This is a genomic window from Pseudomonas sp. WPR_5_2 (genome assembly GCF_003634475.1).
GTDB lineage: Bacteria > Pseudomonadota > Gammaproteobacteria > Pseudomonadales > Pseudomonadaceae > Aquipseudomonas > Aquipseudomonas izuensis.
Map to the genome: position 1 here is coordinate 1,261,797 of NZ_RBLA01000001.1, position 57,671 is coordinate 1,319,467.

At 62.0% G+C, this 57,671-nt stretch carries 37 protein-coding genes and 1 pseudogene (1 of these 38 only partly in view); 24 read left to right on the forward strand and 14 right to left on the reverse strand.

The annotated features are described in order from the left end of the window. The 4 genes from BJ917_RS05565 to BJ917_RS05580 form a co-directional block, all read left to right on the forward strand. Positions 1 to 7,227, forward strand: the 3' portion of a protein-coding gene (locus BJ917_RS05565) for a non-ribosomal peptide synthase/polyketide synthase (protein ID WP_121102502.1). It extends 6,720 nt beyond the left edge of the window; the window shows 7,227 of its 13,947 coding nt (coding positions 6,721-13,947); the start codon falls outside the window, past its left edge; its stop codon occupies positions 7,225 to 7,227. A gap of 87 nt (positions 7,228 to 7,314) precedes the next feature. Next, on the forward strand, positions 7,315 to 16,416 hold the full coding sequence (locus tag BJ917_RS05570; protein WP_121102504.1) for a non-ribosomal peptide synthetase: 9,102 nt from the start codon (positions 7,315 to 7,317) through the stop codon (positions 16,414 to 16,416). A gap of 52 nt (positions 16,417 to 16,468) precedes the next feature. Further along, positions 16,469 to 20,299, forward strand: coding sequence for an amino acid adenylation domain-containing protein (locus BJ917_RS05575; protein ID WP_121102506.1), 3,831 nt, complete (start codon positions 16,469 to 16,471; stop codon positions 20,297 to 20,299). Continuing rightward, positions 20,296 to 21,939, forward strand: a complete 1,644-nt coding sequence (locus BJ917_RS05580; RefSeq protein ID WP_121102508.1) for a cyclic peptide export ABC transporter — start codon at positions 20,296 to 20,298, stop codon at positions 21,937 to 21,939. The genes BJ917_RS05575 and BJ917_RS05580 overlap by 4 nt, the downstream gene beginning before the upstream one ends. Before the next feature lie 193 nt (positions 21,940 to 22,132). Here the strand turns inward: BJ917_RS05580 and fhuF are convergent, their stop codons facing one another. Continuing rightward, the gene (fhuF, locus tag BJ917_RS05585; RefSeq protein WP_256658504.1) at positions 22,133 to 22,849 is read right to left on the reverse strand and encodes a siderophore-iron reductase FhuF; all 717 of its coding nucleotides are present in this window, start codon (positions 22,847 to 22,849) and stop codon (positions 22,133 to 22,135) included. 106 nt (positions 22,850 to 22,955) lie between these two features. Between fhuF and BJ917_RS05590 the strand changes: the two genes are divergently transcribed. The 3 genes from BJ917_RS05590 to BJ917_RS05605 all read left to right on the forward strand — a co-directional run bounded on the left by BJ917_RS05590 (position 22,956) and on the right by BJ917_RS05605 (position 25,870). After that, positions 22,956 to 24,668 carry an ABC transporter ATP-binding protein/permease gene (locus tag BJ917_RS05590; RefSeq protein WP_121102512.1) on the forward strand — a complete coding sequence of 571 codons (1,713 nt, stop codon included), beginning with the start codon at positions 22,956 to 22,958 and terminating at the stop codon, positions 24,666 to 24,668. A gap of 69 nt (positions 24,669 to 24,737) precedes the next feature. Continuing rightward, the gene (locus BJ917_RS05595) at positions 24,738 to 25,031 is read left to right on the forward strand and encodes a hypothetical protein (RefSeq protein ID WP_147432547.1); all 294 of its coding nucleotides are present in this window, start codon (positions 24,738 to 24,740) and stop codon (positions 25,029 to 25,031) included. 344 nt (positions 25,032 to 25,375) lie between these two features. Continuing rightward, complete coding sequence (locus BJ917_RS05605; RefSeq protein WP_121102516.1) at positions 25,376 to 25,870, forward strand: PaaI family thioesterase; 495 nt, start codon at positions 25,376 to 25,378, stop codon at positions 25,868 to 25,870. Between the two features lie 120 nt (positions 25,871 to 25,990). Here BJ917_RS05605 and BJ917_RS32220 read toward each other — a convergent pair whose 3' ends face one another. Then, positions 25,991 to 26,221 (reverse strand): hypothetical protein, encoded by a 231-nt coding sequence (locus BJ917_RS32220; RefSeq protein ID WP_121102518.1) that lies wholly within the window; start codon positions 26,219 to 26,221, stop codon positions 25,991 to 25,993. 186 nt (positions 26,222 to 26,407) lie between these two features. On the opposite strand from BJ917_RS32220, the pseudogene BJ917_RS05615 reads away from it, so the two are divergent. Next, positions 26,408 to 26,590, forward strand: a pseudogene (locus BJ917_RS05615) (SDR family oxidoreductase); the annotation flags it as partial. Positions 26,591 to 26,612: 22 nt separating this feature from the next. On the opposite strand, the gene BJ917_RS05620 reads toward BJ917_RS05615, so the two are convergent. After that, positions 26,613 to 28,091 carry a DUF1254 domain-containing protein gene (locus BJ917_RS05620; protein WP_177435570.1) on the reverse strand — a complete coding sequence of 493 codons (1,479 nt, stop codon included), beginning with the start codon at positions 28,089 to 28,091 and terminating at the stop codon, positions 26,613 to 26,615. A gap of 195 nt (positions 28,092 to 28,286) precedes the next feature. On the opposite strand from BJ917_RS05620, the gene BJ917_RS05625 reads away from it, so the two are divergent. After that, entirely contained in the window at positions 28,287 to 29,210 is a 924-nt protein-coding gene (locus tag BJ917_RS05625) for a LysR family transcriptional regulator (RefSeq protein WP_158602468.1), read from the forward strand. Positions 29,211 to 29,423: 213 nt separating this feature from the next. Next, positions 29,424 to 30,026, forward strand: coding sequence for an NAD(P)H:quinone oxidoreductase (gene wrbA / locus BJ917_RS05630; protein WP_121102524.1), 603 nt, complete (start codon positions 29,424 to 29,426; stop codon positions 30,024 to 30,026). A gap of 266 nt (positions 30,027 to 30,292) precedes the next feature. Here wrbA and BJ917_RS05635 read toward each other — a convergent pair whose 3' ends face one another. After that, a complete protein-coding gene (locus tag BJ917_RS05635; protein WP_121102526.1) occupies positions 30,293 to 31,216 on the reverse strand; it encodes a LysR family transcriptional regulator in 924 nt (307 codons plus the stop codon). Between the two features lie 225 nt (positions 31,217 to 31,441). Here BJ917_RS05635 and BJ917_RS05640 point away from each other — a divergent pair, with 225 nt between their 5' ends. Then, a complete protein-coding gene (locus BJ917_RS05640) occupies positions 31,442 to 34,261 on the forward strand; it encodes a 2-oxoglutarate dehydrogenase E1 component (protein WP_121102528.1) in 2,820 nt (939 codons plus the stop codon). 93 nt (positions 34,262 to 34,354) lie between these two features. Here BJ917_RS05640 and BJ917_RS05645 read toward each other — a convergent pair whose 3' ends face one another. Beyond that, positions 34,355 to 35,185: an alpha/beta fold hydrolase gene (locus BJ917_RS05645; protein WP_096510421.1), complete on the reverse strand. Its 831-nt coding sequence runs from the start codon at positions 35,183 to 35,185 to the stop codon at positions 34,355 to 34,357. Between the two features lie 251 nt (positions 35,186 to 35,436). On the opposite strand from BJ917_RS05645, the gene BJ917_RS05650 reads away from it, so the two are divergent. Then, a complete protein-coding gene (locus BJ917_RS05650; protein ID WP_096510420.1) occupies positions 35,437 to 35,886 on the forward strand; it encodes a MerR family transcriptional regulator in 450 nt (149 codons plus the stop codon). Between the two features lie 50 nt (positions 35,887 to 35,936). Here the strand turns inward: BJ917_RS05650 and BJ917_RS05655 are convergent, their stop codons facing one another. Then, complete coding sequence (locus BJ917_RS05655) at positions 35,937 to 36,941, reverse strand: acetoacetate decarboxylase (ADC) (protein ID WP_096510419.1); 1,005 nt, start codon at positions 36,939 to 36,941, stop codon at positions 35,937 to 35,939. A 169-nt stretch (positions 36,942 to 37,110) separates the two neighbouring features. Then, positions 37,111 to 37,914 (reverse strand): type 1 glutamine amidotransferase domain-containing protein, encoded by an 804-nt coding sequence (locus tag BJ917_RS05660; protein ID WP_121102530.1) that lies wholly within the window; start codon positions 37,912 to 37,914, stop codon positions 37,111 to 37,113. 196 nt (positions 37,915 to 38,110) lie between these two features. Here BJ917_RS05660 and BJ917_RS05665 point away from each other — a divergent pair, with 196 nt between their 5' ends. Next, positions 38,111 to 39,190 (forward strand): trans-acting enoyl reductase family protein, encoded by a 1,080-nt coding sequence (locus tag BJ917_RS05665; protein ID WP_121102532.1) that lies wholly within the window; start codon positions 38,111 to 38,113, stop codon positions 39,188 to 39,190. 206 nt (positions 39,191 to 39,396) lie between these two features. Here BJ917_RS05665 and BJ917_RS05670 read toward each other — a convergent pair whose 3' ends face one another. The 4 genes from BJ917_RS05670 to BJ917_RS05685 all read right to left on the reverse strand — a co-directional run bounded on the left by BJ917_RS05670 (position 39,397) and on the right by BJ917_RS05685 (position 43,176). Continuing rightward, a complete protein-coding gene (locus tag BJ917_RS05670; RefSeq protein ID WP_121102534.1) occupies positions 39,397 to 40,197 on the reverse strand; it encodes a sugar phosphate isomerase/epimerase in 801 nt (266 codons plus the stop codon). After that, entirely contained in the window at positions 40,194 to 40,934 is a 741-nt protein-coding gene (locus BJ917_RS05675) for an SDR family NAD(P)-dependent oxidoreductase (protein ID WP_121102537.1), read from the reverse strand. The genes BJ917_RS05670 and BJ917_RS05675 overlap by 4 nt, the downstream gene beginning before the upstream one ends. Then, positions 40,934 to 42,280 carry an MFS transporter gene (locus BJ917_RS05680; protein ID WP_096512198.1) on the reverse strand — a complete coding sequence of 449 codons (1,347 nt, stop codon included), beginning with the start codon at positions 42,278 to 42,280 and terminating at the stop codon, positions 40,934 to 40,936. Before BJ917_RS05680 ends, BJ917_RS05675 begins: the two co-directional genes overlap by 1 nt. A 62-nt stretch (positions 42,281 to 42,342) precedes the next feature. Next, the gene (locus tag BJ917_RS05685) at positions 42,343 to 43,176 is read right to left on the reverse strand and encodes an amidohydrolase (protein ID WP_096512199.1); all 834 of its coding nucleotides are present in this window, start codon (positions 43,174 to 43,176) and stop codon (positions 42,343 to 42,345) included. 150 nt (positions 43,177 to 43,326) lie between these two features. On the opposite strand from BJ917_RS05685, the gene BJ917_RS05690 reads away from it, so the two are divergent. The 4 genes from BJ917_RS05690 to pcaG all read left to right on the forward strand — a co-directional run bounded on the left by BJ917_RS05690 (position 43,327) and on the right by pcaG (position 46,734). Beyond that, a complete protein-coding gene (locus BJ917_RS05690; protein WP_121102539.1) occupies positions 43,327 to 44,283 on the forward strand; it encodes a LysR family transcriptional regulator in 957 nt (318 codons plus the stop codon). Positions 44,284 to 44,349: 66 nt separating this feature from the next. Next, the gene (gene pcaQ, locus BJ917_RS05695) at positions 44,350 to 45,273 is read left to right on the forward strand and encodes a pca operon transcription factor PcaQ (RefSeq protein ID WP_121102541.1); all 924 of its coding nucleotides are present in this window, start codon (positions 44,350 to 44,352) and stop codon (positions 45,271 to 45,273) included. A gap of 126 nt (positions 45,274 to 45,399) precedes the next feature. After that, a complete protein-coding gene (gene pcaH / locus BJ917_RS05700) occupies positions 45,400 to 46,119 on the forward strand; it encodes a protocatechuate 3,4-dioxygenase subunit beta (RefSeq protein WP_096512202.1) in 720 nt (239 codons plus the stop codon). Between the two features lie 12 nt (positions 46,120 to 46,131). After that, the gene (gene pcaG, locus BJ917_RS05705) at positions 46,132 to 46,734 is read left to right on the forward strand and encodes a protocatechuate 3,4-dioxygenase subunit alpha (protein ID WP_121102543.1); all 603 of its coding nucleotides are present in this window, start codon (positions 46,132 to 46,134) and stop codon (positions 46,732 to 46,734) included. Between the two features lie 277 nt (positions 46,735 to 47,011). On the opposite strand, the gene BJ917_RS05710 is transcribed toward pcaG, so the two are convergent. Beyond that, positions 47,012 to 47,437 carry an N-acetyltransferase gene (locus tag BJ917_RS05710; RefSeq protein WP_096512204.1) on the reverse strand — a complete coding sequence of 142 codons (426 nt, stop codon included), beginning with the start codon at positions 47,435 to 47,437 and terminating at the stop codon, positions 47,012 to 47,014. A 101-nt stretch (positions 47,438 to 47,538) separates the two neighbouring features. Next, complete coding sequence (locus BJ917_RS05715; RefSeq protein WP_121102545.1) at positions 47,539 to 48,261, reverse strand: SDR family oxidoreductase; 723 nt, start codon at positions 48,259 to 48,261, stop codon at positions 47,539 to 47,541. On the opposite strand from BJ917_RS05715, the gene BJ917_RS05720 reads away from it, so the two are divergent. The 3 genes from BJ917_RS05720 (at position 48,260) to BJ917_RS05730 (ending at position 51,126) form a co-directional block, all read left to right on the forward strand. Continuing rightward, positions 48,260 to 48,988: a TetR/AcrR family transcriptional regulator gene (locus tag BJ917_RS05720; protein WP_256658506.1), complete on the forward strand. Its 729-nt coding sequence runs from the start codon at positions 48,260 to 48,262 to the stop codon at positions 48,986 to 48,988. The two genes, BJ917_RS05715 and BJ917_RS05720, sit on opposite strands and share 2 nt — an antisense overlap. 340 nt (positions 48,989 to 49,328) lie before the next feature. Beyond that, entirely contained in the window at positions 49,329 to 50,762 is a 1,434-nt protein-coding gene (locus BJ917_RS05725; RefSeq protein ID WP_121102547.1) for an aldehyde dehydrogenase, read from the forward strand. Between the two features lie 91 nt (positions 50,763 to 50,853). Beyond that, positions 50,854 to 51,126 (forward strand): DUF4242 domain-containing protein, encoded by a 273-nt coding sequence (locus BJ917_RS05730; RefSeq protein ID WP_096512208.1) that lies wholly within the window; start codon positions 50,854 to 50,856, stop codon positions 51,124 to 51,126. Positions 51,127 to 51,181: 55 nt separating this feature from the next. Here BJ917_RS05730 and BJ917_RS05735 read toward each other — a convergent pair whose 3' ends face one another. Next, a complete protein-coding gene (locus tag BJ917_RS05735) occupies positions 51,182 to 53,083 on the reverse strand; it encodes a sigma-54-dependent Fis family transcriptional regulator (RefSeq protein ID WP_096515465.1) in 1,902 nt (633 codons plus the stop codon). A 256-nt stretch (positions 53,084 to 53,339) separates the two neighbouring features. Between BJ917_RS05735 and BJ917_RS05740 the strand changes: the two genes are divergently transcribed. The 4 genes from BJ917_RS05740 (at position 53,340) to pqqB (ending at position 57,665) form a co-directional block, all read left to right on the forward strand. After that, positions 53,340 to 54,272, forward strand: a complete 933-nt coding sequence (locus BJ917_RS05740) for a transporter (protein ID WP_096515467.1) — start codon at positions 53,340 to 53,342, stop codon at positions 54,270 to 54,272. 70 nt (positions 54,273 to 54,342) lie between these two features. Then, on the forward strand, positions 54,343 to 56,439 hold the full coding sequence (locus BJ917_RS05745; protein ID WP_256658507.1) for a PQQ-dependent dehydrogenase, methanol/ethanol family: 2,097 nt from the start codon (positions 54,343 to 54,345) through the stop codon (positions 56,437 to 56,439). Between the two features lie 118 nt (positions 56,440 to 56,557). After that, complete coding sequence (pqqA, locus tag BJ917_RS05750; protein WP_008365141.1) at positions 56,558 to 56,629, forward strand: pyrroloquinoline quinone precursor peptide PqqA; 72 nt, start codon at positions 56,558 to 56,560, stop codon at positions 56,627 to 56,629. Between the two features lie 124 nt (positions 56,630 to 56,753). Beyond that, positions 56,754 to 57,665, forward strand: coding sequence for a pyrroloquinoline quinone biosynthesis protein PqqB (gene pqqB / locus BJ917_RS05755; RefSeq protein ID WP_121102549.1), 912 nt, complete (start codon positions 56,754 to 56,756; stop codon positions 57,663 to 57,665). The last annotated feature ends 6 nt before the right edge of the window (positions 57,666 to 57,671 follow it).

Here is a 57,671-nt window from a genome sequence, read left to right on the forward strand (position 1 = left end):
TGTGAGGCGACCCACTCCGAAACCGGGTACCGTTTCGACCTCGCGACTCAGCTGCCGATTCGCGCCACGCTGATTCAACGCAGCGGCCACGACCAGGCGCTATTGCTGCTGAACGTGCACCACTGCGCCACCGATGACGCGTCCAGCCAGAACCTGCTGGATGAACTGGCGCGTTTCTACAGTGCCCAGTGCCAGAGCAGCGTTGCCGAGTTGCCGAACCTGACCGTGCAATACCCGGATTACGCGCTCTGGCAGCGTCAGCCAGAGCAACAAGCGCTGTTCCGCGATCAACTCGACTACTGGCGCACGCAACTGGAGGATGGCGACTACCTGTTGGACCTGCCAACCAAACAGGCTCGGCCGAACCAGCTCGACCCGGTCGCCGGTGCGGTGCAATTGCAACTGCCACCGGAACTGGCAGGACGCTTGCGTCAGTTCGCCCAGCAACGTGGCGCCACCCTGTACATGCTGATGCTCAGCGCCGCGCAATTGCTGCTGGGGCGTTATGCCAACCAACGCGACGTGCGCTTCGGCAGCCCGGTCGCCCAGCGCCCGCTGGCCGAGTTGCAGCCGCTGATCGGTTGCTTCGTCAACACCGTGGTGATGCGCGCCGACCTCGATCCGGCGCTAAATTTCGAAGGCCTGCTGAGCCAGGTGCGCAACCGCGTGCTCGACGCACAGCAACATCAGGACGTGCCGTTCGATCAGGTGGTCGAAACCCTGAACCCGGCCCGCAGCCTCGGCCAGACGCCGCTGTTCCAGGTGCTGTTCGTGATGCAGAACGCCGACGCCTCGGCCAGCCAGTGGCCGCAGTTGCAAGTGCGTGAGCAGGCAGTGAAGGCGCAAGCCACCAAATACGACCTGAACTGGGAAGTGCACGACGGCGAGGTGCTGTCGGTGTTGCTGGAATACCGCGCCGCGCTGTTCAGCGAAACCACCGTCAAGCGTTGGCTGGCGCAATGGCAAGCACTGCTGGAAACCATGCTCGATGCGCCGCAGACCCGTCTCGCCGACTGGTCGCCGTTGGCTGAATCCGAGCGCAAGCAGCAACTGATCCAGTGGAACGCCACCGAGCGCCACTACGCTGGCCCGAGCAACCTGCACACGGCCCTGAGCCAACAGGCCGCCCTGACCCCCAACGCCCCGGCGCTGGTGTTCGAAGGCCAGCGCCTGAGTTATGCCGAGCTGGATCATCGTGCACAACAGGTCGCCCGTGCCCTGCGCGCGGCCGGCATCGGTCGCGAGTCCATCGTGCCGGTGTGCATGGAGCGTTCCGTGGACATGGTCGTCGCCCTGCTCGGCATCGTGCATGCCGGCGCGGCGTGGTTGCCGCTGGATCCGGAACTGCCGACCGCGCGGCTGGCGTTCCTCATTGAAGACGCCGATGCCCAGGTCACCCTGACCCAGCCACAGTGGCTGTCGCGTCTACCCGCCGGTCACAGCGCCTGGACCCTCGACACCCTGCCACCGGCGCCCGCCGTTGAACCGCTGAGCGTTGAACCGAACGACCTGGCCTACGTGCTCTACACCTCCGGCTCCACCGGTCAGCCCAAGGGCGTGATGAACGAACACGGCGCCCTGATGAACCGCATCCACTGGATGCAGGACGCCTTCCCGATTGGGCCGAACGACCGCGTGTTGCAGAAGACCCCGTACAGCTTCGACGTGTCGGTGTGGGAGTTCTTCTGGCCGCTGATCAGCGGCGCCACGCTGGTGGTCGCCCGCCCGGACGGCCATCGCGACCCGGCGTATCTGAGCCAGTTGATCCGCCAGGAACAGGTCACCACCCTGCACTTCGTGCCGTCAATGCTGCGTGCCTTTGTCGAGGAACCGACGCTGGCCGAGTGCCGCAGCCTGCGTCAGGTGTTCGCCAGCGGCGAGGCGCTGCCGGCGGACCTGGTGCGGCGTTTCATGGGCCAGCACCCGGCGGCGCTGGTCAACCTCTATGGCCCGACCGAAGCGGCGATTGACGTCTCGGTCTGGCGCTGCTCGGTGGACGACCTGATCGTGCCTATCGGCAAACCCATCGCCAACCTGCGCCTGTACATCCTCGACGAAACCATGCAACCGCTGCCGATCGGCAGCATCGGCGAGCTGTACATCGGCGGTGTCGGCGTGGCGCGCGGTTACCTGAAGCGGACGGACCTGACCGAGGAACGTTTCCTCGCCAGCCCGTTCATCGACGGTGATCGCCTGTACCGCACCGGCGACCGTTGCCGCTTCCTCGCCGATGGCAACATCGAATACCTCGGCCGTCTGGACCATCAGGTGAAGCTGCGCGGACAGCGGATCGAACTGGGGGAAATCGACGCCGAATTGCTGGTACAGACAGGCGTGCGCGATGCCGCCACGCTGTTGCTGGATCAGCGTCTGGTGAGTTTCTGGTGGGGTGAGGCGGATCAAGTCGCGCTGCAAAAAGCTTTGGTCGACAACCTGCCGTCGCACATGGTCCCGAGCCTGTTGGTACGACTGGACAGCCTGCCGCTCAACAGCAACGGCAAGCTCGACCGCAAGGCCCTGGCCGCCACGGCACTGCCGCAAATCAACCGTGATCAACCGCATACGGCGCCGCGCAACGCCATTGAAACCGTGCTCTGCGAGCTGTTCAGCGAATTGCTGGAATGCCCGTCGGTGGGCATCGAGGATCACTTCTTCCAGCTGGGCGGCCATTCCTTGTTGGCTACCCGTCTGGTCGCCCGCGTCCGTGAACGCCTCGGTGCGACGCTGCCGCTGGCGGTGGTATTCGCCCAGCCAACGGTGGCGGCCTTGGCCGATCATCTGCGCGCAGCGGCACCGGGCGAACAGATCACGGCACAACCGCGTCCGGCACAGTTGCCGCTGGGCCTGGCACAGCGACGGTTCTGGATGCTCAGCCGCCTGGTGCCGGATTCCCGCGAATACCACATGCCCTTCGCCCTGACCTTGCGTGGCGAGGTTCAGGTTCAAGCCTTGCGTGAGGCGTTCGAGCAAGTCAGCGAGCGCCACCTGGTGCTGCGCAGCCGCATTGTTGAACTCAACGGCGAACCGCAGTTGCTGATCGACGATCAGGGGCCGGCGCTGGCGGTGACTTCCGTCATCCAACAGGACTGGATCTCGGCCTGCTCTGATGCCGAAAACGCCTTGATGGCGCCTTTCGATCTGGCAACCGCCGCACCGTGGCGCGCACACCTGCTGCAACGCCGGGACAGCGACGAAAACCGCCTGCTGGTGTGCCTGCACCATAGCGCTACCGACGGCTGGGCCATGCAGTTGCTGATCGACGAACTGGCCCAGGCCTACAGCGCCGCCCTGAACGGGCAAGCGCCCGGCTGGACCGCGCTGGACATCGACTATGTCGATTTCGCCCTGTGGCAACAGCACCCGGACACCCAGGCCCGGCGCAATGAAAGCCTCGACTACTGGAAAAACCAACTGGGCCAGGATGACTACCAGCTCGATCTGCCGCTGGACCACCCTCGTGGCGCCGAAGCGGACCGTCGTGCCGGGCAACTGACCGTCAGTCTTGGTACCCAGCGTGCCGAAGCGATCCGCCAGTTCGCCCGCCAACGCGGCACCACGGCCTACGTGATACTGGCCACTGCCCTGAGCGCCTTGCTCGCCCGCTACAGCGGCCAGCGTGACATTCGCCTCGGCACCCCGGCCGACCAGCGCGACCAGCCGCAAACCCAGGCGCTGCTGGCGTGTCTGGTGAACACGCTGGTGATCCGCAGCGACGTCGATCAACAAGCCCCGGCCGAGCAACTGCTCGCCAACCTTGAAGCCAATCTGCGTGCGGCCCAGGCCCACGCCGATCTGCCCTTCGCAACATTGGTCGGCGCCGTGGCCCAGCGCCGCGACCTGAACCGCACGCCGCTGTTTCAGGTGCTGTTCTCCCTTAACCACGGACGCATGGACAGCCGCCAGTGGCCGGGCCTGGACATCGAAGAGCAGATGCTGCCGGTGATCGACGCCAAGTTCGAACAGAGCTGGGAAGTCCAGGACGACGGCAGCGACATGACCCTCGCCCTTGAATACCAGGCGCCGTTGTTTGACGAGGCCACGATGCAGCGTTGGAGCACACAATGGTGTGCCTTGCTGGACGCGCTGGTGGCTGCACCGCAGCGGTCGCTGGTCGAGCTGTTCCCGCAACAACAGGACCAGCAGCAACTGGATCGCTGGAACGCCACCGAGCGCCTTTATTCCGGCCCGAGCAACCTGCATACGGCGCTCAACCAGCAAGCGGCCTTGACCCCCAACGCTCCGGCGCTGGTGTTCGAAGGCCAGCGCCTGAGTTATGCCGAGCTGGATCAACGTGCGCAACAAGTCGCCCGCGCCCTGCGCGCGGCCGGCATCGGTCGCGAGTCCATCGTGCCGGTGTGCATGGAGCGTTCCGTGGACATGGTCGTCGCCCTGCTCGGCATCGTGCATGCCGGCGCGGCGTGGTTGCCGCTGGATCCGGAACTGCCGACCGCGCGGCTGGCGTTCCTCATCGGAGACGCCGATGCCCAGGTCACCCTGACCCAGCCGCAGTGGCTGTCGCGTCTACCCGCCGGACGCCATACCGCACATCAGGCCTGGACCCTCGACACCCTGCCACCGGCGCCGGCCGCTGAACCGCTGAGCGTTGAACCGAATGACCTGGCCTACGTGCTCTACACCTCCGGTTCCACGGGCCAGCCCAAGGGCGTGATGAACGAACACGGCGCCCTGATGAACCGCATCCACTGGATGCAGGACGCCTTCCCGATTGGGCCGAACGACCGCGTGTTGCAGAAGACCCCGTACAGCTTCGACGTGTCGGTGTGGGAGTTCTTCTGGCCGCTGATCACCGGCGCCACGCTGGTGGTCGCCCGCCCGGACGGCCATCGCGACCCGGCCTACCTCAGCCAGTTGATCCGCCAGGAACAGGTCACCACCCTGCACTTCGTGCCGTCGATGCTGCGTGCCTTTGTCGAGGAACCGACGCTGGCCGACTGCCACAGCCTGCGTCAGGTGTTCGCCAGCGGCGAGGCGCTGCCGGCGGACCTGGTGCGGCGTTTCATGGGCCAGCACCCGGCGGCGCTGGTCAACCTCTATGGTCCGACCGAAGCGGCGATTGACGTCTCGGTCTGGCGCTGCTCGGTGGATGACCTGATCGTGCCGATTGGCCAACCGATCGCCAACCTGCGCCTGTACATCCTCGACGCAGCGATGCAGCCATTGCCCATCGGCAGCATCGGCGAGCTGTACATCGGCGGTGTCGGCGTGGCTCGCGGTTACCTCAAGCGGGCGGACCTGACCGAGGAACGCTTCCTCGCCAGCCCGTTCATCGACGGTGATCGCCTGTACCGCACCGGCGACCGCTGCCGCTTCCTCGCCGATGGCAACATCGAATACCTCGGCCGTCTGGACCATCAGGTGAAGCTGCGTGGGCAGCGGATCGAGCTGGGCGAGATCGATGCAGCCCTGCTCAATCAACCTGCCATTACCGGCGCCTGCACCCTGGTGATCGACAACCGGCTGGTGGCGTTCTACAGCGCCAGTGCGCCGCAACCGGAGCTGGGCGCACTGCTCACCGCCGAGCTGCCGGCGTACATGATCCCGGCGGTATGGATCGAAGTACCGGCCCTGCCACTGACCACCAACGGCAAGATCGACCGCAAGGCCCTGGCGGCCCTGCCATTGCCGCAGACGCAGGAAGACCGCGTCGCCCCGCGCAATGAACTGGAAGCGCTGCTCTGCCAGCTGTTCGGCGAACTGCTCGGTGAAGCCTTGACCGGTGGCCGCGAAGTCGGCACCTCGGACAGTTTCTTTGCCCTGGGCGGCGATTCGATTCTCGGCCTGAAGCTGATTTCGCGCCTGCGGGAACAGGGTTACTCGCTCACCCCAAAAGACCTGTTCCGCTCGCCGACCCCGGCGGCACTGGCACAGGTGGCCAGCCCATTGCTGACGCAGGCCGAACAAGGCGATGTGACCGGCGCCATGCCGCTGATCCCGCTGCATCAATGGTTCTTCGACCAACAGCAACCGCAGGCCGCGTACTGGAACCAGTCGGTGCTGGCCGACAGCGACCGTCGCCTGAACCCGGCAATGGTGCAGGCGACGCTGGATCGACTGGTGGCTCACCACGACGCCTTGCGCCTGCGCTTCAACGAGGCTGAAGGCCAATGGCAGGCGCATATCGCGCCAGTTTCGCCAGCGAAACTGACGTGCTGCGACCACCCAGAGCAATTGCAGCAAGTCGCACAAAGCCTCGACCTTGAACACGGCCCGCTGTTCGCCGCCGCCCTGCTCGAAGGCGAACCGCAACGCCTGTATCTGGTCGCGCATCACCTGGTGATCGATGCGGTGTCCTGGACGCCGCTGCTGGAAGATTTCCAGCAGTTGTATCAAGGCCTGGAACGTGGCGAGAGCCCAAGTCTGCCGGTGAAAACCACGTCCTACCGTCAATGGGCCGAGCACCTGCACGCCCACGCCGCCAAGGTCAGCGCCGAGCAGCGCTACTGGAACACCCAGACCTCGGTCAACGTTGCGCCAGTAGCCACGGTCGCCGAGCGCCAGACCCTGTCCGCCCGTTGGGACGCCACTCGCACCCACCAATGGCTGACCGAGTCCCACGCCGCCTACCGCACGCAACCGGAAGAGCTGTTGATCGCCGCCCTCGCCGCAACGCTGGCACAAGCCGAAAACCGTGCCGACATCGTCGTCGATCTGGAACGTCATGGTCGCGATGCGCCGTTCGAAGGCCTGGACGTCAGCCGCACCGTCGGCTGGTTCACCACCCTGTATCCACTGCGGGTCAATTCCAGCGGTGCCCCCGGCGACCGGGTGCGCAATGCCAAGGAAGCCCTGCGCGCAGTGCCAGGCCTGGGCCTCGGTCACGGGCTGCTGCGTCAACGGGGCGAGCTGCCGGCGAGCCGTGGTGACGTGCTGTTCAACTACCTCGGGCATGAACAGGCACCCGCAGGTTGGTTGCGCGCCAGCAGCCTGAAGTCACCGGCGGAAACCGCCCAAGCCAACCGGGTCAGCCATGGCCGTGAAGTGGTGGCCTGGCTGGAAGACGGCGCGTTGCACATCGAGTGGCACAGCGTCACCCCGACCGCCGACAGCCGCCTGCCCGCTCGCCTGCTCGAACACTTGCAAGCGCTGGTCGAGCATTGCCTCGACCCGCAGGCCGGAACGCTGATGCCATCGGACTTCCCGCTGGCCAAAGGCATGAACCAGGCCACCCTCGACACCCTGCTCAAGCGACTGGGGCCGAAGAAGTGAGCCCCGTTATCGCCCTGTACCTGACTTCGGAGTGCGCCGTTCGCGGCGCACGTGCCCCTTCGTATTTCTGGATTGAACACTGCTGCCATGCATGACCAAATCGAAAACATCTATTCGCTGACGCCCCTGCAAAAAGGCCTGCTGTACCACGAGGCCTACGCCCCCGAGTCGCGGGTGTACTACCAGCAGATGAACATCGGCCTGGCCGGTGAGTTGGATATCGACGCCTTCCGTCAGGCCTGGACGACCCTGATCCAACGCCACGGGGTGTTGCGCACGGCGTTCCTCTGGGAGGAGCTGGACGACGCCTATCAGGTCATCCTCAAGGAAGTCGATCTGCCGCTGCGGGAAGTCGATTTGCGCGGTCATTCGCAAGGACTGGCTGCACTGGCGGCCGAGGATCACGGGCAAGCATTCGAACTGGGTGCCGCACCGCTGATGCGCTTGACCCTGGCCCGTCTGGACGACCGGAGCGATCAGAAACACTGGTCGCTGCTGTGGACCCACCATCACCTGTTGCTCGATGGCTGGAGCGTCGGCTCGCTGCTGGCGGAGTGGCGCGACCTGTATCGCGCGGCACGCCGTGGCCAACAACCGCTGCTGGAGACCGTGCGACCGTTCCAGGACTACGTGGCCTACCTCGGCGAACGCCCTTCGGCAGACGAGTTCTGGCGCAGCCGCCTGGCGGACTTCGCCCATACCACTCGCGTTCCCGAATTCGACCCGCGCAGCCTGCTGGTCGACCCGGTCGAAGCGCACCTGCCCTGCACCGAGCATCAACTGACGCTGGACGTCGCGACCACTGCGCGCCTCAGCGGCTTCGCCCGGGACAACAACCTGACCGTCAACACCTTGCTGCAAGCGGCTTACGCTTACCTGCTGGGTCGCCATAACGGCAGCGACGAAGCCCTGATCGGCGTCACCGTGGCCGGGCGTCCGCAGCGTTTGAGCGGTGTCGAGCGCATGGTCGGGCTGTTCATCAACACCTTGCCGCTGCGCGTGCGCTGGGACGATGCGCCGACCGTCGGCCAATGGCTGGCGGGCATTCAGGACTGGAACGCCGAGATGCGCGAGCATGAACACACGCCGTTGGCGAGCCTGCGCGCATTGACTGCGTTGCCGCCCGGCGGCGAGCTGTTCGAAGCGATCATGGTCTTTGAAAACTTCCCGTTCCCCCGTGAACTGGATCAGATCGACGACAACCTGTTCGGCCTGCCGGAAGCTGAACACGCCACGCCGTTGCGCCACACCGGGGGACGCAACAACTATCCGATGTCGTTGATCGCTTCGATGGAAGGCGACTGCTTGCAGCTGCACCTGGTGCATCAGCGCAAGCGCCTGTCCGACGCGGCCGGTGCGCGCCTGTTGCAGCAACTGGTCACGCTAATCGACGAACTGAGCCACGATGCCGCCCGGCCACTGGCTGAAGTGCCGCTGTGCCCGGCACAGGAACTGAGCCTGACACGCACCTGGGGCAACGGTGCAGCTCTTGAACTACCTGACGCCCCGCTGCACGAACTGATCGCCGCCCAGGCTCGCCGCCATCCCGAGCGTGAAGCGCTGCGCGACGCCAACGTTGCGTTGAGCTACGGCGAACTGCTGGAAGCCTCCACCGGACTGGCCGGCGCCTTGCGCCAGCGTGGTCTGCAACCCGGCGATCGCGTGGCCCTGGCCCTGCCCCGGGGCAACGACGCCGTGATGTCGCTGCTGGCGGTGATGCAGGCCGGCGGCTGCTTCCTGCCGCTGGATCTGGGTCAACCGGCCTCGCGCCTGGGTGCGCTGATGGCCAGTGCCGACGTGGATTTCATCATCGGTGCGCCGACTTTCGATACTGCCTCTGCGCAAGTGATCGACGCCTCGGCCCGTGCCAGCGGCATCGAACTGCCGGCAGTGGACCCACAGGCCTGCGCCTACGTGATCTACACCTCCGGCTCCACCGGCACGCCAAAAGGCGTGCGCCTGTCCCACCGCGCCATCGTCGCCTATGTCAGTGGCATTCTGGCCGAACTGGGTTGTGCCGAGGCGCAACAACCGTGGCGCCATGCACTGCTTTCTACCTTGGCCGCCGACCTGGGTTACACCCAGTTGTTCGGTGCACTGGTCAGCGGCGGCAGCCTGCTGCTGGTGGACGACGACACCCGTGCCGACCCGAACGCTTTGGCGCAGCTGTTCAGCGAATACACCCCGGATCTGGTCAAGCTCACGCCCAACCACCTGCACGGACTGCTGGCGGCCCACCCAGACGCCCATCTGCTGCCCCGTCATGCCCTGCTGCTCGGTGGCGAGGCGCTGCAAGGCAGCCTGCTGGACACCGTCCGCTCGCTACGCCCGGACCTCGCGGTCTACAACCACTACGGCCCGACCGAAAGCGCCGTGGGCATTTGCCTGTCGCGCATCGACCAGCCACTGGCCGGGGTCCAGCCGCTGGGCCATCCGCAACCTAACCGCCAATTGCGGGTCATCGACAGTCAGGGTCAATCCTTGCCGGTCGGCGTACCGGGTGAGCTGTGGGTCGGCGGTGAAGGCCTGGCCATCGACTACCTGGGCGATCCGGCACAAACCGCCGCCCGTTTCGCCGCCGTCGCCGACCTGCCCCGCGCCTACCGCACGGGCGACCGTGTGCGCTGGCTGGAATCCGGCGAGTTGGCGTTCCTCGGCCGCGTCGACAATCAGATCAAGCTACGCGGCTACCGCATCGAACTGGGCGAAGTCGAGGCGCAGATCAAACGCCTGTCGAGCAACATCGAGCAAGTGTTGGTGCGCGTGGTGCAACCGGCCAACGAAACGCCGCGGCTGATCGGCTGGCTGGTGGCCAGCACCTCCCTGTCCACCGACAAGCTGCGCTCCGACCTGGCCCTGCGCGTACCGGACTACATGGTGCCGGCGGACTTCATCGCCCTCGACGCCATCCCGCTGAACGCCAACGGCAAGCCGGACATCGCCCGCTTGCCGCTGCCCGACGCCCCAGTCAGCCAGGACAGTTACGAGGCGCCGCGTGATGCAGTGGAAATCGCCTTTGCCGAAATCTGGCAGGACGTGCTGCAAGTCGAGCGCGTCGGCATCCATGACAACTTCTTTGCCCTGGGCGGCGACTCGATTCTCAACCTGCAAATCATCGCCCGTGCCCACCAGAGCGGCATGAAGCTGACACCCAAGCAGCTGTTCGAAAACCGCACCATCGCTGAAATCTCCGCGGTACTCAGCCAAGGGACGAACTACAGCCGCGACACCGCTTCTGTCGCACGCCATGTGCCGCTGACAGCCGGCCAGCATGCACGCCTCGAAGCAGGTCCCTTGAATGCTGACTGGCGCTGCGTGGCGCTGCATGCGCCGATCAGCGTCGAGGTGCTGAACCGCGCGGTGCTGGCCTTGCAGAAACAACACCGGGCACTGCAAATCGGCTTGGCTGAAGGGGTCGACGGCAGCTGGAAACAGACACTGCCGGGCACGCCGAAACCAGTCACTGCCAGCCGTCAGCCGCTGAATATCAAAGATTCGAAGGCACTGTCTGATCTGGCCGAAACCCTTCTGGCCGCGCTGGATCACGCCGCCGGCGAAGGCTGGCACGCCTGCCTGTCGGAACAGGGCGATGCCGTGCTGCTGGTGACCCATGCCCTGCGCCTGGACCCGGCTTCCTGGGCGTTGCTGATGACCGATCTGGCGCTGGCCGTGGCACAAGCTCAGTACGACCGCGCAATCGAGTTGCCCCATCACGGTGGCCACCTGGATGAATGGGCCGAACATCAACAGTCCCGTGCCGACGACGAGGACGGTCTGGAGTCGGCCTGGGAATACTGGCTGCAATACGCCGGTGAAAGCCTCTCGCCTGCCCCGCAAATGGACGCTCCGGTATCGACCTGCTGTGTGCGAATTGCCGAATCCCTCAACACTCGCCTGAACCTGCTGCAACGCCGCAGCCATGCCCCGTGGTCGTCGCTGGTGGCTACCGCCGTGGCGGTAGAACTGGCGGAACACGGCGCCGTTCAAGACGTCTGGCTGACCCTGGATCGCGGTCGTTGCGAGCGTGCGCGCTTGCCGCTCACCAGCGCCCTGAGCCGCACCGACTTCGACCCGGCCACGGTGATTGGCGCCCTGAGCCATGCCGTTCCCCTGCGTCTGAGCCTCGCACCGGCCGCCAACGCCACCGGCTGGCTCGCGCAGATCGACGCGCAACTGGCCGCCGCGCCGCACGCCGGTGATGATTACGGTGTACTGCGTTACCTGGCCGACAACGACTACCTGCGCGAACCGCTGCTGAGCCTGCCGAAACCGGCAGTCCATATCGTCATGGCCGGCGAATGGCAAACCCATGAAGGACCGCTGGGCGAGGTTATCGCCGCCAGCGCACCTGCCGATGCCAGCGGCCTGACCCTGTCCGTCAGCCTGCAACAGGGCCAATTGCACATCGATTGCCGTGGTCCGGGCGCCGAACATTGGGCCGAGGCGCTGGAACAGCGTCTGCACCAACTGGCCGCCGACGCCGAACAGGCCAGCCCCGGTGCCCATGCGTTCCCGCTGTGCCGAGCCGCCGGGCATGACCTGTCCGTGCTGGGCGCGAATTTCGACTGGGCCGGCATCGACGACCTGCTGCCCCTGTCGCCGATGCAGGAAGGCATGCTGTTGCACACCCTGTTGCGCCCCAACAGCGGCATCTACCTGATGCAGCAACGCTATCGCTGGGACGGCGAACTGGACCGCTGTGCCATCGAATACGCCTGGGCACAACAGCTGGCCCGGCACCCGATGTTGCGCACCGGTTTCTGGTGGCAGGACGGCAAGGCGGCGCTGCAATGCGTCTACCGAGACACCGACCCGGCCTTCGCCTGGTACGACTGGCGCGGGCTCGACGAAACCAGCCGCCAGCGCCAGATGAATGCGGTGCTGGACGCCGAATGCCGCCAGGGCTTCGACATGCGCCGGCCGCCGCTGACCTTCCTGCGGGTGTTCCAGGTCGCCGATCAGGAATTCCTGATCGTGCGCAGCTTCCATCACATCCTCACCGACGCCTGGTGCTTCGGCCTGTTGATGGCCGACCTGTTCGCCCACTATCAGGCGCGAGTCCTCGGCCAACCGGCGGCGCGTCCTTTGCTGCCGTCGTTCAGCAATTACATCCACTGGCTGCAATGCCAGGACAGCCGCGTCACCGAGCAATTCTGGACCCGCGAACTGGCCGGTTTCAGCGCGCCGACGCCATTGGTGGTGGATCGCCCGGCCGTGGCCGAGCAAGCAGTCGAAGCGGTGGCCAACCTCGACGTCACCCTGTCGATTGCCGATACCCGCGCCCTGACCGCGCTGTGCCAACAGCACCAGCTCACGCCCAACACCTGGATTCAGGGCGCCTGGGCCTTGCTGCTGTCCCGTTACAGCGGCAGCGACGACGTGCTGTTCGGCGTCACGGTGTCGGGTCGTCCAACCGAATTGCCGGGTGTGGAAGACATCGTCGGGCTGTTCATCAACAGCCTGCCGCTGCGGGTCAAGGTGGATGATTCGCTAGCCGTGGTGCCGTGGCTGCAAGCACTGTTCGCCCACAACTTCGAGCTGCGCGCCTATGAACATGCGCCGCTGGTGGACATCCAGCGCTGGAGTGAAGTCGAGCACGGCCGTTCGCTGTTCGACAGCCTGGTGGTGTTTGAAAACGCGCCGTTCGATGCCGGCCTGTCGGACCGTCAGGTGGACTTCAACGTCGATATCTATGAAGACCGCGTGCACACCAACTACCCGATGACCGTGGTGCTGTACCCCGGCGATCGCCTGGGCATTCGCCTGACCTACGATGCCGCGCGCTTCGATACCGACACCGTGCAGCGCATGCTCGGCCACCTGCGGCAGTTGCTCACGCAAATGGTCGCCCAGCCGCAAGCACCGCTGGCCTCGCTGTCGTTGCTGACGCCAGAGGAACGCCAGACCCTACTGATCGACTGGAACCGCAGCGAGCTGGACCTCCCGCTGGACCAGACCTACGCGCAACTGTTCGCCGGGCAAGTGGCGGCGCATCCGCAGCGCATCGCTGCCGTCTGTGGCGCCGACAGCCTGACCTATGCCGAACTGGATCAGCGCTCCAACCGCCTGGCCCGTGCGCTGGTCGAGACCGGTGCTGGTCGCGACACTCTCGTAGCCTTGGCCGGCGAGCGTGGCCTGCCGTTGTTGAGCATGATGATCGCCGTACTCAAGGCCGGCGCGGCCTACCTGCCGCTGGACATCAAGCATCCGCCACAGCGACTGGGCGAGATTCTCGAACTGTCCGGCGCGCAGATCCTCATGACCAGCGCCAGTGCCGACCCGGTGATCGATCCGGCGCTGGCCGCCAGCACCGCCAAACCGCTGCGCCTGCGCACCGAAGCCCTGTGGCTGGCGGGTGACGCAACGCCATTGAACATCGCGGGCAGCCCCGATGACCTGGCCTATGTGATCTTCACCTCGGGCTCCACCGGCACACCGAAAGGCGCGATGGTCGAGCAACGGGGCATGCTCAACAACATCTTCGGCAAGGTGCCGACCCTGGGCCTGTCGGGCGCGGACCGGATTGCCCAGACCGCCTCCCCGGCGTTCGACATTTCGGTGTGGCAGTTCCTCGCCGCGCCGATCCTCGGTGCCACCGTGCACATCCTGCCGGATGTGATTGCTCATGATCCCGAGCGCCTGTTGCAGGCGTTGGAAGCGCAACAACTGTCGGTGCTCGAAGCGGTGCCGACGATGATCCGCGCCCTGCTCGACCTGGCCGCTGCCGATACACAGCTGTCGGCCCTGCGCTGGCTGTTGCCGACCGGTGAGGCCCTGCCGCCGGCCCTGGCCCAGGCGTGGCTGAGCCGTTTTGCCCACGTGCCGCTGATGAACGCCTACGGTCCGGCGGAATGCTCGGACGACGTGGCCTTCCACCCGCTGACCGAGGTCCCGAGCGAAGCTGGCAACGCCATGCCGATTGGCCGGCCGACCGCCAACAACCACCTGTACCTGGTGGACGCAGCACTGCGTCCGGTGCCGGTAGGCGTTCCGGGCGAAATCTGCGTCGGTGGTGTCGGCGTCGGTCGCGGTTACCTCAACGACCCGGAAAAAACCCGGGCGGCTTTTGTCGCGCACCCATTCGAGCCCGGTGCCCGCTTCTACCGCACCGGCGACCTGGGACGCTGGCGTGCGGACGGGGTGCTCGAGTTCCTCGGGCGTCGCGATCAGCAGGTGAAAATCCGTGGCCACCGTATCGAACTGGGGGAAATCGAAGATCACCTCGGTCGTCATCCGGCCGTGCAAGCAGTGGCCGTCATCGTCAACGCCGACCAGCGTGGCGAGCTGCAACTGGTCGCTTACTGGGTCGGCGACGACACCCCGGTGGCGGTGCTGCGCGACTGGCTGGGCCAACGCCTGCCGTCGTACATGGTGCCCGCTCATTGGCAACCGCTGGAGGCCTTGCCGCAGAACGCCAATGGCAAGGTCGACCGCAAGTTGCTGACCGCGCGCCCCCTGGACCACCAGGAGCTGAACGTGCAACGGCCGCTGAGCAGTGAAACCGAACAGCAACTGGGGGCAATCTGGACACAGATACTGAACGTGACGTCTATCGGCGCCGACGACAACTTCTTCGCCCTCGGCGGACACTCGCTGCTGGCCACGCTGGTGGTCTCGCGGATTCGCAGCCAGCTCGCGGTGGACCTGCCGCTGCGTGCTGTGTTCGATCACCCGGTGCTGGAAAACCTCGCCCGTGCCATCGACCACGCGCGCCTGCAAGCGGCGCCTGTCGCCCTGCCAGCGATCACCCAGGCTTCGCGTTCGCAACCGCTGCCGTTGTCGTTCGCTCAACAACGGCTGTGGTTCCTTGAACAGCTGAATCCTGGCTCCAGCGGATTCAACATCCCGTTCGCCCTGACCCTGACCGGGGCGCTGAATGTCGAAGCCCTGCGCCTGGCGTTCGAGCAACTGGTCGCTCGTCATGAGGTGCTGCGCAGTACCGTGCACAGCGATCACGGCGAACCTTGGCAGCGTATCGAAGCGGCGCAGGCGTTTGCCTTGCCGGTCAGCGATCTGCGGCAGGTGTCGGAACAGGAACCGGCCATCGAGGCGCAATTGGCTGAGGTCTTCGCCCAGCCGTTCGACCTGACCCGGGCGCCGTTGATTCGTGCGCGCCTTGTGCAACTGGACGGGCAAACCCATGTGCTGGCCATCGCCCTGCACCACATTGCCGTGGATGCCTGGTCCATCGCGCAACTGGTGGAGCAATTGGCCACCGACTACGCGGCATTCGGCACCGGGGCTGCCGGCATCGAGGTCCCGGCCCTGCAATACGCCGACTTCGCCGTTTGGCAACGCACGCACCTGCCCGGTCCGGTCTGGCAACAACAGCTGGGTTACTGGCGCCAGCAGTTGCAGGCCAGTCCTGCGCCGTTGTTGCTGCCGGGTGCCCAGACCCACGCACAGGCTCACGGTTGCGCCCGTCATCGCAGCCGCCTGCCGGCGTCGCTGGCGCAGGCTATCACCCAACTGGCCACGGCCCGCGAGGCGTCGCCGTTCATGGTGCTGCACAGCGCGCTGAACGTGTTGCTGCATCAACAGACCGGACGCGAGGACTTGCTGGTCGGCACTGATATCGCCAACCGTCATCATCAACAGACCGAAGACATGGTCGGCTTCTTCGTCAACCAGTTGGTGTTGCGCTGCCGCGTGACGCCGGAGCGGTCCTTCAATGAATTGCTCGGCGATGCACGACGCGTGGCGCTGGACGCTTTCGCCCACCAGGACTTGCCGTTCGACGCCCTGGTGGCCGACTTGCTGCCACAGCGGGACGCCCGCTACACGCCGTTCTTCCAGGTCAAACTGGTGGTGCAGAACACCCGCCAGCAAGACTTGCAGCTGCCGGGGCTGGCGATCAGCGAACGCGAACTTGCACCGCAAGCGGCAGATGTGGACCTGCTGATCAACGTGGTGGACGACGGCGACGGGCTGCTGGCGGTCTACGACTACGACACCAGCCGTTACGCCGCTGCCTACATCGAACTGCTCGACAGCCTGTTCGTGCGCCTGCTCGAACAATTGGCGCAGAACGCCGATCTCAGCGTCGCGCAATTGCTGGAGCCACTCAATCAACTGCAACAGGCCCGCCGCGACCAGGCCCAGGCAGCATTGCGCGAGGCCGGTAGCGCCCGCCAAAGCACCCTGGGCCAGGCCCGTCGCCGCAGTGTCGTGAAGGAGGCCGAACAATGATGGCTTTCGATCCCGCGACCCTCACGTCCCACTTTTTTGTACAGGTCTCAGCATGACTCAGACTCACGAAGACACCCCGTTCGAAGGATTCGAACTGTCACCCCAGCAGGCACACTTGTGGCGCCTGCAACAAAACCGCCTGGCCGCCACGGCGCAACGGGCTACCCTGCGGATTCGCAGCGAGCAACCGCTGGACAGCGCAAGGCTGGACAGCAGTTTGCGCGAGCTGGTGCAACGCCACGAGATTCTGCGCACCCGCTACCAACAACTGCCGGGGCTGTCGTTGCCGATGCAGGTGATCGACGATTCGGCCGATGATTGGCAGGCGCTGGCCATCGAGCTACAGCTCGATGCCGATGGCCGGGCTGCGACGCTGCAGCTGCCGGCGCTGCACCTGGACAGCACCAGCCTGAATTATCTGGCTGAAGAATGGGCGCTGGGCTACCTGCAAGCGGCGCCGCAGGACCCGCCATTGCAATACGCCGACTACGCCGCCTGGCGCCAGGAGTCGGCGGACGACGAACACAGCCGGCAGTTCTGGCATGAACAGCTCGCCGCAGTAGTGGCCGACGTGCCGTTGCCGTGGCAGCGCTCGACGCCGTCCGGGCCATTGGAACCGGGTCGGGTGCAACTGGCGCTGGACGACACCACCCGGCAACGCCTCAATGAGGTGGCGACCCGCCTCGGCGTCAGCACCGGCACGCTCGTGCTCGGCGCCTGGGTCACGCTGTGGCAACGCTACAGCGAAGCCGAACGCCTGACACTGGCCTACGAGAACCAGGTGCGCCCGGATGTGCTGGGGGACGCCCTCGGCCTGTTTTCCGAGCCATTACCGCTGACCCTCGACACCGCGCCCGAACTGTCGTTCGCCGCGCTGTGCCGGCAATTGACCGAGCGCGTCGGCCTGCTCGGCGATGCGCGGGACAGCTACCCGAGCCATCTGGGCAACGTGCCGCCATTGTCGGGGGTGGGATTCCGCGAACTCGCCGTGGCACCACACAGTGCCTTGCATGATGCCGGTTGGCAGATCGACCTGGCTGACAGTGTCAGCGCCGGCTGCGCGTTGCTGTTGCAGTACCAGCCGCACTCATCCGGTGCCCTGTCGCTGCATTTTGACGCGGCACTCTACACGGCGGCCCATGTCGACCTGCTCGGCGAACAGCTGTTGAGCGTGATCGAACACAGCCTGCGCGAACCTTCGATCCGCCTGAGCGGACTGGCGACGTGCAGCGCCGCCGAGCTGCATCGCGTGACCGGTGCACTGGCCGCCTCGCCAAGCCTGACCCCGTCCCAGGAGCAGCTCTACACCACGACCTTCGCACTGCCCAATCTGGCTGCCGCCTTCGCCAAGGGCTCGGCCGCCCATGCCCAACGCCCGGCAGTGACCGGGCCGAGCGGCACCTTGAGTCATGCCGGGCTGGAACAACGGGTCAGTGCCCTCACCCAGCACTTGCTCGCCCAGGATCTGGAGCCCGGCGCGCGGATCGCGCATTTCCTGCCCCGGGACATCGATGCCGTGGTGGCACTGGTCGCGATTTTGCGCGCGGGCGCCTGCTACGTGCCGATTGACCCGTCCTACCCCGGCGAGCGCATCGAACACATTCTGCGCGACAGCCAGGCCCGTTTGGTGCTGACCCACCGCGCCCGTGTGCAAGACCTGCCGGCCGACTGGCAACCGGGCGCGCTGGCGATCGATCAAGCCCTGCCGACGCTGCCGTTGCGGGCAGAGCCCGAGGTGGCGCGGGATCAACCGGCCTACCTGATCTACACCTCCGGCAGCACCGGTCAGCCCAAGGGCGTGGTCATCAGCCATGCCAACGCCCTGCATTCGCTGGCGGCGCGGCTGGCGGGGTATCCGCACCCGGTGGAACGCTTCCTGCTGCTGTCGTCGTTCGCCTTCGACAGTTCCATCGCCGGGCTGTTCTGGAGCCTGGCCCAGGGCGGTTGCCTGCACCTGGCCAGCGAAACCGAGCAGAAGGATCCATTGCAACTGGCGCGCTTGATCCGCAATCACGGGGTGTCGCACCTGTTGGCGCTGCCCTCGCTGTACGCCTTGTTGCTGGATGAACTGGGCGACAGTCCGAGCTCGTTGAACACGGCGATTGTCGCCGGTGAAAGCTGCCCGCCCGCCCTGGTCACCAACCACTATCGCCGCCAGCCCGGCGCGCAGCTGTACAACGAATACGGCCCGACGGAAGCCTCGGTGTGGAGCACCGTCGCCCTCTGCCAGCCGGACGGAGCCAGCGGTTCGGTGCCGATCGGTCGCGCCATCGCCCACACGCGGGTATACCTGCTCGACAGCGAGGGCGCTCCGGTCGCGCGAGGACTCAAGGGGGAAATTCACATTGCCGGACCGGGGTTGTCCGAAGGTTATCTGGGCCTGCCGCAGATGACCGCCGAGAAGTTCATCCGCGCCAGCCACCCTGCGCTCGACGGCCAACGCCTGTACCGCACCGGCGATTTCGCCTGGCAGGACCTGGACGGGCAACTGATGTTCCTCGGGCGTACCGACTCGCAGATCAAACTGCGCGGTTACCGCATCGAACTGGGGGAAATCGAAACCGCACTGTGCAAGGTCAGCGGTGCCAGACTGGCGGTGGTCCTGCTGGACACCACCCAGGCCGAACCGAGCCTGCGCGCCTTTGTCGAGTCGGCCAGCGCGTTGCAGGCCACGACCGTGCGCGAGTCCCTGGCAGCACTGCTGCCGGCGCACATGATCCCCGCCGACATCCAGTGGCTGGCGCAACTGCCACGCACCGCCAACGGCAAGGTCGATCACCGCGCCCTGTTGGCCCGCGTGCCGAACCGCAGCCTCGCGACGTATGCCGCGCCCGAAGGGCATGTCGAGCAGGTGCTCGCCAACGTGTGGCAGGAGCTGCTGGAGGTTGAAGTGATCGGCCGCCACGATGACTTCTTCGCCCTTGGTGGCCATTCGTTGCTGGTGGTGCGCATGACCGCCAGGTTGCGCGCCACGTTGGGCATCGAAGTGCCGGTCAACGTGATTTTCCAGCACCCGACGCTGATCGGCCTCGCCGGGCAGATCGCCCGGCCCGACGACCGCACAACAGTTGTGACCTTGCAGGCCGGCGCTGAAGACCAGACTCCGCTGTTCTGCCTGCACCAGCCGGCGGGCGGGGTTCATCACTACGTTCCGATGATCGCCGGGTTGCCTGAGGCGCTACCGGTGTATGGCCTTGCATTGCCTGAGTCGTTGCGCGACCGCGACCTCGTCGCACTGGCCGGCGAATACTTGCCGCAGATCCGCCGGATTCAGGCACAAGGTCCCTATCGCCTGGGCGGTTGGTCCATGGGTGGATTGCTCGCGCTGGAGCTGACCCGGCAGCTGGAGGCGCAGGGGCAAACGGTTGAATGGCTGGGCTTGTTCGACAGCACCTTCCACGCCGAGGACGACTCACTGGAGTGGGACGCACTGTTCGCCATGGTCCAGCAGGAACTGAGCAGCGACAGTCGCCAGCGCCTGGCCACCCTTGCGCCGCAATCCCTGGAGGAACTGCGCTCGGCCACTGCCGGCTCGGGTCGTGTGGAGCAGTTGCGTTTCGCCTTGCTGCAATGGGCGGGCGCCAACGGCCTGACCCTCAATGCCCCGCAGGCCTACGTCGAGCAGACCTTGAAGGTGATGGCCGACGCCCGTCGCTGGGTCAGCGGTTATTCCGTGCCGACGGTGGCCGCCACCCTGCACTTGTGGTGGGCTGAACAGACCCTGGTCGAGCGTCCGGACCTGCCTGCACAGTGGGACACCATCAGCCAGCGAACCTGCCATTATCCGGTGGCCGCCGATCACGAGACGATCCTCGGGCAGCCCGCCTTCCATGAACAATTGAACAAATCGCTGGCCACGGCCTCGACGGAAACCGCCGCATGAACCTGATTCTTTATCTCTACCGCCAATCGGCCCGCCTGCTGGCCCTGGCCTCGATCACCGGTGCACTGGGCGGCCTGGCGAGTGCCGGGCTGGTGATCCTGATCAACCGCGGACTGGCTGACCCACAGCAATTGCCGGAACTGGCCCTGGGCTTTTTCGGGTTGTGCGCCGGCATGCTGCTGAGCAAGCTGTGTTCGGAACTGTCGCTGCTGCACCTGACCCAAAGTGCGATTTTCCAGATGCGCATCGACCTCTCGCGCAAGCTGCTGGCCACCCCGCTCAAACGCCTGCAAGGCATGGGCAAACATCGGCTGCTGGTAATCCTCACCGAGGACGTGCACACCTTCACCGCCGCGTTCGAGTGGGTGCCGTTGCTGTTCGTCAACGCCGTGGTGACCCTGGCGTGCTTCGCCTATCTGGCGTGGCTGTCGTGGTCGCTGTTGGCGATTCTGGCGTTGTTCCTGCTGGTTGGCCTGATCACGTTCCACCTGGCCGAGCGCGGACCGTTGAGCCATCTGGAACGGGTGCGCCAACAAAAGGATGTGCTCTACCAGCACTTTCGCAGCCTGATCGAAGGCAGCAAGGAATTGCAGCTGAACAATGCCCGTGGCGAAGCCTTCGTCGAGAAGGTTATCCGCCCCGGCGCCGACGAGTTTCGCGTGCGCTTCCTGCGCGGCATGGCCGGGTATTCGGTGGTGGCCAACCTCGGCACACTGCTGTTCTACCTCAACCTCGGCGTGCTGCTGTTCGTCGTGCCGTTCTGGTTGCCGCAATCGACCACCGTACTGGTCAGCTTCACCGTGACCTTGCTGTATCTGGTGCGACCGATTTCCGACCTGATGATCGCCCTGCCCTCGTTGCGCCAGGCCAGCATCGCCCTGAACCGCATTCGCCAACTGGATGCCGAATTGAGTGCCGAAGAAAAAGTCACCGCCCCGACCGGCAACCTGTTCGCCAGCGATGGACCGACGCGTTTGAAACTCAATGGTGTGTGCCACCGCTATCCGGGCGAACACGAGGATCATCCGTTCATGCTCGGGCCGGTGGACCTGACGCTGGAACAGGGCGAGCTGGTGTTCGTGGTCGGTGGCAACGGCAGTGGCAAGACGACGCTGTCCATGCTGCTGCTCGGGCTCTACGCTCCGGAGTCCGGCAGCGTGATGCTCAATGGCTTGGAAGTGGACGACGACAACCGCGAGCAATACCGCCAGCACTTTGCCGCTGTGTTCGCCGATTTCCACCTGTTCGAGCATTTGTTGGGCGACGACGGTCCAGGCGCCGAACACCGCACCGCCGAAGCGACCCGCTACGTGAAAGCCTTGGGGCTGGGACATAAAGTCAGCATCGTCGACGACCGTTTTTCCACGGTGGATCTGTCTACGGGGCAACGCAAGCGCCTGGCGCTGGTGTCGGCGTATCTGGATGACAAGCCGTTTTATCTGTTCGATGAGTGGGCCGCCGACCAGGACCCGACCTTCAAGCGCGTGTTCTACATGGAGCTGCTACCGGAGCTCAAGGCCCGGGGCAAAACCGTGATCGTGATCACCCACGACGACGCCTATTTCCAACAGGCCGACCGGGTGCTGAAAGTGGAGAACGGCCGCCTCACCCAGGTCGAAGCCCACGCGGCGTATGCCTGATTGAGGTGACCGGCCGGCCGGCCTGATTGATGTGGATACGCCAGCTCCTGCATATCTGATTGATCTGGATACGCGATCCCTGTAGGAGCTGGCTTGCCAGCGAAAGCGGGTTGTCAGCCAACAATGATGGCGCCTGATACACCGCCTTCGCTGCGGTGCGGCGATCCGACAAGCCAGCTCCTACAGGTCCGTGTCAGGTTAACAGCGGGCAGTTGTCGCAGTACGGGCGTGCATCTCCCAACTGGTGATGCAGGCAGCACACCTTGCGCATCAGCAACGGCACGCCGCTCGGGCCGGGGGCCAGTTGCAGGAAGCCGTACAGCGGATTGCGCGTGCCATCGGCCCAATGCCGCTCCCGGAACAGTCGCTCGCGCCATTGTGCCGCGTGGGGCATCTGGAAGTAATCGAGGGCCACATTGATGGCGGCCGCCACGTTGTTCCACAGCAAGCGCTGGGCTACCCGTCCGGCGCTGGCCAGTGCCTGTACCCATGGCGCGATGTCGCCAATCAGCCATTGTTGTGCGAAGGCCAGCGGGTCGTTCAGTGGCAGCGCTTCGCCGGCAGCGAACACTTGAGCCACCGGCATGCCGTTGTCCAGCACCACATGGGGATCGTGCAAATGACAGCGCAGGTTTTGTGCGGCGGCGGCCAGCGGCAAGGCCAGCGTCACGCAGATCAGGTCCATCGACCATTGCGACACCATGGCAGCCCGAGGCGCCGCGGGATAGTAGTGGGCGTACAGCCCCAGCAGTTCGACACAGGTTTGCGGATCGCGAAATGCCGGCAACCCACGCCCTTCGATGTCACTGCTCAGCCGGCAGGTGCTGCGCAAAAAAGCGCCGTCGAAACGAAACAACTGATCGAGCAAGGTTTCGTCGAGCATTCGGGCAGTGGTTTGAAGAGACGTCATGGGGCTTCGTAACTGAGTTTGAGAACTGTTAACCTACCACGTTTTTTGAATTCCGAAGACTCGACTCGGTGGGTCAATCCCCGGGTTTGCCAGGCAGGACGCTCTGATGTTCATCCATGATATGAAGTTGCTGGCCGCCCCTTACTGGTCAGCCCAAGGCCGCCGTCGTGCCTGGCTGACCCTGGCCATGGCGATGCTGGCGGTGGCCGGGATCATTGCGATCCAGGTGCGCTGGAACGAGTGGAGCCTGGGCTTCTACAACTCGCTGCAGAGTCTGGACGCCGCCGCGTTCGCCTATCACGTCGTGGAGCTGCTGGTACTCGACGTCGCCTTCATCGCCTGCACCATGGTCAAGTTCCAGGTGCAACAACGCTTGCTGATCAACTGGCGGGAAAAACTGACCCAGGCCTTCCTCGCCAAATGGCTCGACAGTCAACGCTACTACCGCAGCCGCTTTCACAGCGTGACCTACGACAACCCGGACCAGCGGATTGCCGAGGACTGCAAGATCTTCGTCGAGCAAACCCTGGACCTGGGCCTGAACCTGCTGCAGGCGATCATTCTGGTGGTGCTGTTCAGCCTGATCATGTGGCGCATTTCCGGCACGCTGGAGTTCGAAGTCGCAGGCCATGCGCTCGCCATCCCCGGCTACATGTTGTGGCTGGCGTTGATCTACGCCGTGATCGGCAGCGGCATCGCGCACTGGATCGGCAAACCACTGATCGGCCTGAATTTCCTGCAACAACGCCGCGAGGCGGATTTTCGCTTCGGCCTGACGCGCCTGCGCGAAGACGCCGAAAATGTCGCGCTGTCCCGGGGCCAGGGCTGGGAAAGCAAGCAATTGCTGGGTCAGCTCGGGCTGCTGTTGAGCAACTACGCCAAACTGGTGCGCTCGAAAAAGCACTTGCTGGGGATCAACGCGGCCTATGAACGATTCGCCTTCACCCTGCCCCTGTTGCTGGTTTCACCCCGTTTCTTCTCGCGGGAGATTCAACTGGGGCAACTGACCCAGATCGCTTCGGCTTTCGGTGAGATTCAGGCTTCTCTGTCGTTTCTGATTCGCAGCTACCCGCAAATCGCCGAATGGCGCGCCACCAAGACCCGCCTGTGCAGTTTCTGGCGCGAACTCGATGCGCTGCCCGCGCCGACCGACCCGGTCACCGGCCCCGCCGCCGGCCTTCGCCTGCAGGCTTTCGCCCCCTTGAACGGGCACAGTCTGCCCTTGTTCGAACCGCTGACACTGAACCTGGCGCCCGGCGAACGGCTGTTGCTGCGCGGCCCGTCCGGCGTCGGCAAGACCACCTTGTTGCGCTCGCTGGCGGGATTGTGGCCACGCCATCGGGGCAGCGCCGAACTGGACCGCGAGGGGCTGCTCATTCTGCCGCAGAAACCCTATTTACCCGGCGGATCACTGCATGACCTGTTGCTTCACACCAGCGCGGACGATGCCATCGAGATCGACGACTCACGCCTGGACGAAGTGCTTGAACTGGCAGACCTGCAGCACCTGCCGTTGCACGACACCGGCGACTGGAGCCGGCGCCTCAGCCCCGGCGAGCAGCAACGCCTGGCGCTGGCCAGGGCCTTGCTGATCCAGCCGCCGTTGCTGTTCCTTGACGAGGCCACGTCAGGGCTGGACGAAACAGCCGAGCGCCGGCTGTACGAGGCACTGGCGGCCAGCAAAATGACCGTGGTCAGCATCGGCCACCGCGAAAGCCTCGGGGCCTATCACACCCACGTGGTCGATGTGGTGCCAGTAGCACTGCCGGAGATTCTCGAGCAGTCAATGTCGACTACAGTTCAAGGTGTTACCACTTAATCAGTCATGGATCCCTGGCCTTGAGCGGGTCAGGTGCGTACACGCTGGGACCGCAACGGAGGGATGACTATGCACGGGTATGGAATGATCGGGGATTTGCTCCATCTGGCCCTTTATTTACTGAGTATCGCGTTCTGGACCCTGTTCTGGATCGTCTGTATTTTCAATGCCAAACGTCGCTTGAAAAGACTGCTGGGGGCCCATGCACTGCTGATCGGCCTGCTGTTTTTCCCGGTGTTGCCCGCGACTGTCGTCGGTGGAGCACTGATCGCATTCGGCATCGAAGGCCTGGTCTGGGGCCTGTGCATCGCCGGCGTTGGAATGCCGCTGGCCGGTTTGCAGTTTGTCCGGCGGTGCTCCTGAACCGGCTCGCTCCCCAGGGGATCTTCAGTGAACACAGGGTTTGTGTGCGGCACAGATCAAATGTGGGAGCAAGCCTGCTCGCGATGGCGGCGGGTCAGTCAGTGATGCTCTGCCTGACACTGCCTCATCGCTGGCAAGCCAGCTCCCACAGTGATTTATGGTGCTCACGGACTTTTCGGACACACACTAAACCTGTGGGAGCGAGCCTGCTCGCGAAGGCGGTGTTTCAGGCGAGGTTTATGCCAACTGACACGCCGCTTTCGCGAGCAGGCTCGCTCCCACAGGGGGTTACGGTGTTCAATACATGACCCGTTTGGCTTCCCATTTTTAAGGATGATCAAGGCATGACCACGCTCGACACTTCCCTGCAAGATACCGCCGCGCCGGACGGCGTTTGCTACGGCTGCGGCGGCAGCAATCCCCACGGGCTGCACATCAAGAGTTACTGGCACGAGGACGGCGAGCACGTCGTGGCCGAGCACGTGCCGGATGACAAGTATTGCGGCTGGCCGGACCTGGTGTACGGCGGCTTGATCGCGATGCTGGTCGATTGTCATTCCAACTGGACGGCGATGGCCTGGCAGTACCGCGCCGAACAACGCGAAGTCGCCAGCCTGCCCCGCATCAATTGCGTCACTGGCAACCTGGGCATCAAGTTCATCAAACCGACACCCATGGGCGTCCCGCTAACCTTGCGGGCGAAAGTGGAAGGCGAAGTAGGACGCAAGACCCGCGTGATCTGCGAGGTCTACGCCGGGGATGTGCTGACGGCGGTGGGCGACTCGGTGTTTGTCCGGGTCGATACCGGGCAATTGGCGGACTCGGCGCATGGGCGCTGATGGGCCCATGAAAAGAACGCAGCCAGCGGTCGAGCACATAATGCTGCCGGAGATGCCGCAGGCTGCGATCCTTTAATTCACCCGTTACGCCTCGCGCCCCCCTCCAGAACGTTGAATGCATCAATCGTCGTTGTCGTCGCGATCGCGGTAACGACGGTGATCGCGATCATAGTCACGACGATCATATCGGCGGTCATAGCCTTGATCATTGTCATCCCCTTGGTCGTAACCGCGTCGATGATCATGGTCGTGGTATCGGCCGTACCTTTCTCCGTCATCCCAGTGAGGGCCGCAGCCTCCCAACAAGAAGAAACTGAAAATGGCCAGGGTCATGATGATTGCGCGATTCATTGGAACGCCCTAAACGTGGGAGGTATTGAAAAGTTATGGCTGCCCGGAAATTTTCATCCGGACAACGTTCAGCCCTGGCTATGACCATTAAGTAACTTAATGATTCCACGGGGAAATGCATCTGTTTGAGCAACGCTGAACATACTTGGGTATCAAGTCGTACATACCAACGCATGGCAGACACCACCGGGCGTCACCAAGACGCCCATGCACAGTGAGGAATATAACGAGCTGCTGGGCAGCCTCCATCCACTGGGGCGCATGGGCGAAGCCAGCGAAATTGCCAGCGCCATCCTGTTCCTGGATTCGGCGGCGTTCATTACGGGAGAAATCCTGCACGTCGATGGCGGTCAGAGCGCTGGCCAGTAACGCACGCTCGCAGAGATATCAATCAGTTGTTGGACGCTATAACGCCTTTGTCGACTGCTGGCGGCGTCCAGCGGCCTTGAGTGATAGCTTCTTCCGGCCAATAGGCTCGCAGGAAGAGCGAGAAATCGGCAGCCTTCGGTACCGGCAGCCAGTTGCTTTCCTTGTCCGCGCCCGGCGACTCGGCCTGTACGTAGAACGTTAGCGACCCGTCAGCGTTGATCTTCAGGTCCTTGTTCTTGGTGCCGAGCGAATAACGGTTGAGCGGGTTGGGCACGAAAAAGTGTGCCGCGTCATACGCAGTCAGCGACCAGAAACCCTTCACCGGCGGCACTTGCCCTTTGGCGAAGGTGACCGTGTAGGTATTCGCACCGTTGAGTCGCATGCCGGCGGCATCCAGGTCCTGATAGAAGTAGCGCGTCTCGTTCGGTGCATTGACCAGAATGTTCGACTTCGCTACGGCGGTGCGCGTGAAATAGTCGGTGCCGAAGCGCGCGCCATTGGTGATGGTGGTCCAGTGATGCGGCAGCGCAATGCCCCAGTTGCGGAACTGCAGCAACGGGTCGACCAGTTCCCGGTCCGCTTTTTCCGCCTCGTCGATCATCGCCTGCTTGAGCGCGGGATCTTTCTGTGCAGCGGCGATCACCGCCAGCACTTGTGCGTAGCGCGCCTCTTCTCCCGCCAGTGGCGGCGCCAGGTCCAGCACGAGCGGTAATTGATCGAAAAAGACCTCGGGGCGCACCCAACGGGTTTCGCCCTTGCCGTCGGCGCGCTTGGGGAATATCGGCAGCTTGCGCCAGTCGCGGCGTTTCAGAGTGCCGTCGTATTCGGCCAACGGGTAGACGTTGATGCCCTGGATCACCTCCTGCACCGCTTGCCTGTCCTGCGGTGTGTCATCCTGGAAAACCCGCGGACCGATGAAGGCGGCATCGGACCTCGCCCGGATCACCTGGGCGATACCCTTGGGCACTTCGCCTTGCCAGTTCGGCCCCACGACCAGATAGAAGCCCGGCTTGGTGCCGTACATCGCACCAAGGCCGGCGATGCTGTCGGTACGCAGGTCGGAGAATTGATAGACCCAGAAGCGCTCGCCGAAGTCCGGCACCTGGATCACTACCGGACTGACGTCGAGTGCCATGTAACCGGCGCCATACACGACATCCTGGTTAGGACAAGCGATGGCGCGTTGTTCCGGCTTGATGTAATCGCTCAGCATGGTCACGCGATTGAACGGAGACATCGGCAGCACGCCACCGACGAGCCCCTGCTCGGGCGCCTTGGTATTGGCCAGGCGGCGGTTGTAGACGTTTACCATTGGCCAGGCCCAGAACCAGGCGTCGCGCGCCACCAGGCGCGCGTAGGGTTCGGTAATCCGGGTATTGGCGTCCGGCCCAGAAAGCGCGGTCATTGCCTGCACTGGCGTTGCCTCTGTGTGGGCAAGTGCAGTCGTGGCAGCAGCACTCAACACGGCGGCAAAACCGAGTGGCAGCGCCAGTGCAATCATCCTGGAAGGTTGGAACATCGGTGTTTCGGGCGCCGTCGGACTCCAAAGGCGCTCCAGTCTGTGGCGGCTAGGCTGGTACATGGCTCCTTGCTCCTTACGTGTCGTTCTTATTGTAAATTCAGAATGAATCTAAACGAACCAAACCTATAATGCATTTGCATAATAATTATGGAGATATTGCATGGAGCGCATACCTTGAACCTGCGCCAACTGGAACATTTGGTCACGCTGGCCGACGAAGGCGCCTTCGCCCGCGCGGCGGAAAAACTGCATTTGAGCCAACCGGCACTCACGCGCAGCATTCAGGCACTGGAGGAAACGCTTGACCTGCAATTGTGCGATCGCCACTACCGCGGGATAGACCTCACGCCAGCGGGAAAACTGGTGGTGGAGCGTGCGCGCAGAGTGCTGCTCGAAAGCCGGGCGCTCGACCGTGATATCAAGCTGTTCAAGGGGCACAGTCTGGGCGACGTACGTTTCGGCGTCGGCCCTTACCCGGCAACGGTTTTCGTGCCAGGCGTAATCGCAAGGCTGTCACAGTCGTGCCCGCAGCTGGCACTACGAACGGAAGCGGAAAGTTGGGACACGTTGCTGGAGCGATTGCATGGCGAGGCAATCGATTTCTTTATTGCCGAAAAGCGCGCTGTGCCGTGGACGCCCAAGCTGGCGGTGGTGACATTGTCCACGTACGAATGCGGTTGGTTCGCCCGGCCGCAGCATCCGATCTTCGAAAAGGCGAAATGCATGACGGCGAATCTACGCGAAGCGCGCATCGCTGCCGTTCCGGTGCCGGAAGCAATGCGCGAAGAATTGCGCAAACGCCTGCGCTACAAGCCGTCTGAAAATCTGGAATTCAGCGCCGAATGCAATAACTTCACGACCCTGAAGGAAATCGCCGAATGCTCCGACACCGCGATCTGCGGCCCGTTGGTTGCCGTGCGCCGTGAGCTGGCAGCAGGCACGCTGCGCCGGATCGTCCTCGAGGATGCAAAAGCCTTCAGCATGCAATTCGCCATCGCGTATCTCGCGCATCGCACGCTCTCACCGATGGCGGAAAAAGCGATTGAAGCGATCGTCGAATATGACCGGCAATTGAAAGAAGGAGAAACCATCGATTGAATGAGCCCACGCGACTTCTGCTGATTCAGAGTTCGACCAGCGGCTGATACTGACGGCAGGCACTATGGGGAGCTGCTAGTGTTAAGTCCGGACGCCGTCAAAGTCTCTGCAGGCTCATGCGGCTGCCGACCCACGCCTACGCTGTTCTTCGTTGACAGCGGGGTACTTCAAGTTCTTCGAACCGACGAATGGGCCCCAACCCAGGACAAAATCATGGCGAAAGTACTTGTTCTCTATTACTCAATGTATGGCCACCTGGAAACCATGGCGAACGCCGTCGCCGATGGTGCACGATCCGTACCTGGCGTAGATGTGACGCTCAAACGTGTGGCTGAAACCATCCCGGCCGAACAGGCGGCAGCCATCGGTGTCAAGCTCGACCAGCAGGCCCCGGTCGCGACACCTGACGAGCTGGCCAATTACGACGCCATCATCTTTGGCACACCGACACGCTTTGGCAACATGGCCGGACAGATGCGCACATTTCTCGACCAGACCGGTGGGCTATGGATGAAAGGTGCGCTCGTCGGGAAAATCGGCAGTGTTTTCGCGTCAACCGGTACCCAGCACGGGGGCCAGGAAACCACGATTACGTCATTCCACAGCACACTGCTGCATCAAGGAATGGTCATCGTGGGTGTGCCTTACACCTGCGCAGGACTCACCAATATGAATGAGATCACCGGCGGTACACCCTATGGTGCCACCACTCTGGCCGGGGCCGACGGGAAACGGCAACCGTCACAAAATGAACTGGATATTGCGCGCTTCCAAGGCAAGCACGTTGCTGAACTTGCAAAAAAGATCGCCAGTTAACGCAAGCAGTAAAAGGGGCTGTCGCCTGGGGCGGACGTCGAAGTTTGCCGGCTTGAACCCGCCCCCCCTTCGTTTTCATGTCCGACTGAACGCTGTGACGGTAATGGTGTGACGGCCAAGTATCTCCCCACTCTGGCCGTCACATAACCAGGCTGCTGCTGAAGCCTGCCTCCGAACAAGGCTGCACGTCCGGGATGCGCTGACCCGGTTGGCGAGTCAGGCGCAGCGAATCCGTAAAGTGTTTCAACCAACGAGGCCAGAAACGCTCACTCAAGCTTCCTGCCAGCCGCCGTCAGACTTGCCGCCAGCACATCCAGCAACGCCCGGATCTTCGGTAACGACTGACGGCTTTTGCTCCACGCCAGATTGATCGCCAAGCCATCTGTTGCCAACTGCGGAAGCACCTCGACCAGACTGCCGTCTTCAAGCTGGCGCTGGATCAGCCACGTGGGTAGCTGCGCGACTCCACACCCTGCCGCTACCGCAGCAGCCATGCCTTCGCCATCCCCCACCAGGAACCTTCCTGCCATGATCCGGCGTTCGATTTCACCCGGCCGGGCGCCCGGGAAATGCCAGGGATGGATCGTCCCGTCGCTGTCACCGTAGACCACGCAACTGTGCTCGTGCAGCTCGCTTTCCGTGCATGGCTCGCCGCGCCTGGCCAGGTAATCGGGCGAAGCGCAGAAGATATGTCGCCCCGTGCCCAGATAACGGTGGCCCACCGCCGCAGGCCAGACACCCGGCCCTCCAACCTGGACGACGACATCGATGCCCTCCTCGACCGGGTCCACGATTCGATTGGAAAAAGTGATGTGCGGCGAAAGCATCGGGTGCCGGTCGATGAAGTCCAGAACGACCGGAAGTGCATGCATCCGTCCGTATGACGCAGAAAGGTCGATGCGAATCCGGCCATGAGGCTCGGTATCTTCATGCAAGGCCGATTCGGCTTCCTCAAGATCGGCAAGCACGCCGATGCAGGTTTTATAGAACGCAGAGCCGGCGTCCGTCAGGGACAGACGTCGCGTGGTGCGATGAAACAGCCGGATATCGAGCCGAGCTTCCAATCGAGCGATGCTTTTACTGATGGCTGACCCGGTCAGGTTCATGCGCTCGGCGGCGAGTTTGAAGCTGCCGGAGTCCGCGACACAAACAAAAACATCGATGCCTTTCAGCCGTTCTGACGAAAACATGACCAGCCCTTATTAATGAAATTAATTCCTCTCAGTTAATAAAATATATCGCATAACGGATCTCAATTCCCCAGTACCCTTTTTCCGCGTGCAGTGAACGCGGCCTGACAGCGCGACGAACCCTGCAACAGGGAAAGTCGCCCAGCTCCCGGGTTCTGCCGGTCCCTCGCCCTGCACGTGAAAGCCGAAAAAGCGGCCGTCACCTTTAGCCCGTTGAGGATCACCATGCATAGCCAGAAAACCTCAGTCCTGGACGGCGGCAACGTCGCCTACGTTGAAGAGTTATACGAACAATTCCTGAACGACCCCAGCACCGTTTCAGAACAGTGGCGCAGTTATTTCGACTCGCTTCGGCCGCCGCAGGAAAACGGCCAGCGACATGCAGACGACATCGCCCATGCCCCTATCATTGAAGAGTTCATCCAACTTGCACGAAGAATCGACCGCAAAGCATCAACGATTGCCGGACCGGACCCGGACATTGCGCGTCGACAACTGGCTGCACAATCGCTGATCCTGAGCTACCGCATGGTCGGCGCGCGCAGTGCGAATCTTGATCCACTGTGGTGGGCACCGGGGGCGGCAATACCTGAGTTGTCGCCCGCTTATCATGGGTTGAGCAGCACCGACCTGGCCCAGAAAAACGAACTGCCTGGCCATGCATTCTGGCAAGGTGAGGCGTCGATTTCCGATCTCATATCCGCCTTGGAAACAACGTACTGCGGCACCCTCGCTACCGAGTTCATGTACCTCAGTGACCCCGTGCAGCGCCAATGGTGGATTGAGCGCCTTGAATCCACTTGGGCCAAACCCACGCTGACACCCGAAAAAAAACTACGCATTCTCGAGCGCCTCTCTGCCGCCGAAGGCCTGGAGAAATACTTGCATGCCCGTTACACCGGGCAAAAAAGATACTCGCTGGAAGGCGGCGAGTCTTTAATTGTCCTGCTTGATGAACTCATCAGGCACGGGGCAAAAACCGGTGTGCGTGACATCGTCATGGGCATGGCACATCGTGGCCGCTTGAATGTGCTGGTCAACACGCTGGGAAAACCACCGGCCTCACTGTTCAACAAATTCGAGAACACGGCCACCCACCCCCTCCCAGCGGGTGACGTCAAGTACCACAAGGGTTATACCGCAGATCTCGCTACTGAATACGGCGCCATGAAGGTGGAGTTGGCGTTCAACCCTTCGCATCTGGAAATCGTCAACCCGGTGGTTCAAGGGATAGCCCACGCGCGTGGCAAGCAATATCCATCATCACAGCGCAACAGCGTGCTGGCAGTTGAAATCCACGGGGATACGGCGATTTCCGGCCAGGGTGTCGTCATGGAGACCCTGAGTTTGAGTTACACCAAAGGCTATGGCACCGGCGGGTCCGTCCATGTGGTGGTTAACAATCAGATTGGCTTTACCACTTCCGATCCCCAGGAAACGCGCTCGTCCTTTTTCTGCACCGACATTGCCAAGCTGATCGAGGCGCCCGTATTGCATGTGAACGCCGACGATCCAGAGGCTGTCGTCAACGCGGTACAGCTCGCCCTGGATTACCGCCAGACCTTTGGCAAAAGCGTTGTCATCGATCTGGTCTGCTTCCGCCGTCATGGGCACCAGGAACAGGACACGCCTCACATGACCCAACCGTTGATGTATCGCTCGGTCGCCACTCATCCAGGCGTTCGTCAACTGTATGCCAATAAGCTGGTGGCGTCCGGGTTGATCACCGAGGCGCACGTGTTGTCGGTCGCTCAGGCCTACCGCGACGGTATGGACAATGCTCGACCTGCTACACCCAACCAAACCGCTGCAGGGACCGGGTCCAAGGGCTGCGCCGAATCATCCAGCCAATCGGAACAGCGTGTTTATCTGGCGCCGTCAATGGCGCAGATCAAGGCCTTGGCCCTGCGAATCGTCGACGTGCCAACAGACTTAAAACTGCACCCTCTGGTGTCCAAGGTCACTCAGGCCCGAGGTGAGATGGCGACGGGGAGGAAACCGCTTGACTGGGGCATGGCCGAACATATGGCGTTTGCCTCGATCCTGTCTGCGGGGCGCGATGTCAGGCTCAGCGGCGAGGATTGCGAGCGCGGCACCTTCGGGCACCGGCACGCCGTGCTCAACCCGCAAAATCGTGAGGTGCGTGGCCAAGGCAAATACCGCCCGCTGGATCACATCGCCGAGCAGCAAGGAAAATTCACGGTCATTAACTCGGTGTTGTCCGAGGCTGCCGTGCTGGGCTTTGAATATGGCTACACACTTGGCAAGCCGGAAGCACTGGTGATGTGGGAGGCGCAATTCGGAGATTTCGCCAACGGTGCGCAAGTGGTCATCGACCAATTTATTGCGTCCGGCGCCGTCAAATGGGGACAGCACAGCGCACTGACCCTTCTGCTGCCACATGGCCAGGATGGCCAGGGCCCTGAGCACGCCTCCGCGAGGCTGGAGCGGTACCTGCAACTGTGCGCGCAAGACAACATGCGCGTCTGTCAGCCAACAACGCCGGCCCAGTTTTTCCATCTCCTGCGCCGGCAAGCACTGCACGCTTCGCCCCGGCCACTGATCGTGATGTCGCCCAAGTCCTTGCTTCGCCATCCGGAAGCCGTCAGCACACTCGAATCCCTGTCCAGCGGCTCGTTTCAGGAAGTAATCGGTGACAGTGCAGCCACCCCCACCAAGGCGCGCAAGATTACCCGGGTCATCCTTTGTTCGGGGAAAATCCACTACGAACTGTTGGCGCACCGCCGCAGTCAAGAGGCCGAACACGTTGCGCTTGTCCGAATGGAACAACTCTTCCCTTTTCCCTACGAGGCACTGGCAGAAGAACTCGGTCACTACCCGAATCTGCAATCAGTGATCTGGTGCCAGGAGGAGGCGAAAAACCAGGGCGCCTGGACTTTCGTTAGCGTTCATTTGCGCGACATCATCCCCGAAACAGCATCGCTGCGTTACGCAGGGCCGCCACCCAGTGCTTCCACCGCACCCGGCAATATGGCGATGCATGTCGAGCAGCAACGGCGGATCATGCACAGCGCGTTCTCGTAGCAGGATCGTTGGACGGGCTCTCGCGGCACCGGGAGCCCATCATTCATGACGTCGGCTGGAAGGGGGGCAGCCTTTTAGCCACCCCCCAGCTGCCTAACCTCGCAGGAAAGCGAGCAAATCGGCGTTGATGGTATCGGCGTTCGTTGTGGGCATTCCGTGCGGGAAGCCCGAGTAGGTTTTCAGCGTGCTGTTTTGCAATAGCCTGGCTGACAAGAGCCCGGAGTTTTCATAAGGCACGATCTGATCATCATCACCATGCATCACCAGCACGGGGATCTTGATGCTCTTCAGATCGTCGGTAAAGTCAGTCTGGGAAAAGGCCACGATCCCGTCGTAATGGGCCTTTGCACAACCCATCATGCCTTGGCGCCACCAATTGAGGATGATGCCCTCGGACGGTTTTGCTCCCGGGCGGTTGTAACCGTAGAAAGGTCCGGCGGGAACATCATGGTAGAACTGGGCGCGGTTGGCTTTGAGCTGTGCCTGCAAGTCATCGAAAACCGACTTCGGCAAGCCGCCCGGATTGCTCGGCGTCTGAACCATCAAGGGTGGCACGGCGCTGATGATGGCGGCCTTCGACACCCGGTCTTCGCCGTGGCGCGCAATGTAATGGATGACTTCACCACCGCCGGTGGAGTGGCCCACATGGACTGCACCCTGCACGCCAAGGTGGTCGACTACGGCCGCGACGTCATCAGCATAGTGATCCATGTCATGCCCGTCCCAGACCTGACTGGATCGCCCGTGACCACGTCGGTCGTGTGCAACCACCCGGTAGCCGTTGGCCAGGAAAAACAGCATCTGCGCATCCCAGTCGTCCGCGCTGAGCGGCCACCCGTGATGAAAAAAGATCACTGGGGCATCCCGTGGACCCCAGTCTTTGTAAAAGATCTCAACACCGTCCTGCGTAGTGACATAACCCATGTTCGCATCTCCCGAATGAAATGGAGGGCATGACCATTCGTGTTCTGATCGTGACCCTTGTTGAACGTGGCCCTTGTAGACAACGTGCAGGCCATCCAATAGGCGGTTCAGAGGGAATAGTCCCGGTCCGGCTTTCCCCTGCCCCTGAATGCCATGGCGTTTCAGTCACGCATGACCTCTGCGTCGCTTGGCCGCCAAATCACTTTAGGTTTAAAGTCAACTTTAAGGTCAATGGTTTTCCGGAGCGGAATATGAGAATAGGCGAACTGGCAAAAATCACTGGACTGGCGCCTTCACGCATCCGCTTTTACGAAGCGAGCGGCCTGATCAAGTCTGTCGCGCGCAAAGCCAACGGGTATCGGGACTACGCGCCCGACACGGAGTGGGTTCTGGAGATCATCACAGGCGCCCAGGCGGCGGGCTTTTCATTGGATGAAATCCGACAATTACTGCCGATGAACGCGAACGGTTGGCAGCAGGAAGCGTTGCTCAGTGGGCTAAAGCGCAAGGTCGAGGAAATCGAAATCCTCCAGCAACGGCTGGCGCAGAATAAAGCGCAACTGCTGCTGGTGATCGAGGGCGTTGAAAGCAAGCCGGAAGGCATGGGTTGCGTGGACAACACTCAGTTGTTGTTGCATCGTCTGCGCGAGGAAGGTATGGCGCCAGCACCACGCGTCCGAGATAGTGCGTCGTCCAAGTAAAGCGTGACCTGTCAGGCTTGTGAGGCCTGACAGGTTTTCCGATCGTTGAATCAGTGCGTGTCAGCCAGTGCCGCTAACGGCTTCGGCGCGTAGAGTGCACTTTGGAACGCAGGCACGTATTCGTACTTCATCATTTTCCCCAGCTTCAAGGAGCGGATGTAGTTCGACAGGCTACCGTCGCCCAGCGTGAGGGTTGCCGAATCCGCGCTTCTGCTGGAGCCGTGGCTGAGCTGGCGGGAAACCGCATACCCATAGGCCAGCTGGCCGTGGTGATCGAGATTGGTGAAACTGCTGGTGACGATATCGACGTCGCTGGACAGGTCGTCGAGCTTCTTCGCTTTGAAGGACACGTCCACTTTACCGGTCTGGCTATCGGTAATGTCATAGACCACCGATCGGGCATCTTCTTTTCGGTCAATGCCCGTCAGCCATTTCGGCAGGTTGTAACCGACGACACCGCGAACCCTCGCCAGCTCGGTATTGACCGGTAGCTTGAGCACATAGCCCCAGAAATCTCCAGACATCGACTGGCCAATCAACGTGAACGGGCCCAGATTGGCCTTGCCAGGTTTGTTGGTGATGATCGACACAGCCACTTCGTTATAGGCGTCGTTATCGCAGTGCTCATAGGTGTACGCGGTAAACGCGATCAAGCCTCGACCTGGCCAGATTTGCAGAGGCTGGACGGTGGCCAGTACTTCAGGTGGCATCAGTGCCCGGAGCCTGTCCAGATCAGCCGTATAGACAGCCGTCACGCGACTGTTCTGGTAGTAAAAGTTTGGGGAGAACGACTCAAAGCCAATGTCGACCTTGTTCTTCTCCAATCCTTTGAACCAGCTCAAATCAACGCCCGGCACTTCTGCTGCAATCACCGACAACGGAGGATTGGAGCGAAAGCGATCATACAAACCGCCCTTGACGACGGGCACCGGGTGACCGGCGATATCGATCATGGTTGTGTCGGTCTGACTGGGCATTTCAGGCACCTGCGCCAACGCATGGTTGGCAAGTGTGTTGAACAGCAATCCTGTTAAAACGGCGCTTGCGAGTTTCAATCTGTCTCTCTCCAGGTGATTGCATCGGCTTGTTGGCGTCGGCCAGGGCCGGCTTCGGGGGCCTGCCTGAAATCACCTTAACGTTAAACTGAACTTTAAGGTCAAGCGTTGGAAAGACAGATTTTTCAGTTCGCTCGCAGCATTGTTTTTGCGTGCCATCGACCAGGATTCAGCGATTTGTCTTGCCGGTGGAGAGCAAGGCCATGACGGCTTCAGCCACGGCCTTGGGCGATTGAGGGTTTTGGCCCGTCACGAGCCTTCCATCGGTGATGGCAAATGGCGTGAAGGGCAGCCAGGCCTTGCGGTAACGCGCACCTTGGCTCACCAGCCTGTCCTCCAGGAAGAACGGAACCTGACGCTTCATGCCTGAAAACAGCTCTTCGCGATCAGAGAATCCGGTGATGTTTCTGCCGTTGATGATCAACTGGCCTTGCTCGTCCTTCAGATCCAGCAGTCCCGCTACGCCATGGCAGACGGCCGATACGATGCCGCCCTGGTTATAGATGGTTTCGGCGACACGACGCAGGTCCGGGTTTCCGGGAAAGTCCCACATGACGCCATGCCCCCCCGTGAAATAGATGACGCTGAATCGGGACGGATCGATATCGGCAATCGGTATCGTGTTTTTCAGCCGAGCGCGAAAGGCCGGTGACTGCAAATGCTCACGGGCGGCCTTGTCCATATAGAGCCAACCGAGGCTGCGTTCGTCCAAAGGAACCGCGCCACCCGTGGGGCTGGCAAAAACCGTCGTGTAGCCGGCCGCTTCCACCACATCGGTGAAATGCGTCAGCTCGGTCAGCCACAGCCCCGTGGTGTCGGTTCGTGAGGGATAGCTGGCGTGATTGGTCATGATCACCAATATCTGGCGATCCTTCGCCATAGCAGTGGAAGCGTTCGGCTCAGCATTTGAAAAGGTCATGAAAGCACCGCCTATCAATACCAACGCACAAGAAAGAAAGGTCTTCAACATCATCAGGGTTCCAACAGTCATGCATGTCCGTGCATGCTCACCTTAAACCTTTCTTTAAGGTCAACCCCCTGCACTTCTGAACGTTTGCCGCCGGTGCCGGCACACTTCTGCTTGACTCTAAACCTGACTTCAACGTTAGCGTCTGACGCTGATTGGGCAAGGCAATAACGCACTTCATCAATCCTGTCAGGAGCAATGCATGAGTCAGCAAGACAACCCTGTGACGCAGATGAAATGGATGATCTATGGCGCCTACGGTTATACCGGCGAGTTGATCGCTCGCGAAGCCGTCACGCGTGGACTCAGGCCGGTTTTGGCGGGACGCAGCCGCGACAGGATCGAGGCCCTGGCCCGGGAGCTGGGTCTTGAAGCCCGTGTTTTCGGACTGGATGACGAGGCGCGATTGCTCGCCCAGATCAAGGGCCATGGTCTGGTTCTGCATTGCGCAGGGCCGTTTTCGGCGACCGCTGCACCGATGATGGATGCTTGCTTGCGAGCCAATGCGCACTACCTGGATATCACCGGCGAGATTGCCGTATTCGAACATGCCCAGTCCCTGCAAGAGCGTGCGCAAACGGCGGGCGTCGTCATTTGCCCTGGCGTCGGCTTCGACGTGATCCCCACTGACTGTGTCGCCGCTGCACTCAAGCGTGCGCTGCCGGATGCAACGCATCTGGCGCTGGGTTTTGATTCCCGTTCCAGCTTTTCGCCTGGTACTGCCAAGACGTCAATCGAAGGCATGGCGCAGGGCGGCAAGATACGTCGCGACGGGAAAATCGTGTCTGTTGCGTTGGCCTATCAGGTGCGTCGCATCGACTTCGGCGACGGCGAGAAGCTGGCGATGACCATTCCCTGGGGCGACGTGTCCACGGCCTGGCACACCACCGGCATTCCCAACATCGAAGTGTTCATACCGGGCTCTGCCGGCATGATTCGCGGTGCCAGGCTCGCCAACTTCATCCGTCCGCTGCTGGGTTTGTCGTTCGTGCAGAGGCTGCTCAAGGCACGCATCGGCAAGACGGTGATCGGTCCGGATGAGGAAAAGCGTGCAGATCAAGGCACTTATGTGTGGGGCGAAGCCCGTAACGCTCGCGGAGAATGCAAAGTGGCACGCGTGCACACCGCGAACGTCTACAGCTTGACGATCTACGGTGCGTTGACCGTGGTCGATTACCTGTTGCAGGAGCGTCCGGCTGGCGGCACTTACACACCCGCGAGGCTGATGGGGGTCGATCTGGTGACGGACTTGCCAGGGTCAGGCACCTTGAAGGTCGAATAGACATCGGGAGCCCGTTTGAAACCTGAAAGCGCTGGCTCGAATTCTTCATAAGCCTTGAAGTTCAAACAGTCGCCAAAGGCCGTTCTTTGACTGTCGCCAGCGACTATGGGTGGTCAACAGCCTTTTACGACAGGCAGCAACCGGCCAGAAGCGCCCGTTCAAAAGAGGATGCAAGGTAATGCCAGCGATCTGCAAAACATGCACGCTCACGACAACTTATGCTTGGCCAACCAGGCCCGGGTGACCGAGAAAGCTTGAGCCAAGCGCTCTGGTGCGCATGTCGCGAGGCATGGGATTTCCACGCTCCAGTGCACATCGGGAGGCAGGACGTTGAGCAACCCGGTCAAGGGCAACTGCCCCTGACCGGGCGGCAGTCGACCCTCGCGAGCTTCGCGGATGATGCCCTCCCCCGTGGGCGCGAGCGCTGGCGCATCGCACCACTGCACGCCATGGATGTATCGTTGATCCAGTTGAGCCACGGCAGCGGCGTCGCCACCTGAGCGGAACAGGTGCAGCGCATCCAGCAGCACACCGCCGTTGACCTGCCCCGCCGCCGCGATCAACGCGACGGCCTGTTGCAGGTTGCCAATGTGACGCCAGCGCATGAACTCCAGGTCCACACGCAGGCCATAACCGGCAGCCAGCTCGCACACCGCAGCGAAATTATCCGTGAGCCGGCACTGTTCCGGGTCGTCACCCGACACCGTGAGGCAACGCGCGCCCAACTGCGCCCCGGACTCCAGCAGCGACGCAAACCCGGCGACGTCCACTTGTGGCGTCAGCTCGACAAATTCGATCTCGTTGACCACCACACCTTCGCCATCCAGCGTGACCTTTAACTGCTGCAGCGCCTGGCTGCCCGGCGCCAGCGGGTAAGCGATACCACCCGCCATGGCCGGGTGCAGGCGCAGGCCGACCGAACTGAAACCGGCGCGCGCCGCCTCCCGTACCAGGGCATCGGGCGCCAGCTCCAGCGCGGTGAGGTGCGCGACGCCCAGGCCACTCAATAGGTGGCCCTTCCGCCACTGAGGTCGAACACAAAGCCTGTGGTGAAGCTGCACTCGGGCCCGGCGATCCAGGTCACCATGTTGGCGATCTCCTCGACTTGCAGGAAACGCCCCATGGGGATCTTGGCCTTGCTCGCGGCAATGTGCTCGGGGGTCATTTCCGCCATCAAGCCGGTTTCCACCATGGCCGGCGCGATGCAATTGAGCAGCACACCGTCCTGGGCCAACTCCTTGGCCGCCGCCTTGGTAAACGCGATGACACCGGCCTTGGCTGCCGAATAACCGCTGATGTATTGCACGCCATCCTTGCCGGCCATCGAGGCGACATTGACGATGCGCCCGTAGCCGCGCTCGTGCATATGCGGGATCGCCGTGCGGCAGCAATAGAACACGCCCGTCAGGTCGATGGCGATGACTTGGTCCCAGGCGGCTGCCGGGTATTCCCAGCAAGGGGCTACCGGTCCATTGATACCGGCATTGTTGACCAGGATATCGACCCGCCCCTGTTGCGCAACGACCTCACCAAATGCCGCCTCCACTGACGCCAGCGAGGCGACATCGACGGCTTGACGCATCACCGGTTCAAAGCCGTTGGCGACGCTGTCCCAGCCATCGACCGCCAGGTCCCAGATGGCGATCTGCGCGCCAGCAGTGTGCAAGCGCCGCGCAATGCCCAGGCCAATGCCACGCATGCCGCCGGTAACGATGGCCGTCTGGCCTTCAAGGTATCGAGTCATCAAAGTGCTCCTTGTTGAACGGATTGGATTTCAGGCAGGCGGCGCAGATCGCGCACCATGAACAGGTAACACAGCGCCCCCAGAACGGTGATCGAGGACACGAAAGCCAGGGCCCAGACGAACGAACCTGTGGTCGTGACAATCACGCCGATGGTCAACGGGGTCACGATGCCGGCCGCATTGGCAAACAGGTTGAACACACCGCCGCTCAAGCCAAGCAAGCCTTTGGGGGCGATATCGGAGACGATCATCCAGGCCAGCGCCGACATACCCTGGGCGAAATAGGCCACGCACAGAATGGTGATCACCAGTGCGTCGGAGTCCACGTAATTGGCCAGCACGATCACCGATGCGGTCAAAAGGCCTGCGATCACCGGCAACTTGCGCGCGACATTCAACGAGTACCCACGCCGCAACAACGCATCCGACAGCCAGCCGCCGGCCAGGGTACCCAGGGACGCCGCAATGAACGGCAGCACCGCCACCCAACCCACCTTGAGCCAGGGCATGTGCCGCTCGGTGACCAGATACGTGGGGAACCAGGTCAGGAAGAACACGTTGGTCGAGTTGCAGGCAAACTGCCCCAGGCAGATCCCCAGCATGTTGCGATACTTGAGCAGTGCCGGAATCTGCGACCAGGAAAACCGCGTGGCTTTCTGGCCGCCATCGATCACCCCGCCGCCTTCGGCGATGTAATCCAGCTCGGCCTGATTGGCCGTGGTCGACTCATGGGGCTCGTGGTACTTGCGCCACCACACCAGGCCATAGAGCACGCCCAGGATGCCCACCGCCATCAGCAGCACACGCCAGCCATGGGCATGCAGCACCCAGAACAGCAGCGGCGTGAGGAACGCCAGACCGACGTATTCAGCGAAGGTATAGATGCCAGTCGCCCGAGCTCGCTCGCTTTGCGGGAACCAGGTCGCGACCACCCGGCTATTGGTGGGAAAGCACGGTGCTTCGCTGGCGCCCACCAGCAATCGAAAGCCCAGTAACGAGAGAAAGCCTTGGGCGAAACCCTGCAGGCCAGTGAACAGCGACCATAACGTCAGCGCCAGCCAATAGGTGAACTTGGTGCCCAGCCGGTCGATCAGGATGCCGCCGGGAATCTGCGCCGCTGCGTAGGTCCAGGAAAATGCAGAGAAGATGAGCCCCATCATGACGGCGTTCAGGCCCAGGTCGGCACTGATGCTGGGGGCGGCGATCCCCATGACGCTGCGATCCAGGTAGTTGATCATGGTGCCACCGGAAATCAGCGCCAGGATCATGAATCGGGTACGGGTCCTAGCGGTTTTCGCCACCGGACAGGCGAGCGTTGCCGCCGCAAATCTATTGTCGGTCGTCATCGTTTTGTTCCTTGTTGTTATCGGGGGGGGTATTACTGGTGGCTCGGCTGCCGAGGGCCAGTTCAACGCTCGCCAAAACCGAACAGTCGCCGTGGCGTGTCCCACATCACCTTTTTCCTTTCACTGGAGTCGGGCATCAGTCGCTCAGCCAACTTGAGCAGCGGCCCGTAGTCCACACGCGATTGCTCGCGAATGAACGGCCAGTCCGACCCCCACACGCAGGCATCCGGGCCAAAGGCCTGGAGCAGCGCCCGCACGTAGGCACCGGCTTGCTCATCGAGATGATCGTGGCCGGCGAATTTCTGCATGCCGGAGATTTTCACCGAGGCCCGGCCGCTTTCCGCCAGCCCCAGCAGCGCCTGGAACCCTGGTTGGCCGAGGCCTGCACGGGCGTCGGGACGGCCACAGTGGTCGATGAGCAGGCGAGGCGTAGTCGACTCGATCAAGCCCAGCAACTCGACCAGTTGATTGCCCTGGACCTGGATCTGGGCGAACAGGTCCAGTTCGGCGAGCTGCCCGAAAAGCCCGGCCGCATCACTCATGACGTCCACGCCTTCCAGCGCCGGATTGAACGCAATGCCCACCACGCCCTGCTCCTTGAGCGCTGCCAGCTCATCCAGTCGGGTGTCACGGTCTACAACCGCAATTCCCTTGAAACGGCCATCGCTTTGCGCCAGCGCATGCAGCAGGCAACGATTGTCCGTGCGGTAGCCACTGCTCGGCCCCACCAGCAAAGCGTGTTGCACACCATAGGCGCCCATGACCCGACCGAACTGCTCCAGGGTCGCGACCTCCTGCCCGGCGGGTGCGTAAACGGTGTCGGCGCGATAAGCAAACCGCGCAGGATCAAACAGGTGGTTATGGCAATCGATCTTGGGTTCGTCGTAGATGCTCAAGGCTGCTCCCGCCAAGCGTCACTGCGCTTGCTCACTGATCTTTGTTATCGTTCGCCGCGGTGGGCGATGCCGTTGCAGTGAAGATACGATCCGGCGATCAATAGCGCTCATACACATATCGCTCGAACAATAACCAAAGGTTAATGACCCATGCCCTACGGCGAAGGCCCCGAAGCCAACACGATGGTGTTCAAGCTGCGGCACATGGAAGTGTTCCGGGCGGTGATGCTGACCGGCTCGATCAGCGGTGCGGCAAAAATGCTCTACGTGTCGCAGCCGGCAGTCAGCAAGCTGATCACCTATATCGAGAGTCGGCTGGTCTATCGCCTGTTCCAGCGCATCAACAATCGCCTCGTACCCACCGCCGAAGCCGTGACCCTTTACCGGGAAGTCGAGCGTGTCTACCAAGCCGCGCTGGCGGTCAATGAGTGTGCGTTGGCCCTGGCCAACGGTCCCCACCGTCAGCTGCGCATCTGCTGCAGTGCTTCGCTGTCGACGGTGGTTATCCCGTTCGCCCTGGCCCGACTCAAGCAGCAATTGCCATCGCTGAACATTGAATGGCAAACCACGTTGATGGGCGATATGCCCAACCAGATACTCTCGAAGAAGGTCGACCTGGCTGTTTCGGCACTGCCGCTGATCCATGACCACCTGCACTCGCTGGCCTTCATGCGCGCACGCATGGTCTGCGTGATGCCGGCCGATCACCCCTTTGCCCAGCGATCTTCATTGTCACTGCACGATCTGGTCGACCAACCGTTGTTGCTGTTTCGCCCCGACATGCCTTTTGGCCGGTTGCTGGCCGACGAGATCGAACGCCAGGGCCTGAACCTGTGCTCCATGCTGAACTTCACCAATGCCAACGAAGCGGTCGCCCTGGTCAAGCAAGGCATGGGGCTGACCATCATCGATGAGTTCGTGGCCCAGGACAGCGGCCTGATCGTCGTGCCGCTGGTTGAGGCGATTCATTTCGATATCAGCTTTGTCTACTCGCGGTTCGAGCCGCTTGGCGAATCCGCCACGCAGCTCATGCAGGTGCTTTATCTGCAGGCGGTCAAACTGGGACGACTGATCCCGGGCTGCGAACTGCCGAATGTCGACCGATAGCTACCGTTTTGCCGGCATCGCTCAACAGGAATAATGAATGCCACACCACGAAGGCGGAGCAGCAGATTGAACATCGATACCCGAATCAAATTCCGCCATCTTGTCTGCTTTCTCGAGGTGGCGCGCCAGGGCAGCCTGGCACGTGCCTGCGACAAGTTGGCAATCAGCCAGCCGGCACTTTCAAAGACGCTCAAGGAACTGGAATCCCTGCTGGATGCCAGGCTGTTTGAGCGAAGCAAAAAGGGCTCGACGCTGACCGAGGCCGGGGTGGCCTTTTTGCGTTATGCGGGGCCGAGCGTGCAATCGCTGCGTGAAGGGGTCAACAGTTTGCGCTCCGGTGTACATGAGCCGATTGTCGTACGACTCGGCGTGCTATCCACCGTCGAAAGCCTGTTGGTGCCTGAGGTTGTCTGCCGCTTACATGACCGGCATCCCGCCCTGGCGGTCAGTGTCGTGACCGGACCGAGCGCCTACCTGCTGTCCCAGCTGCGGGTCGGCGAGCTGGACCTGGTGGTCGGCAGAATGACCGATAGTCCATCGATTCACGGATTGACGTTCGAGCACCTTTACAGCGAATCCATGACCCTGGTGGTACGTAAAGACCATCCAGTGCTGAGTGATCCGCCGGGGCATAAAAACCTCGAAGACTATCCGGTGGTACTACCGTTGGCGGGGACGACGATCCGCAAATTCGCCGACAGCTTGTTTGTGCAGTACGGGATCACCCCCTCACGCCAACGCCTGGAGACCCTGTCGATTGCCCTGAGCCGGCGCTACCTACAATGCAGCCAGGCAATCTGGGTCGCGCCGTTTGACGCGGTCAGGCAGGACTTGAAGCTAGGTGAGCTGGTGGAACTGGGGATGCGTGAAGCCGGTGGTTCCGTGGGGCTCTGCACAAATCCTGTGTTGCCGGTGACACCCGCCGCCCAATGGTGCGTGGAGGCACTGCGCGAGGTCGGACAAGAATATCGCGAAGGGAAATATCCATAACCATTTGGACATGCAACAAGTCGGCTTTTTCAATTTTGGGTTGGGTCGCACAAGCGGAGACTGGGCGTCGCGTCACTGCCAACGCAGTGCCTGCCTCAGCCCAACCATAACAACAGGAAGAACGACATGTCTGATGCGCATGAGAGCCGCTTCGCCATTCGTGACCGTAATTGGCATCCCAAAGCCCTGACACCTGACTACAAGACTTCGATCCTGCGCTCCCCCCGCCAGGCATTGGTGAGCATCCCCCAGTCTGTCTCGGAAACCAGCGGCCCGGACTTTTCCCATCTGAAGATGGGCCGGCACGATAACGACCTGCTGCTGAATTTCAATCACGGCGGCTTGCCCATTGGCGAACGCATCATCGTCGCGGGTCGGGTTTGTGATCAGTACGGCAAGCCGATTCCCCACACTTTGGTGGAAATGTGGCAAGCCAATGCGGGTGGTCGTTACCGACATAAAAAAGACAGTTACCTGGCGCCTCTTGATCCGAATTTCGGCGGTGTCGGCCGTGCATTGACCGACCGCGATGGCAACTACAGCTTCCGCACCGTCAAGCCCGGCCCCTACCCTTGGCGCAATGGCCCCAACGACTGGCGACCCGCCCATATCCATGTTTCCATCAGTGGCCCGTCCATTGCCACGCGCCTGATTACCCAGCTGTATTTCGAAGGCGATCCGTTGATCCCCATGTGCCCGATCGTCAAGTCGATCGCCAATCCGGACGCGGTACCCAGCCTGATCGCCAGGCTCGACATGAGCATGGCCAATCCTATGGATTGCCTGGCCTATCGCTTTGATATCGTCCTGCGCGGCCAGCGCAAGACCCACTTCGAAAACTGCTGAGGAGGCCTGCAAATGCCCGTTCAACTTCTGCCTGAAACCCCATCGCAAACAGCCGGCCCCTATGTCCATATCGGACTGGCACTGGAGGCGGCCGGCAACCCGCCGCGGGAACAGGAAATCTGGAATGTGATGGCAAAACCTGGCGCGCCCGGCGAGCACATTCTATTGCTGGGTCACGTTTTTGACGGTAACGGCCACTTGATTCGTGACGCGTTTCTTGAGCTCTGGCAGGCCAATCACGAAGGCCACTACGACAGCGGTTTCGATCTGGAAAAACCCTTCAACTGCTTTGGCCGTACCGCCACTACCGATGCCGGCGAATGGACGATCGAAACCGTCAAGCCTGGCCCGGTGAACAATGCCTCGGGTGCGCCCATGGCAGCGCATATCAACGTGTCGCTTTTCGCCCGGGGGATCAACATTCACCTGCAGACCCGACTGTATTTCGACGACGAATCCGAGGCGAATGCCGTGGACCCCGTCTTGAATCTGATCGAACAGCCACATCGGCGTGAATCCCTGATTGCCAGGCGCTGCACAGTCGACGGGAAGCTGGCCTACCGCTTCGACATTCACCTTCAAGGCGAAGCGGAAACGGTGTTCTTCGACTTCTGACGATCACAGCCTCCCTCTGCGGGGAGGCTGCTTGAGAGAGAGGAACGCTATCTTCCGTTGGGTGACACCTCTTCCATTTTGGTTGGCGAATGCCTGCACCGGGAAGCAACCGGCACACAGGGTGACTCATCTGCCCTTGATAGGGTGAACGACCGATCGGGTCGATTGTAGCCCTTCGCGACAGACAACAATCCACAACCCAAAGCGGACATTGAAGAAGAGCGCCAAATGACCGATACATCCAAGCACAAAGTGGAGCAATCTGCACAATAGGTTGTCAGCACAGCCGTTTCTGGTAATAGAACCGGGTATGTCCCGGCGGATAATCTGCCAGGCGTCCAAATTCGGAGTAACCCAGTTTTTGATAAAACCCCGGTGCCTGAAAGCTGAAGGTCTCCAGCCAAATACCGATGCAGTGCTTTTGCTTCGCGACTTCTTCGGCCATGTGCATTAGCCGTTCTCCGATACCCTGGCCACGCATCGACTCGGGAACGCTGACAAGATCGATGAGCAGCCATCGATAAGAGACCTTGCCATACAGTCCACCAATGACTTCATTGCTATCGGGATCTCGTAGCAACAGGGCAAATGTCTCATGGGCATCGTCCCCACCTTTGGCCAGGTTATGGGCCAGCAGCGGGTTCAAAATCCCGAACCGCTCTGCTTCAGTCACAATTTCTGAAAGCTGGATCTCTAAAGGCATGGCGCTCTCCCTGAGCGATGAGTAGTCGGGTCGACAAGGTAGCCCATTTCTGTCAGCGGGAGACTGACCAACTTGTAGGGAAGTCAGTCGCCCGTTTTTTGTCAAAGCGGTGCGCGGCCAATCGACGCCCCGCCGTCGACGAACAAGGTTTGCCCGGTGATAAAGCTGGCCTCTTCCGATAACAGGAAGGCAATACTTGCGGCCAGTTCTTCCGGTTTGCCCAGTCGGTTCATGGGCACCATCGCCAGAAAACGCTTTTCTGCCTCGCTACCGGCGGCGGTGTTCTCACGGAACATTTCGGTCTCCACGGGACCGGGGGCAATGGCATTGACCGTAATGCCGGTGCGTGCAAGTTCCAGGGCCCACGTACGGGTGAAGCTGATCATTGCGCTCTTTGCCGCCGCGTAGGTGCTACGCTCGGCCACCCCGAGTACAACCAGGCTGGACAAATTGACTACGCGTCCCCAGCCGCGGGCACGCATGCCTGGCAGCACCGCCTGTACAGTCTGAACCGCAGGCCGCAAATTGAGGGCCAAGGCATCGTCAAGATCATCCAGATCTATCTCGCCCAGCTTGCCAAGCCGAATGAAGCCCACATTGTTGACCACGCCATCGAATGTGTAGCGCTCGATCAGTTCCGCCAAGACTTTATCAGTGGCGTGCCGGTCGCTGAGATCAACCGAAACCAGAGTGCCAGGAAAACTCGGATCATCGGCTCGACGCGCCAGGCCCACCACATGATGGCCTGCTGTAGCCAAGCGTTCGCTAAGCGCGCGACCAATGCCTTTGCTGGCGCCGGTAATGAGGAAAGTACGTTTTTGCATGGAAAACCTCTTTTGGGGGGTAAGCGAAGTGAGCAGAACAAACGGCCAAATGATCTTTGACACACCTGTCATGTTTGTCAGTGTTGACATGTTTGTCAGGTGTGTCAAGATCCACTTCACAGCATTTCTAGGGACGATCAGCGTGGTTGGAATACGACAGTTCAATGAAGACCAGACCCTGGACCTGGCCATGGAGGTGTTTTGGCGTCAGGGGTTCGGAGCGACATCGATGCCGCAATTGGCTGAGGCCACGGGGGTGCTGCGCGGCTCGTTGTACAACGCCTATGGCGACAAACAGGCCCTGTTTCTAGAAGTATTTGCCCGATATCAAACGCGGTTTCTGGAGGCCGCACGTCAGGCTTTGGGAGAGCCTGATCTGGCTCAGGCATTGAAGGCTTTTTTTGCTTACACCATTGCCTCAATGACCCAAGGCACCCCGCCAAGAGGCTGTCTGACCACCAAGACGGCGATTGATGAGACGGCTAATAGCGAGCCGATCCGCCAGGCATTACGAGATTTGCTGGATAGTCTGGAGGCTCTGCTCATTGAGCGTTTCGCATCCGCTGAGGCAGAGCAGACTTTAGCCATGGAAGCCACGGCTGCGGCACGGTTGGTGATTACCCTGACCAGGGGCATTGTCGTTATCGAGCGGCTCTATCAGGACCCGCAACGCTTACAAGATATCGCTGACTCGCTAGTCGATATCCTGTTGTCTCCACGGGTTTAAAGGGGCCTCTGCGAATCGGCCAACAGCAGTCACTCAGGATCGAGCGTGAATGACTTGCGCCGCAGTGATCGAGGTCTTCGCGCCAATCTGATCGTATCGGCTTCCCGGGTGACTGCCCCGTTCTGAGACAGTTGTACGGGTTCGATACAACTCCCCAATGTCCGTCACTGCCTGGTTTTCCTGCCGACCAACGCCGGGGCCAGTGCCCGTGGCACTTTCCTGTGGCTGGCACATCCGTTGCTCCAGGGTCACGAACAAGACCCACAACAACGAGGCCGCACCCGTGGACCCTGTACCGCTGCATCACAAGACCTTCCAATTCCTTTCCAGGCAACCGCGCATGTTGATCGGCGCCGAATGGGTGTTCGCTTCCAGCGGCGCGACCATGGCCGTGCGCAATCCGGCGACTGCCAACCTCTTGTTGGAAGTGCCATCCGCTGACCATGTCGATGTGGACCGTGCCGTACAAGCCGCACGTCGCGCCTTCGACGACTCCGCCTGGAGTCGCATGCGCCCGCGCGAGCGACAAAACCTGCTGTGGCGCCTGGCCGATCTCATCGAACGTGATGCGCAGGTGATTGCCGAGCTCGAATGCCTGAACAATGGCAAGAGCGTGCAGATGGCGCGGCTGGTGGACGTGCAATTGTCTATCGACTTCCTGCGCTACATGGCGGGCTGGGCGACCAAGATTTCGGGCAGCACCGTGGATCCGTCGCTGCCGCTGATGCCGGATTCCGACTTCCACGCCTTCATCCGTCGTGAGGCGGTCGGTGTAGTCGGCGCCATCGTTGCCTGGAACTTTCCCTTCATGTTGGCGTGCTGGAAACTGGGCCCGGCCCTGGCCACCGGTTGCAGCCTGGTACTCAAGCCTGCCGATGAGACACCGCTCAGTGCGCTCAAGCTGGCCGAACTGGTGCTGGAGGCCGGTTATCCCGCCGGTGTGCTCAACGTGGTCACGGGGACCGGACTCAATGCCGGCGCTGCCCTTACCCGCCACCCCGGCGTGGACAAGCTCACGTTCACCGGCTCCACCGAAGTGGGCAAGCAGATCGGCAAGACGGCCATGGATAACATGACCCGCGTCACCCTGGAACTGGGCGGCAAGTCCCCGACCATCGTCCTCGCCGATGCCGACCTGCAGCAAGCCGCCGCCGGTGCTGCCAACGCCATCTTCTTCAATCAGGGCCAGGTGTGCTGCGCAGGATCACGCCTGTATGTACAGCGCAAGCATTTCGACCGGGTGGTGGGTGACATCGTCGACGTCGCCAATGGCATGAAGCTGGGCAACGGCCTCGACCCCAGCGTGGACATGGGCCCGCTGATTTCCGCCAAGCAACAGGACCGGGTGCACCACTACATCGAGATGGGCCGCGAGCTGGGCGCCACTGTTGCCTGCGGCGGCGAGAAATCAGGCCCCGGCTACTTCATCAGACCCACGGTGATTGTGGATGTCGACCAGAAGCATCGCCTGGTCCAGGAGGAAATCTTCGGGCCTGTGCTGGTGGCCATGCCCTTCGACGACATCGACGAGGTCGTGCGGTTGGCCAACGACAATCCCTATGGTCTGGGTGCGAGTATCTGGTCCAACGATCTGGGGGCGGTACATCGCATGATCCCGCGCATCAAGTCGGGCTCGGTGTGGGTCAACTGCCACAGCGCCCTCGACCCGGTACTGCCCTTTGGCGGCCACAAGCTTTCCGGTATCGGTCGCGAAATGGGTGCGGCGGCCATTGAGCATTACACCGAACTGAAAACCGTCATGATCAAACTTTGATGCTCCCTTTCAGGTCGGGGCCGTCTCACGCGGCCTCTGCCTGCTTTTTATTCCGGGCGACCCGCCCCTCACTGCTTTCGAGGAAACCACCATGCCGAAATATGTCATCGAACGAGAAATCCCGGGAGCCGGAAAACTCTCGGCGCCGGAACTCCGGGCGATTTCGCAAAAATCCTGTGCCGTGCTTGGCTCCCTGGGGCCACAGATTCAATGGCTGCACAGTTACGTGACGGACGACAAGGTCTATTGCCTGTACATCGCACCGAACGAGCAACAGGTTCGCGAACACGCCGCACAGGGCGGTTTCCCGGCCAACCGCGTGTCCGAAGTGGTTGAAATCATCGATCCGACCACCGCCGAATAGACCCTCTGCCCGGACAAGGCTGCCGCCCCGTCGGAGCGCAGCCTTGCCCTCAGCGTCAACTGTCCTCCATGCCTTTGAGCTTGCGGTACAGCGTCGCCCGGCCGATACCCAGGCTGCGGGCTGCCGCCGAGAGATTGCCGCCGTTGGCTTCCACCGCCGCCTTGATGGCGCGCAGCTCGGTGGCGTGCAAGGTCGTCCGCTCCTGAGGTTGCGGTGTGCCAAGCTCCACTTCGGTCTGCACGGCACAGGTCTCCAGGACTTCGTCCGGCAGGTGCTGCAAACCTATTTCCCCTTCATTTTCTGCCAGTGCGGCTGCCAGGCGCAGGGTTTGGTAAAGCTGTCGAATATTGCCTGGCCAGCGGTAGGCCAACAGCGCCTGCAACGCCTGGCTGTTGAGTTGAACCGACCGGTGTGTGGAGGTTTCAGCGCGAAGCAGATGGCCGATCAGCGCCTGAAGATCGCTGCGTTCTCGCAGGGCTGGCAGGGCCACACGCAGGCCATTGATGCGGTAGTACAGATCCTCGCGAAAGCCCCCGTTGTCCGTGAGTTGCTTGAGGTCGCGGTGGGTGGCACAGATCAGCGCGCAATCGACCTTGATCACCTGGCTGCTGCCGAGACGGGTCAGGCTGCGCTCTTGCAGCACACGCAGCAGCCGACCCTGAAGCTCCAGGGGCATGTCGCCTATCTCGTCCAGAAACAGTGTGCCCTTGTGGGCCTCTTCGATCTTGCCGCTGGCGCCCCCTTTGCGACTACCGGTAAAGGCACCTTCAACGTGACCGAACAGTTCAGATTCGATGAGGCTGGCCGGGATGGACGAGCAATTGATCGCGACGAAGGCTTCGCCGGCGCGCTTGCTGCCTTCGTGCAACAGTCGGGCAAAGACCTCCTTGCCCGTGCCGGTTTCGCCGTTGACCAGCACCGGGATGTCGTGGGCAAAGGCCTTGCGTGCGCGGCCAAGGGCATCCTGCAAGGCAGGATCCTCCAGACAGGGCCTGGATTGCGGCGCTGGAGGCTGTTCGGCGACGATGGCTGGCAGGAGCTTCGCAGGCTCGCGCCGCGCCGGTTTCTGGCCAGGCGTCATGGTGATGCAAGCGTGCAGCTCGCCGCTATGGTGACTGCGCAAACGCAGCGGTGCACTGAGGTCGTGACGGCGGTAACAGGCAGCATGGATGAAGGGCATGTCAAACAGCTCGGAGAAATCCAGGCCGATCTGGATGTCGCCGAGCTTCAACAACTGACCGGCGATGCGGTTGGCGCACCGTAGCTTGCCGGCCGGGTCGAAAGCCAGCAGCCCTTCCATCGGCGTTCCCAGGATGTCCAGGCGGTGGTGCACATGCACCAGCAACACCTCCCCGAGCTGGGCGAACAGGCGGTTTTCGATGGCACGGGCGGCAAACACCAGGGACTCCAGGGTGTAGATCGAAGGCGCCCCCTGCTTACTGCTTGCATCCAGGACACCGACGATGCTGCCGTTCAGACCGAAAATCGGCGTGGCCAGGCAGGAAAACTGGCGTGCCTCTTCCAGATAGTGTTCTTCGCCGACGAAAAAAACCGAATCGCATTCGGTCAGCACGCAACTGGGTGCGGTAGTGCCGACATTCTGCTCGGAAATCTGTGCGCCGACGCGGAAGACCTGGTTCAACTCACGATTCTCTGTGTTGCGTCGGCCCAGGCTGCTGATGACCACGCCTTCCAGATCAAGGCACGCCAGCACCCAGTCCTTGGGCGACAGGGCCGCGTGCAGTTGTTCCATTTCCGGAGTGGCACAGCTCAATAACAGGCGATTGCTTTCGGCGATCTGCGAACTGCTGGCGACGACCGGCGCTTCGAAAAGCAGGTTGTCGCGCTGACATATTCCGTAGTTGCGCGAACGCTGCCACGAGCGTTCGACCACTTCGGAATCGACGAATCGTTTGCGCGATGGAGGCGTCTCAGAGGGGGTGCTGATTTTGCGCATGGCAGGCATCTCGCGGGTGGGTGTCTCGAACTGGGTCAACCTGACCCCAAGCCACTGTCTCAGTTTGAGCCAGCGATACAGCGGGACAAATCCCGCGCTTGCTTCGACCACTTCCAATGTTATTCATATTATTGATTTATATGAAGTTTTCCACCAAACAGAAAAACTGGCACAGGCCCTGCTCAATGACATCACCAAGCCGGACATCCCCTCCGGCCTGGCGCTAATCATAAACAAAAACAATAAAGGTGATGTCATGAAAATGAGCACAGGGCCGGCTCGCGCCAACCCGGGGCGGTTATCGCGCGGACGTCTTCAAGCGCATCTGTTGCACGCTTCGCTGTTTGGCCTGATGGCCGGTTTTTCCTGCGGCGCCCTGGCCATGGACGTCGATGCCGGCGATTACACCGCGCTTCCCAAAGACACCAACCTGGGCCTGCTTTATTACCAACATGCCGAACGCAATGCGCTCTATGCCGATGGCCACAAGGTGCCGATCCATGCCGGGCTGGATTCGGATATCGGCATCCTGCGTGGCGTGCATTTCATGCAGTTGGGCGATTACATCGTCGATCCACAGTTTCTCCTGCCATTCGGCAACGTGCGGGCCAAGGACGATCTGAAAGACCTGGGCAGCGACAGCGGCATCGGCGACCTGATCCTTGCCGCGACCGTCTGGCTGGTGAATGAACCTGAAAAACGCCGCTACTTCGGCATCACCCCTTTTCTCTTCGTGCCCACCGGCAGCTACGACAAAGACAACGCGATCAACCTGGGCGAGAACCGCTGGAAGTTCACGCTGCAGAGTGGCTACATCACCGGGCTGACCGACAAGGTGACCCTCGACCTGGTAGGCGATGTCACGTTCTTCGGCCACAACAATGACTACGGCAACGCAGGCGTTACGCAAAAGCAGGAACCGCTCTACCAGGGCCAGGCTTTTCTGCGCTACAACTTTACCGAGCGCTTCGATGTACGTGCCGGCGTATCGAAACTCTGGGGTGGCGAAAGCGAAATCGCCGGGCTGGACATGAATGACAAACCCGGCACCAGCAAATACACCGTGGGCACTTCCTACTTCATCACGCCGAGCACCCAGCTGATGGCCAATTACGGCCAGGACATGTCCGTGGACAGTGGCTTCAAAGAGGAAAGGCGAATCAATCTACGCCTCCTGCAATTGTTCTAGCTTTCACGCGTTCGCGCGCAGAGCACGCAAAACGATCTACCTACAACAAGCACAATAGGACTCTTGCGTAATGATCAAGACGCAGTCATCACCCCTGAAAATCGCTAGCCTGGCCCTGGCCCTGCTGGCCCCGATGGTCGGCGCCACCCCGGTCGATCAAGCCGCTATCGTCGCTAGCGAGAACGACGGCAGCCAGTGGCTCAGCCACGGTCGTACCTATGCCGAACAGCGCTTCAGCCCCCTCCAGCAGATCACCGAACAAAACGCCGACCAACTGGGCCTGGCCTGGCATCTTGACCTCGATAACCACCGGGGCCTGGAAGCAACGCCGCTCTTCTCGGACGGCGTGCTCTATGCGTCGCTGTCGTGGAGCCGTGCCATCGCCATCGACGTCAAGACCGGCAAACAGCTATGGGCCTTCGACCCGCAGATTGATCGCGGCAAAGCCCGCGATGCCTGTTGCGATGCGGTCAACCGCGGTGTCGCACTGTGGAACGGCAAAGTCTACATCGGCACCCTCGACGGCCGTCTCATCGCCCTGGATGCCAAGACCGGTCAACAGGTGTGGAGCCAACAGACAACCGACAACAGCCTGCCCTACACCATTACCGGTGCGCCGCGGGTGGTCAAAGGCAAGGTGATCATTGGCAACGGCGGCGCCGAATACGGCGTACGTGGCTACTTTTCCGCCTACGACGCCGAAAGCGGCAAAATGGAATGGCGCTTCTACACCGTGCCGGGCGATCCGAACCAACCCTACGAGCACCCGGAGCTGGCCGAGGCAGCCAAGACCTGGACCGGTGACCAGTACTGGAAACTCGGCGGCGGCGGCACCGTGTGGGACAGCATGGCCTACGATCCGCAACTCGACCTGCTCTACATCGGCACCGGCAACGGTTCACCCTGGAACCGCAATATCCGCAGCCCGCGAGGCGGCGACAACCTCTACCTGTCATCGATTCTGGCCATCCACCCGGACAGCGGCCGCCTGGCTTGGCACTATCAGGTGACCCCGGGGGACAGCTGGGACTTCACCGCCACCCAACAGCTGACCCTGGCAGAGCTGGACATTGCCGGCAAGCCACGCAAGGTCATCATGCAGGCACCCAAGAACGGTTTCTTCTATGTTCTGGATCGCGAAACCGGCCAACTGCTCTCCGCTGAAAAATTCGGCAAAGTGACTTGGGCCGAGAAGATCGACATGAAGACCGGCAAACCCGTGGAAGCACCCGGTGTGCGCTACAAGGACAAACCCATAGTGATGTGGCCGAGCCCGTTCGGCGCCCATGGATGGCACTCGATGTCGTTCAACCCGCAGACCGGCCTGGTGTACATCCCCTACCAGGAAATTCCGGGCGTCTACCGCAACGAAGCAAAGGACTTCATCAAACGCAAGGGATTCAACACCGGCGCCGGGTTCTCCGACGCCACTGAAATTCCGCGCGAGGCGGTATCCGGTGCGCTTCTGGCCTGGGACCCGGTGAAGCAAAAAGAAGTCTGGCGCGTGCCCTATTCGAACTACTGGAACGGCGGCACCCTGAGCACCGCGGGCAACCTGGTGTTCCAGGGAACGGCAGACGGTAACTTCATCGCTTACTCTGCGGACAAAGGCAAGAAACTGTGGTCCTTTGCCGCCCAGACCGGCATCGTCGCTGCCCCCATCAGTTACCGTTTCGAAGGTGAGCAGTACGTTGCCGTAATGGCGGGTTGGGGTGGTGTCGCGCCCCTGATCGGCGGTGACGCCGCTAATGCGCCGGGGGTGGGCAACGTCAGTCGCCTGCTGGTGTTCAAACTCGGCGGCAAAGACTCACTGCCACCATTGCCCGAAAAAGCGCAGGTCGTCACCCGCATACCGAAGCCGGTCGAGGCATCCGCCACAGACCTCGCCGCGGGCCAACAGCTGTTCGGCTCCTACTGTTCTGTCTGCCACGGCGTGGGCGCCGTCAGCGGCGGGTTGATTCCCGACCTGCGCAAGTCCGACGAGGCGCGGCGCGGCCTGTTCCAGCAGATCGTCCTGGACGGCGTGTTGAGGCCTTTGGGCATGCCTTCTTTCAAAGACACGCTGGAGCCCGCCGAGGTCGAGAAAATCAAGCAATACGTGATGAGCCGGGAGTACGCGGACTACCTCAAGTCGCAACAGCCGGCCACGGCCAAAGCCACGCCATGACCGCACTGCGGTAACGCGACGACGGCGAGCCAGCCTGACCGGACTCGCCGTCATGTCGAGCAAAGATGCGCAACAGCTTTTTGAAATGAACCATCCAACAACACTGAGGAACTCAACCATGTGGACCAAACCTGCCTACACCGACCTGCGTATCGGCTTTGAGGTCACTATGTACTTCGCCAGCCGCTGACCCGTGAGCGTGGTGCCGTGCGCTGCTCCACTCCACAGGCATGGCACCACTTCAATTTGGCCCCGGTGCGCCGGGGCATTTTTTTGCGCAGTCGCCCTGACGCGATTGTTGGTCGGATCACATCATGTATATCCAGATTCTAGGTTCCGCCGCCGGCGGCGGTTTCCCCCAGTGGAACTGCAACTGCGTGAACTGCGCCGGCTTTCGCGACGGCAGCCTGCGGGCCCGGGCGCGGACCCAGTCGTCCATCGCGATTTCCGATAACGGCGTGAACTGGGTGCTGTGCAACACCTCGCCGGACATCCGCGCGCAACTGCAGAGCTTCGCCCCGATGCAACCGGGCCGCGCCCTGCGCGATACCGGCATCGGCGCGATCATCCTGATGGACAGCCAGATCGACCACACCACCGGTCTGCTCATGTTGCGCGAAGGTTGCCCACATCAGGTCTGGTGCACCGACATGGTCCACGAAGACCTGAGCAGCGGCTTCCCGCTGTTCAACATGCTGACCCACTGGAATGGCGGCCTGACCTGGAACCGCATCGAACTCGATCAGAGTTTCAGCGTCCCGGCCTGCCCGAACCTGCGCTTCACCCCGCTGCCACTGCGCAGCGCCGCGCCGCCCTATTCGCCGCACCGCTTCGACCCGCACCCGGGCGACAACATCGGCTTGGTCGTCGAGGACCTGAGCACCGGCGGTAAACTGTTTTACGCACCGGGCCTGGGCAAGGTCGATGCACCGTTGCTGGCGATTATGGCCGGCAGCGATTGCCTGCTGGTGGACGGCACGCTGTGGGACGACGACGAAATGCAGCGCCGTGGCGTCGGCACCCGCACCGGCCGGGAGATGGGTCACCTGGCGCAGAACGGTCCCGGCGGCATGCTCGAGGTGCTCGAGCAACTGCCCGGGCCGCGCAAGGTGCTGATCCACATCAACAACACCAACCCGATTCTCGATGAGGACTCGCCGCAGCGCGCGGAACTGGAGCGGCGCGGTGTGGAAGTGGCGTATGACGGCATGAGTATTGTGCTGTAGCGAATG

Bases quoted from the DNA above. Each gene is read 5' to 3' on its own strand.
- BJ917_RS05570 (WP_121102504.1), top strand. From the start codon at position 7,315: ATGCATGACCAAATCGAAAACATCTATTCGCTGACGCCCCTGCAAAAA.
- BJ917_RS05575 (WP_121102506.1), top strand. From the start codon at position 16,469: ATGACTCAGACTCACGAAGACACCCCGTTCGAAGGATTCGAACTGTCA.
- BJ917_RS05580 (WP_121102508.1), top strand. From the start codon at position 20,296: ATGAACCTGATTCTTTATCTCTACCGCCAATCGGCCCGCCTGCTGGCC.
- fhuF (WP_256658504.1), bottom strand. From the start codon at position 22,849: ATGACGTCTCTTCAAACCACTGCCCGAATGCTCGACGAAACCTTGCTC.
- BJ917_RS05590 (WP_121102512.1), top strand. From the start codon at position 22,956: ATGTTCATCCATGATATGAAGTTGCTGGCCGCCCCTTACTGGTCAGCC.
- BJ917_RS05595 (WP_147432547.1), top strand. From the start codon at position 24,738: ATGCACGGGTATGGAATGATCGGGGATTTGCTCCATCTGGCCCTTTAT.
- BJ917_RS05605 (WP_121102516.1), top strand. From the start codon at position 25,376: ATGACCACGCTCGACACTTCCCTGCAAGATACCGCCGCGCCGGACGGC.
- BJ917_RS32220 (WP_121102518.1), bottom strand. From the start codon at position 26,221: ATGAATCGCGCAATCATCATGACCCTGGCCATTTTCAGTTTCTTCTTG.
- BJ917_RS05620 (WP_177435570.1), bottom strand. From the start codon at position 28,091: ATGATTGCACTGGCGCTGCCACTCGGTTTTGCCGCCGTGTTGAGTGCT.
- wrbA (WP_121102524.1), top strand. From the start codon at position 29,424: ATGGCGAAAGTACTTGTTCTCTATTACTCAATGTATGGCCACCTGGAA.
- BJ917_RS05635 (WP_121102526.1), bottom strand. From the start codon at position 31,216: ATGTTTTCGTCAGAACGGCTGAAAGGCATCGATGTTTTTGTTTGTGTC.
- BJ917_RS05640 (WP_121102528.1), top strand. From the start codon at position 31,442: ATGCATAGCCAGAAAACCTCAGTCCTGGACGGCGGCAACGTCGCCTAC.
- BJ917_RS05645 (WP_096510421.1), bottom strand. From the start codon at position 35,185: ATGGGTTATGTCACTACGCAGGACGGTGTTGAGATCTTTTACAAAGAC.
- BJ917_RS05650 (WP_096510420.1), top strand. From the start codon at position 35,437: ATGAGAATAGGCGAACTGGCAAAAATCACTGGACTGGCGCCTTCACGC.
- BJ917_RS05660 (WP_121102530.1), bottom strand. From the start codon at position 37,914: ATGATGTTGAAGACCTTTCTTTCTTGTGCGTTGGTATTGATAGGCGGT.
- BJ917_RS05665 (WP_121102532.1), top strand. From the start codon at position 38,111: ATGAGTCAGCAAGACAACCCTGTGACGCAGATGAAATGGATGATCTAT.
- BJ917_RS05675 (WP_121102537.1), bottom strand. From the start codon at position 40,934: ATGACTCGATACCTTGAAGGCCAGACGGCCATCGTTACCGGCGGCATG.
- BJ917_RS05680 (WP_096512198.1), bottom strand. From the start codon at position 42,280: ATGACGACCGACAATAGATTTGCGGCGGCAACGCTCGCCTGTCCGGTG.
- BJ917_RS05690 (WP_121102539.1), top strand. From the start codon at position 43,327: ATGCCCTACGGCGAAGGCCCCGAAGCCAACACGATGGTGTTCAAGCTG.
- pcaH (WP_096512202.1), top strand. From the start codon at position 45,400: ATGTCTGATGCGCATGAGAGCCGCTTCGCCATTCGTGACCGTAATTGG.
- pcaG (WP_121102543.1), top strand. From the start codon at position 46,132: ATGCCCGTTCAACTTCTGCCTGAAACCCCATCGCAAACAGCCGGCCCC.
- BJ917_RS05710 (WP_096512204.1), bottom strand. From the start codon at position 47,437: ATGCCTTTAGAGATCCAGCTTTCAGAAATTGTGACTGAAGCAGAGCGG.
- BJ917_RS05720 (WP_256658506.1), top strand. From the start codon at position 48,260: ATGGAAAACCTCTTTTGGGGGGTAAGCGAAGTGAGCAGAACAAACGGC.
- BJ917_RS05715 (WP_121102545.1), bottom strand. From the start codon at position 48,261: ATGCAAAAACGTACTTTCCTCATTACCGGCGCCAGCAAAGGCATTGGT.
- BJ917_RS05725 (WP_121102547.1), top strand. From the start codon at position 49,329: ATGTTGATCGGCGCCGAATGGGTGTTCGCTTCCAGCGGCGCGACCATG.
- BJ917_RS05730 (WP_096512208.1), top strand. From the start codon at position 50,854: ATGCCGAAATATGTCATCGAACGAGAAATCCCGGGAGCCGGAAAACTC.
- BJ917_RS05735 (WP_096515465.1), bottom strand. From the start codon at position 53,083: ATGCGCAAAATCAGCACCCCCTCTGAGACGCCTCCATCGCGCAAACGA.
- BJ917_RS05740 (WP_096515467.1), top strand. From the start codon at position 53,340: ATGAAAATGAGCACAGGGCCGGCTCGCGCCAACCCGGGGCGGTTATCG.
- BJ917_RS05745 (WP_256658507.1), top strand. From the start codon at position 54,343: ATGATCAAGACGCAGTCATCACCCCTGAAAATCGCTAGCCTGGCCCTG.
- pqqB (WP_121102549.1), top strand. From the start codon at position 56,754: ATGTATATCCAGATTCTAGGTTCCGCCGCCGGCGGCGGTTTCCCCCAG.